General features: G+C 32.8%; 43 protein-coding genes, 2 tRNA genes and 1 pseudogene (1 of these 46 running past the window's edge). 30 read left to right on the top strand and 16 right to left on the bottom strand.

What is annotated here, in order from left to right:
• Nucleotides 1–151 (top strand): annotated as a pseudogene (locus L3X39_RS11450) (fructose-6-phosphate aldolase); the annotation flags it as partial.
• A 155-nt stretch (nt 152–306) separates the two neighbouring features.
• Nucleotides 307–2,691, top strand: a complete 2,385-nt coding sequence (locus L3X39_RS11445; protein WP_237231919.1) for a GAF domain-containing protein — start codon at nt 307–309, stop codon at nt 2,689–2,691.
• Here L3X39_RS11445 and L3X39_RS11440 read toward each other — a convergent pair.
• On the bottom strand, nt 2,688–3,968 hold the full coding sequence (locus L3X39_RS11440) for a Pycsar system effector family protein (protein ID WP_237231918.1): 1,281 nt from the start codon (nt 3,966–3,968) through the stop codon (nt 2,688–2,690). The genes L3X39_RS11445 and L3X39_RS11440 overlap by 4 nt on opposite strands.
• A gap of 151 nt (nt 3,969–4,119) precedes the next feature.
• Between L3X39_RS11440 and msrB the strand changes: the two genes are divergently transcribed.
• The 3 genes from msrB to L3X39_RS11425 are packed head-to-tail and all read left to right on the top strand — an operon-like array spanning nt 4,120 to nt 8,868.
• Nucleotides 4,120–4,581: a peptide-methionine (R)-S-oxide reductase MsrB gene (gene msrB / locus L3X39_RS11435; protein WP_237231917.1), complete on the top strand. Its 462-nt coding sequence runs from the start codon at nt 4,120–4,122 to the stop codon at nt 4,579–4,581.
• Nucleotides 4,571–5,110, top strand: coding sequence for a peptide-methionine (S)-S-oxide reductase MsrA (gene msrA / locus L3X39_RS11430; protein WP_237231916.1), 540 nt, complete (start codon nt 4,571–4,573; stop codon nt 5,108–5,110). Before msrB ends, msrA begins: the two co-directional genes overlap by 11 nt.
• A 56-nt stretch (nt 5,111–5,166) precedes the next feature.
• Nucleotides 5,167–8,868 carry a metallophosphoesterase gene (locus L3X39_RS11425; RefSeq protein WP_237231915.1) on the top strand — a complete coding sequence of 1,234 codons (3,702 nt, stop codon included), beginning with the start codon at nt 5,167–5,169 and terminating at the stop codon, nt 8,866–8,868.
• On the opposite strand, the gene L3X39_RS11420 is transcribed toward L3X39_RS11425, so the two are convergent.
• Complete coding sequence (locus tag L3X39_RS11420) at nt 8,865–9,665, bottom strand: hypothetical protein (RefSeq protein ID WP_237231914.1); 801 nt, start codon at nt 9,663–9,665, stop codon at nt 8,865–8,867. The genes L3X39_RS11425 and L3X39_RS11420 overlap by 4 nt on opposite strands.
• 50 nt (nt 9,666–9,715) lie before the next feature.
• On the opposite strand from L3X39_RS11420, the gene L3X39_RS11415 reads away from it, so the two are divergent.
• The 13 genes from L3X39_RS11415 (at nt 9,716) to L3X39_RS11355 (ending at nt 21,337) form a co-directional block, all read left to right on the top strand.
• The gene (locus L3X39_RS11415; RefSeq protein ID WP_237231913.1) at nt 9,716–10,927 is read left to right on the top strand and encodes a BaiN/RdsA family NAD(P)/FAD-dependent oxidoreductase; all 1,212 of its coding nucleotides are present in this window, start codon (nt 9,716–9,718) and stop codon (nt 10,925–10,927) included.
• On the top strand, nt 10,928–11,461 hold the full coding sequence (locus L3X39_RS11410; RefSeq protein ID WP_237231912.1) for a DUF1697 domain-containing protein: 534 nt from the start codon (nt 10,928–10,930) through the stop codon (nt 11,459–11,461).
• A gap of 6 nt (nt 11,462–11,467) precedes the next feature.
• Entirely contained in the window at nt 11,468–12,547 is a 1,080-nt protein-coding gene (locus L3X39_RS11405) for a diphosphomevalonate decarboxylase (protein WP_237231911.1), read from the top strand.
• Between the two features lie 28 nt (nt 12,548–12,575).
• Nucleotides 12,576–13,505 carry a mevalonate kinase family protein gene (locus L3X39_RS11400; RefSeq protein WP_237231910.1) on the top strand — a complete coding sequence of 310 codons (930 nt, stop codon included), beginning with the start codon at nt 12,576–12,578 and terminating at the stop codon, nt 13,503–13,505.
• A 53-nt stretch (nt 13,506–13,558) separates the two neighbouring features.
• Nucleotides 13,559–14,461, top strand: coding sequence for a geranylgeranylglycerol-phosphate geranylgeranyltransferase (locus tag L3X39_RS11395; protein WP_237231909.1), 903 nt, complete (start codon nt 13,559–13,561; stop codon nt 14,459–14,461).
• 64 nt (nt 14,462–14,525) lie between these two features.
• Nucleotides 14,526–15,398, top strand: a complete 873-nt coding sequence (locus L3X39_RS11390; protein WP_237231908.1) for a pseudouridine synthase — start codon at nt 14,526–14,528, stop codon at nt 15,396–15,398.
• Nucleotides 15,399–15,739: 341 nt separating this feature from the next.
• Nucleotides 15,740–17,143 carry a type III PLP-dependent enzyme domain-containing protein gene (locus tag L3X39_RS11385; RefSeq protein ID WP_237231907.1) on the top strand — a complete coding sequence of 468 codons (1,404 nt, stop codon included), beginning with the start codon at nt 15,740–15,742 and terminating at the stop codon, nt 17,141–17,143.
• 136 nt (nt 17,144–17,279) lie between these two features.
• Nucleotides 17,280–18,254: a deoxyhypusine synthase family protein gene (locus L3X39_RS11380; RefSeq protein ID WP_237231926.1), complete on the top strand. Its 975-nt coding sequence runs from the start codon at nt 17,280–17,282 to the stop codon at nt 18,252–18,254.
• A 2-nt stretch (nt 18,255–18,256) separates the two neighbouring features.
• Entirely contained in the window at nt 18,257–19,789 is a 1,533-nt protein-coding gene (locus L3X39_RS11375; RefSeq protein WP_237231906.1) for a bifunctional GNAT family N-acetyltransferase/carbon-nitrogen hydrolase family protein, read from the top strand.
• Between the two features lie 42 nt (nt 19,790–19,831).
• Nucleotides 19,832–20,161, top strand: a complete 330-nt coding sequence (locus L3X39_RS11370; protein ID WP_237231905.1) for a hypothetical protein — start codon at nt 19,832–19,834, stop codon at nt 20,159–20,161.
• 11 nt (nt 20,162–20,172) lie between these two features.
• Nucleotides 20,173–20,394: a hypothetical protein gene (locus L3X39_RS11365; RefSeq protein WP_237231904.1), complete on the top strand. Its 222-nt coding sequence runs from the start codon at nt 20,173–20,175 to the stop codon at nt 20,392–20,394.
• An 11-nt stretch (nt 20,395–20,405) separates the two neighbouring features.
• Nucleotides 20,406–20,816: a VOC family protein gene (locus L3X39_RS11360; protein WP_237231903.1), complete on the top strand. Its 411-nt coding sequence runs from the start codon at nt 20,406–20,408 to the stop codon at nt 20,814–20,816.
• Nucleotides 20,817–20,968: 152 nt separating this feature from the next.
• Complete coding sequence (locus L3X39_RS11355) at nt 20,969–21,337, top strand: hypothetical protein (protein ID WP_237231902.1); 369 nt, start codon at nt 20,969–20,971, stop codon at nt 21,335–21,337.
• A gap of 26 nt (nt 21,338–21,363) precedes the next feature.
• On the opposite strand, the gene L3X39_RS11350 is transcribed toward L3X39_RS11355, so the two are convergent.
• The 3 genes from L3X39_RS11350 to L3X39_RS11340 form a co-directional block, all read right to left on the bottom strand.
• Nucleotides 21,364–22,806 (bottom strand): MptA/MptB family glycosyltransferase, encoded by a 1,443-nt coding sequence (locus tag L3X39_RS11350; protein WP_237231901.1) that lies wholly within the window; start codon nt 22,804–22,806, stop codon nt 21,364–21,366.
• A gap of 177 nt (nt 22,807–22,983) precedes the next feature.
• Entirely contained in the window at nt 22,984–24,474 is a 1,491-nt protein-coding gene (locus L3X39_RS11345; protein WP_237231900.1) for a cellulose synthase family protein, read from the bottom strand.
• Complete coding sequence (locus L3X39_RS11340; RefSeq protein ID WP_237231899.1) at nt 24,471–25,163, bottom strand: glycosyltransferase family 2 protein; 693 nt, start codon at nt 25,161–25,163, stop codon at nt 24,471–24,473. The genes L3X39_RS11345 and L3X39_RS11340 overlap by 4 nt, the downstream gene beginning before the upstream one ends.
• Before the next feature lie 105 nt (nt 25,164–25,268).
• Here L3X39_RS11340 and L3X39_RS11335 point away from each other — a divergent pair, with 105 nt between their 5' ends.
• The gene (locus L3X39_RS11335; RefSeq protein WP_237231898.1) at nt 25,269–26,231 is read left to right on the top strand and encodes a DUF5050 domain-containing protein; all 963 of its coding nucleotides are present in this window, start codon (nt 25,269–25,271) and stop codon (nt 26,229–26,231) included.
• Here the strand turns inward: L3X39_RS11335 and L3X39_RS11330 are convergent, their stop codons facing one another.
• Both L3X39_RS11330 and L3X39_RS11325 read right to left on the bottom strand, forming a co-directional pair.
• Complete coding sequence (locus L3X39_RS11330) at nt 26,232–27,833, bottom strand: 4Fe-4S binding protein (RefSeq protein ID WP_237231897.1); 1,602 nt, start codon at nt 27,831–27,833, stop codon at nt 26,232–26,234.
• Between the two features lie 9 nt (nt 27,834–27,842).
• Nucleotides 27,843–29,147, bottom strand: coding sequence for an NAD(P)/FAD-dependent oxidoreductase (locus L3X39_RS11325; protein ID WP_237231896.1), 1,305 nt, complete (start codon nt 29,145–29,147; stop codon nt 27,843–27,845).
• 95 nt (nt 29,148–29,242) lie between these two features.
• On the opposite strand from L3X39_RS11325, the gene L3X39_RS11320 reads away from it, so the two are divergent.
• Both L3X39_RS11320 and L3X39_RS11315 read left to right on the top strand, forming a co-directional pair.
• Nucleotides 29,243–30,250 (top strand): glycoside hydrolase family 113, encoded by a 1,008-nt coding sequence (locus tag L3X39_RS11320; RefSeq protein WP_237231895.1) that lies wholly within the window; start codon nt 29,243–29,245, stop codon nt 30,248–30,250.
• 52 nt (nt 30,251–30,302) lie between these two features.
• On the top strand, nt 30,303–31,031 hold the full coding sequence (locus tag L3X39_RS11315) for a metallophosphoesterase family protein (protein WP_237231894.1): 729 nt from the start codon (nt 30,303–30,305) through the stop codon (nt 31,029–31,031).
• A 6-nt stretch (nt 31,032–31,037) separates the two neighbouring features.
• Here L3X39_RS11315 and L3X39_RS11310 read toward each other — a convergent pair whose 3' ends face one another.
• The 8 genes from L3X39_RS11310 to L3X39_RS11275 all read right to left on the bottom strand — a co-directional run bounded on the left by L3X39_RS11310 (nt 31,038) and on the right by L3X39_RS11275 (nt 37,908).
• Nucleotides 31,038–31,841, bottom strand: coding sequence for a TIGR04283 family arsenosugar biosynthesis glycosyltransferase (locus L3X39_RS11310; RefSeq protein ID WP_237231893.1), 804 nt, complete (start codon nt 31,839–31,841; stop codon nt 31,038–31,040).
• On the bottom strand, nt 31,834–32,712 hold the full coding sequence (locus L3X39_RS11305; protein ID WP_237231892.1) for a DUF547 domain-containing protein: 879 nt from the start codon (nt 32,710–32,712) through the stop codon (nt 31,834–31,836). Before L3X39_RS11305 ends, L3X39_RS11310 begins: the two co-directional genes overlap by 8 nt.
• Before the next feature lie 31 nt (nt 32,713–32,743).
• Complete coding sequence (gene arsM / locus L3X39_RS11300) at nt 32,744–33,712, bottom strand: arsenosugar biosynthesis arsenite methyltransferase ArsM (protein ID WP_237231891.1); 969 nt, start codon at nt 33,710–33,712, stop codon at nt 32,744–32,746.
• 36 nt (nt 33,713–33,748) lie between these two features.
• Nucleotides 33,749–34,561, bottom strand: a complete 813-nt coding sequence (locus L3X39_RS11295; RefSeq protein ID WP_237231890.1) for a purine-nucleoside phosphorylase — start codon at nt 34,559–34,561, stop codon at nt 33,749–33,751.
• Complete coding sequence (locus L3X39_RS11290) at nt 34,554–35,183, bottom strand: TIGR04282 family arsenosugar biosynthesis glycosyltransferase (protein WP_237231889.1); 630 nt, start codon at nt 35,181–35,183, stop codon at nt 34,554–34,556. Before L3X39_RS11290 ends, L3X39_RS11295 begins: the two co-directional genes overlap by 8 nt.
• A gap of 8 nt (nt 35,184–35,191) precedes the next feature.
• A complete protein-coding gene (gene arsS / locus L3X39_RS11285; RefSeq protein ID WP_237231888.1) occupies nt 35,192–36,247 on the bottom strand; it encodes an arsenosugar biosynthesis radical SAM (seleno)protein ArsS in 1,056 nt (351 codons plus the stop codon).
• A 52-nt stretch (nt 36,248–36,299) separates the two neighbouring features.
• Entirely contained in the window at nt 36,300–36,635 is a 336-nt protein-coding gene (locus tag L3X39_RS11280; protein WP_237231887.1) for an arsenosugar biosynthesis-associated peroxidase-like protein, read from the bottom strand.
• Between the two features lie 130 nt (nt 36,636–36,765).
• The gene (locus L3X39_RS11275) at nt 36,766–37,908 is read right to left on the bottom strand and encodes an acyl-CoA dehydrogenase (RefSeq protein WP_237231886.1); all 1,143 of its coding nucleotides are present in this window, start codon (nt 37,906–37,908) and stop codon (nt 36,766–36,768) included.
• Between the two features lie 94 nt (nt 37,909–38,002).
• On the opposite strand from L3X39_RS11275, the gene L3X39_RS11270 reads away from it, so the two are divergent.
• The 9 genes from L3X39_RS11270 (at nt 38,003) to L3X39_RS11230 (ending at nt 45,391) form a co-directional block, all read left to right on the top strand.
• Nucleotides 38,003–39,067 (top strand): anhydro-N-acetylmuramic acid kinase, encoded by a 1,065-nt coding sequence (locus tag L3X39_RS11270; protein WP_237231885.1) that lies wholly within the window; start codon nt 38,003–38,005, stop codon nt 39,065–39,067.
• A 149-nt stretch (nt 39,068–39,216) separates the two neighbouring features.
• Nucleotides 39,217–40,443 (top strand): Glu/Leu/Phe/Val dehydrogenase dimerization domain-containing protein, encoded by a 1,227-nt coding sequence (locus tag L3X39_RS11265; RefSeq protein ID WP_237231884.1) that lies wholly within the window; start codon nt 39,217–39,219, stop codon nt 40,441–40,443.
• Nucleotides 40,444–40,453: 10 nt separating this feature from the next.
• Complete coding sequence (gene nhaD, locus L3X39_RS11260; RefSeq protein ID WP_237231883.1) at nt 40,454–41,845, top strand: sodium:proton antiporter NhaD; 1,392 nt, start codon at nt 40,454–40,456, stop codon at nt 41,843–41,845.
• Between the two features lie 105 nt (nt 41,846–41,950).
• Nucleotides 41,951–42,649, top strand: a complete 699-nt coding sequence (locus L3X39_RS11255; protein WP_237231882.1) for a MotA/TolQ/ExbB proton channel family protein — start codon at nt 41,951–41,953, stop codon at nt 42,647–42,649.
• Between the two features lies 1 nt (nt 42,650).
• Nucleotides 42,651–43,043 (top strand): ExbD/TolR family protein, encoded by a 393-nt coding sequence (locus L3X39_RS11250; RefSeq protein WP_237231881.1) that lies wholly within the window; start codon nt 42,651–42,653, stop codon nt 43,041–43,043.
• A complete protein-coding gene (locus L3X39_RS11245) occupies nt 43,043–43,891 on the top strand; it encodes an energy transducer TonB (RefSeq protein WP_237231880.1) in 849 nt (282 codons plus the stop codon). Before L3X39_RS11250 ends, L3X39_RS11245 begins: the two co-directional genes overlap by 1 nt.
• A gap of 3 nt (nt 43,892–43,894) precedes the next feature.
• The gene (locus L3X39_RS11240; protein WP_237231879.1) at nt 43,895–45,112 is read left to right on the top strand and encodes a bifunctional folylpolyglutamate synthase/dihydrofolate synthase; all 1,218 of its coding nucleotides are present in this window, start codon (nt 43,895–43,897) and stop codon (nt 45,110–45,112) included.
• 62 nt (nt 45,113–45,174) lie between these two features.
• Nucleotides 45,175–45,249, top strand: a tRNA-Val gene (locus tag L3X39_RS11235).
• Between the two features lie 67 nt (nt 45,250–45,316).
• Nucleotides 45,317–45,391: transfer RNA gene (locus L3X39_RS11230), tRNA-Val, on the top strand.
• Between the two features lie 3 nt (nt 45,392–45,394).
• On the opposite strand, the gene L3X39_RS11225 is transcribed toward L3X39_RS11230, so the two are convergent.
• Nucleotides 45,395–45,997: the end of a UDP-N-acetylmuramoyl-tripeptide--D-alanyl-D-alanine ligase gene (locus L3X39_RS11225; protein WP_237231878.1), read on the bottom strand. It continues 672 nt past the right edge of the window; 603 of the gene's 1,275 nt are visible here — the last part of the coding sequence; its start codon lies off the right edge, out of view; the stop codon is at nt 45,395–45,397.

Below are 45,997 nucleotides of genomic sequence, written 5' to 3'. Positions count from 1 at the left end.
ACGTCATACAATGCACATTATAGATTGTGCTAAATTAGGTAGTGATGTTATGACAGGACCACTTTCAGCAATAAAAGGGTTATTAAAACACCCATTAACAGATATTGGTTTGGCTAAATTTTTAGAAGATTACAAAAAAGGAAACCAATAGTTTAGATTAAAATAAAAATAATTTAAAGCTTCTCGAAAACCGAGAAGCTTTTTTTTGTTAAAGTTTGTAACAATATTAGTGTTATGAAGTCTATAATTTAACGACTTAATCAATAATTTGTAACTTTGTATTTTAATCACAATCATATAAGTATCATGGATGTTAATGACGATATTGAATCGCCTTTAAAGCTAAAAATCAGCTTTAACAGGTTGTTAGAGCATTATGAGACTATGTCTGATAGTGAGGATGAATTTATTGCTAATAAAGCTAATAAGGTTTTAGAAATAGCCAAGAAACACCCTGAATTAAGGGATGGTTTTAGCGATGTTTCACTTTTAAAAACAAGGGAAAAAGAAATTCAAATATTACTTCAGGACACATTTAGTCCGCTATTAACAAAAAACGAAATTAAAACAGCTTCGGTTCCGCTTCATGATTTAATTTTTAATTCGTCAGAGCGGTTTAAAAACATTATTAAAACGGCCGGTGGTGATTTTGAACTTCAAATAAAAAATATGCCACAAAATGATATGTATATAATGGCATGTACAATCATTTTAAATTTTTGTTATGGGTATAATTTAAACTTTAAAAGGCCTTTTTATTATCAAATTCCAGATGAAAATGGCATACTTCGTTATTATAAGATATTATATAATGCGGATTTTTGTGAAATTATTCCAACTGATAATGCGCCAAAAATAACTAAAGAAGATTACGATGAGTTATTAGACAATTTTGATAATATTGAAATTTGGAAAGAAAAATTTCCACCTCATAGTTATCTTTTTAAAGGTTTTGTTATATCGAACATTTTTGATGTAACAGATGATCAGTCTATATCAAATATAAAATCGAACTTAATAATTGACGAAACTTGCATGGAAGATAGTTTTGCCGATAATTTCCGAGATATTTTTAGTTCGTTATTTGGCATTAAGGATGTAAAGGTTGGGTTTTCAATTTACAATAAAGAAGATGACACTTTTGAGAAGGTACATGGTATAGGTGCTAATAGTTTTTTAATAAACAATGCCGATAGTAAAGAATGTAAAGAATGTTTGTGTTCATGGTCTTATGAAAGGTTATTAAAAGAAAATAAATATTTTTCAGTTTCTGATGTCGATAAGCTTTATAAAATTTCTAAAGGAAAAGCACCACATATTGTAGCATTGCACGAACAAGGTATTAAGAGTGCAATTTTTGCACCAATAGCTAATGAGCAAGGTTTAATGGGGATATTAGAAATTGTATCCTATACTCCACAGGAACTTAACAGTATTAATGCGAACAAGTTGCTTGATGTTATGCCTTTTATTGTATCAGCAGTAGAACGCTCAACCAATGAAGAAGAGAATTTAATTGAGGCTATTATTCAGCAGGAATGTACTTCAATTCACCCAAGTGTTTCTTGGAAATTTAAACAAGCGGCAAAAAAGTTTTTAATCGACAGTCAAAAAAATCAAATAGAAAAACCATCCTTTAGCAAAATAGCTTTTGATAACGTATATCCATTATTTGGACAAATTGATGTGAAAGGTTCGTCAGATGCTAGAAATCTTGCCACACAAAAAGATTTAGCGTTACAATTAACATTGGTAGATAAAATTTTGGACATTATTCCTAAAAATGAAGAATTACCAATTTATGAGCAATTAAAGTTTCAAATTGAGGCATTTAATCAAGCAATAAAAGCGGATTTTAAAGTAGATACAGAGCATGAATTAACGAGGTTTTTTAAAGAAGAAATAGAGCCATTATTCATTTTCTTTTTAGAAAAAAAGGATTTCGCAAAAGAAGAAATTGAAGATTATTTCAGTAAAGTTGATACCAATTTAAACGTTATTTATTATTACAGAAAAAATTACGACGATACCATTGCGCTTATCAATAAAAACATGTCGGCTTTACTTGATCATAAACAAATAGAGGCTCAAAACATGTATCCTCATTTTTTTGAACGTTTTAAAACAGATGGTGTTGAGCATAACATGTACATAGGCGAGTCTATTACCAAAGAAGAAAGTTTTAATACCATTTACTTGTACAATCTAAGACTATGGCAACTGCAAGTCATGTATGAAATGGAAAATGATTTTTACCAAAATCAGGATGAATATCCTATTGGTTTAGATGTAGCTTCCATGATTTTAGTATTCAATCAGCCGCTTTCTATAAGATTTAGGATGGATGAAAAGCAATTTGATGTAGATGGAACCTACAATGCGCGTTATGAGGTTGTAAAAAAACGTGTCGATAAAGCTTTTATTAAAGGTACCGAAGAACGTGTGACTCAAAAGGGTAAAATGAGCATTATTTACTCGCAGAAAGAAGATGAAATTGAGTATTTAAAATATGTTCGTTTTATGCAGTCTAAAAAAATGTTTGACGATGATGTTGAAATACTAGAGTTGCAAGACCTACAAGGGGTTACAGGCTTAAAGGCAATTCGTGTGAGTATGATTTACCATAAAAATAATGGTAATGATAACGTTTTCTACACATATGACGATTTAATGAAAGAAATTAAAGCCTAAACAACTTTATAAGTTTCATTATCAGAACCCGTTATCTCATATATTGAATTAATCAAAGTAGAATCGTTTTCATCGGGCAAAACATCTTCCAATTTAGCACCATTAGTTTTTAAAGCAATTCCAAAAGAAAGTACCGAAACAATCATACCTATCATAAAGATGGTATAAGTAATTCTTAATATTCTATATTTTCGTTCTAGTACTTTTCCTAAAAAATAAAGATCCTTAGTTAAGGAGCTATATACATAGTCTTTATCTTTTAAAAGTTCTTTAACAGCCCAATCGTACTCAGCTAAACTCATTTTATGAAAGTTTCCAAAAAAGGTAAGATTTACATCTTTATTAGCAACATCTTCTTTGGTAAACTCACCACTTGTTACATTAGGTCTGGTTGCTATAATAGATAAAACCATTGAAATAACACAAGACAATGTGAAAATAGCGGTTGGATAGACTAAATAAGGATTGGTGTCCAACTTTGAAATTAAATTAGCTAGAACAAGCGATATGATAATAGCATTTACAGATAGTAAAATATTGGCTTTTGTATCGGCAATATCACTTAATTTAATATGATTTCTTAGGGCAACTCTATAAAACGTTTGTATTCCACGTTCTGGACTTTCATTTTTATATTGTGCTTTATATTTTGCTTTTAGTTCTTCTGTTTTAAGCTTACTTCGTCTTTTCTTTTTAGTTTTTATAAGTTTTGAAAGATTCTTTTCCTTACGTGGTTGCCAATTTTTTAAGGCATAATCCGTATAAAACTCGTGCTTTTCTGCAAGTACTTTTATGTTTTCATCCAACCATTCATTTGGGGTATAACTTGCAATACCTTGTAACTCTAACTCTTTTCTTAAAAACTCGCTGGCCTCTAGAAAATATTTTTTCCCAAAATGAGAGGCATCAGCGTCTCTAATTACTTTTCCAAGATGGGTTTTAGGTGAATCTTTAAATTTAGTATCCATGATGCATGAATTAACGGCTTCAATCGTTTTTTTATCGGCATCATTATCTTTTAAAAAGGCAGTTGCAATTTTTACACTCTCTTCTTCATGACCTTCCCTTGTTTTAATATATCCTGTATCGTGTAATAAGGCTGTAAGCTCAAGTACTTCAGCATCTTTTTTACTAATATCTGTATTTTTTATAATCTCGCGTACACTTCTTAAAACACGTTCGGTATGGGTATAATTATGGTATAAAAAACTTGCATCTAATTCATTTTTAAACAAATCGAACACAAACTTTTCGGCACTTTCTATTAATTTCGACATAAAACAAGTTAATTTATAATCACAAATTACTAAAATTTAAATATATTATGAGTGATTTAAGATAAAGATTTTAATTGTAAGAAAACCAACTTAATTTCGACTAGTTTAATCTTAAACTAATATTAATTTAACAAAGAAAGACTTATAAAGTATGCTTACTTGGAAAGAAGTTATCAACTTTTCCGTAAAGGGAAACCCAACACCAGACAAACGTGTAGAAAAAACAGAAGCTGAGTGGAAGTCTCTATTAACACCTGAACAATTCAGAATTACAAGATTAAAAGGTACAGAGCGACCACATAGTGGAGCACTATGCAGTATTCACGAAGCCGGAAGGTACAATTGTATATGTTGTAATACACCGTTGTTTGATTCTACTATTAAATTTGAATCAGGTACAGGTTGGCCTAGTTTTACACAGCCCATTAAGGAAAATGCTATTAAATATGAGCGAGATACAGCCTTTGGAATGGTTCGTGTAGAAGTTATGTGTAATACTTGCGATGCGCACTTAGGACATGTGTTTCCGGACGGACCAGAACCCAGCGGGCTTCGATATTGTATTAATTCTGAATCCATGCAGTTAGAACAGGAGATTACAAATGAGCAATAAAAATTCAGAAATCGCTACGGTGGGTGGCGGCTGTTTTTGGTGCACCGAAGCAGTATTTCAAGAAGTAAAAGGGGTTGAAAAAGTAGTTTCTGGATATTCGGGCGGTAGTGTTCCTGGGCACCCAACGTATCGTGAAATATGCTCTGGTTTAACTGGGCATGCTGAGGTTGTACAAATTACTTTTGACGCTTCAAAAATCTCTTATGAAGACATATTAGTCATTTTCATGACTACTCATAATCCAACAACATTAAATAGGCAGGGTGCTGATAAAGGCACTCAATATCGTTCGGTCATTTTTTATCATAATGATGCTCAAAAGCAAATAGCAGAAACTGTGGTTAAGGAAATGGCAAGGTACTATGAAGACCCAATCGTTACAGAAATTTCTCCGTTGGATGTTTTTTATGAAGCCGAAAGTCAGCATCAAAATTATTACAAAAATAATAAAGAACAAGGTTATTGCGGCTTTGTAATTACTCCTAAATTGGCAAAATTAAGAAATCTACACGCGGATAAATTGAAGTAATGGTCCTAATCTATTATAAAAAAATAAAATCTTAACTTCGCTTAAACGCATTTTTTATGACTAACTATAAACCTTTTTTATTTGTTCTTGCTTTATTTCTAAGTGCTTGTGCCACTTTAAAACCACAATATGCAAATGAAGAAGATAAACAAAATACATTTCCAGATAAAGAAATAGACAAAACATTCTATCTTATTGGTGATGCAGGGTTATCACCTATTGGTGGAATGTCTTCAGCCTTAACAGCATTTAATAAACATATAGAAGGGAAAAAAACTAAAGACGATTACACTATTTTTTTAGGAGATAATATTTATCCTTCAGGCTTGCCTGTTAAAAACCATAAAGGAAGAGCGAGTGCAGAAAACGCTTTAAATGCTCAGGTAAATTCAGTTAAAACCTTTAAAGGTAAAACTATTTTTATTCCTGGAAATCATGATTGGTATTCTAATGGTTTAAAAGGGTTAAAACGAGAAGAAAAATATATAGAAGATTTACTTGGAAAAAATACGTTTCAACCTGAAGATGGTTGTCCGCTAAAAAGTATTGATGTTGGTGAAACAATTCAATTAATAATCATTGATACACAATGGTATTTAGAAAATTGGAACAATCATCCAACCGTTAATGATGATTGCGAAATAAAAACTAGAGAGCGATTTTTTGAAGAAATTGAAGGGGAATTAAAAAAGGCTCAAAATAAAACGACCATTTTTGCAATGCATCATCCTATGTTAACAAATGGTACGCATGGCGGAAAATACGCCTTATCTAAACACTTATATCCGTTTCAAAAGAAAATACCGCTTCCTGGTATAGCATCATTAGTTACTCAGCTTAGAACTCAGGGAGGGGTGTCTATTCAAGACCGATATAACGAGCGTTATCATGATTTAATGAGCCGTTTAGAAACAATGACTCTGGATGCTGATAATGTAGTATTTGTTTCAGGGCATGAACATACTTTGCAATACCTTGAAAAAGAAACCATAAAACAAATAGTATCGGGTTCTGGTGCGAAAGAATCATCAGTTGAGTTAAGTGACACAGGATTGTTTTCTTACGGGAAACAAGGCTTTGTGGAGCTCACTGTTTTTAAAGATGGAAGTAGTTGGGTAAGATATTATGGTGAAGAAAACAATCAACCAAAATTATTATTTACAAAAGAAGTTTTTCCACCCACAAAAACCTATGATATTTCAAATTTACCAGAAACCTTTCCACAAGAAGTTGAAGTGTCTATATATTCAAAAGATGAAACCGATGTGTCAGGTTTTTTTGAATCGGTATGGGGAAGTCATTATCGCGATGTTTATAGTACAAAAATAAAGGCAAAAGTAGCAACGCTTGACACTTTATATGGTGGATTGGAAGTTGTTCGAAAAGGCGGCGGTCACCAAACAAGATCACTTAGATTAAAAACTAAAGATGGAAGAGAGCTAAATATGCGTGCACTCCGTAAAAGTGCTACCCAATACTTGCAAGCAGTACTTTTTAAAGACACTTATATTCAAGATGAGTTTGAAAAAACTGCTATTGAAGGTTTAATCCTTGATTTTTATACGGCAGCACATCCTTATGCTTTCGCCGTTGTTCCAGATTTATCAAATGCAGCAAAAATATTTCATACAAATCCTAAATTATATTTTATTCCAAAGCATAAGCATTTAGGTGAATTTAATGAGGAATATGGAGGCGAGTTGTATATGATTGAAGAGCGACCAGAAGATAATTATGTGGATGAAAGAAATTTTGGATACGCAGATGATATTGAAAGTACGCACGATATAATTGAGAAAGTTCGTCAAGATGAAAAATACAAAATTGCCGAGGATGCTTTTGTAAGAGCACGTTTGTTTGATATGCTAATTGGAGATTGGGATAGACATCAAGACCAATGGCGTTGGGCACAATTTGATCAGGAAAATGGAGATAAATACTACCATCCCATTCCTCGAGATCGCGACCAGGTGTTTTCAAATTTTGATGGTGCTTTGTTAGATGTTATGAAAATTATTTCGGGGTCTACCAAACAATTGCAAGTATATGATGAAGAGTTAAAAGATATTGAGTGGATGAATAGTGCTGGCATAAAGTTAGACCGGGTACTTATCCAAGATGCAGATAAAAAAGTTTGGTTAGAACAGGCTAAATTTCTTCAAGAAAACATAACTGATGCGATAATTGAAGAAGCCTTCACCAAGGTGCCTGAAGAAGTTCAAGATAAAACGTTACAAGAAATTAAAGAGAAATTGAAAGGTAGACGTTCTAATCTTATAGACATCGCTACCCGTTATTACAATCACTTGAATGAGTTGGTTATTTTAACAGGAACTGATAAAGATGATTTTATAGAAGTTATTAGAACAGGAGATGAAGAAACGCGTGTTATTATTTCTAGAATTATTGATGGTAAAAAAGGGGAAGTAATTGTTGATAAGGTTTTTAATAGAACAATCACCAAGGAAATATGGATTTACGGATTAGATGATAAGGATATTTTTGAAGTATCAGGTAAAGCCAATAATTTAATTTATACGCGCTTAATTGGTGGACAAGAAAACGATACATATAGAATTAAAAACGGACGACGTATTAAAGTTTATGACCATGAGAGTAAACCGAACACTGTAGAAGAAAACAAGGGTGCACAAATTAGACTAACGGATGTTTATAATTTGAATTTATTCGATTTTAATAAAAACATAGTAAAATCAAGTGTCATTACTCCTGCTGTTGGATTTAATCCAGATGATGGGTTTTTGTTAGGGGTTAATTTTTCTAAAACAATTAAAGGTTTTCAACGTAATCCTTATTCGCAACAACATAGGTTTAAAGGAGGTTATTACTTTGCAACTAGTGGGTTTTCATTATTGTATGATGGAGAGTTTGCAAATATTATGAATGACTGGAATTTACATGTTGGTGGACAATTTACAACTGAAAATTTTACAAATAACTTTTTTGGATATGGAAACGAAACAGTTAATAACGATGACCAATTAGATTTGGATTATAACCGCGTTAAAACAAGTATTTATGCGGCTAAAGTTGGCATTATAAAGAAAGGTAATTTTGGTAGCGATTATGGGTTTAGAGCGATTTTAGAAGGTATAGAAATTGAAAATACTCAGGATAGATTTATAGCCAGTTTTATGCCTGTAACAAACGAGGATTTTTACAAACGACGCTTTTTCGGTGCTCTTGAAGCAGAGTTTAATTACAAAAGTTTTGATAACGCTATTAACCCTTCCAAAGGGATGACGTTTTTGTTTAATATTGGTGGTAAAACAGAATTTAAAGAAACTAAAAACACATATGGTTATTTAAATTCGAATCTAGGATTTTATAACTCACTTTCTGAAAATAAAAAATTAGTTTTAAAAACAGACGCAAGATTACAAGTACGTGTTGGAGATGAATTAGTGTTTTACCAAGCTGCAAATATTGGAGGTGAAAACGGATTAAGAGGATACAGAACAGAGCGATTTACTGGTAAAAATGCTTTTGTAGGAAGTGCCGATTTACGCTACAGTTTCAACTCATTTAAGACCAATATTTTACCAATTCAAATTGGGGTTTTTGGAGGCTTCGATGTTGGTAGAGTTTGGTTAAAAGGAGATTTTTCAGATAAGTGGCACAACGACTACGGTGGTGGTTTTTGGGTTACCGCAGCTGAAAGTTTATCAGGAACCTTTAACTTTTTTAATAGTGTTGAAGGTTTAAGGTTTTCATTTGGTTTTGGGCTGAACTTTTAGTTTAACTTAAATTCATAAATGTTACCGCCTTCGGTTTTATGTCTCTCGTCCGAAATATAAACAACGGAGTCGTTTTTAAAACATATTCCTTCTTTTTGAGAGCTGTGATTGAATTTTAACTCTTCTACTTTACCTTTAAAAAAGGCGTCAGGTTTAAAGTTTGTGAGTTTCCACAACTTATCATGATTTAATAGAACAACGATTTCACCATTTGCGCTTACCGCTGCCGAGGTAATTTTGTTATGTTTTCCATCTAAATTAAAATCTGTAACTAATTCTGCTACATGGTTTCCAATAGTATTTGGCACTTTCAATAAAAGGCTGGTTTTGTTTTCTTTACTAAATATATAAAATGCATTATCTAGCAAAAAGAAAGCTTCAAAATCTTCCGATTTCACATCTTTAGGAAGTTTAAAATTAATAATTTCAGCAGTAGTATCATCTTTAACTTGTGTAAGATTACTTACTTTATAAATACTAAAGTTTTCTCTTTTTTTGTTGTTATTCCCAAAATCGCCAATGTATATGTTTCCCAACGCATCTGAGGTTAAGTCTTCCCAATCTTCATTTTTTACATTTGAAATATCAATATCTTTTACAATTTTACCGTTCAAATCTAAACCATATAGATTGTTTTTATTGCCAGCATCTTCAATGGTCCAAAGTAAATTTGAACGCTTAACAATTTCTAAAGCAGAAGCTTCTTCTAAATCGCTGTTAATATCGGCAATAACCTTAAGGTTTCCAGTGCTACATGAATAGGTAAGTAAAATAAAGGATAATAGGAATTTGTTCATTTTGGGTTGTACTGATTTATAATGCTAAATTTACAGAGATTTTAAGACTTATGACAGAAAAAGACGTTTTAGTTGTTGGAGGAGGTGCTGCTGGGTTTTTTGCAGCCATAAATATTGCCGAACAAAATCCCAATTTAAATGTAGCCATTTTAGAACGCGGGAAAGAGGTGTTAACCAAGGTAAAAGTGTCTGGTGGCGGGCGATGTAATGTTACACATGCAGAGTTTATACCTTCCGAATTGGTGCTGAATTATCCTAGAGGAGAAAAGGAGTTACTCGGACCGTTCCATCAATTTATGACAGGTGATACTATGGCATGGTTTGAAAAAAGAGGTGTTGAGCTTAAAATAGAGGAAGATGGGCGAATATTTCCAACCTCAGATTCTTCGCAAACCATTATAGATTGTTTTGTTAATGAAGCCAAAAAATATAAGGTTGAAGTGTTAATTAATCATTCTGTTAAGACTATTTCAAAGAGTGAAAGTATTTGGAATATAGAAACAACTCAAGGTTGTTTTTCAGCGAATAAAATTTTAATAGCTACTGGAAGTAACCCTAAAATCTGGAAACTTTTAGAAGATTTGGGTCACACTATTTCACATCCTGTCCCATCACTTTTTACTTTTAATATTAAAGATAAACGCATACAAGATATACCTGGAGTGGTTGCACAACAGGTTGAGGTAAAAGTTTTAGATACCAATTTATGGAGTGAGGGACCACTACTAATTACACATTGGGGAATGAGTGCTCCATCAATTTTAAAACTTTCTGCCTTTGGAGCTCTAGAATTGGCAAAACGTAATTATAAATTTCAAATAGAAATTAATTTTATTAGAAAAACTTTCGAAGATTGTATAAACGATTTAAAAGTTTTAAAATTAGAATTGGCAAAAAAAGCGGTTTTTAAATCCAGTCAATACAATTTGCCAAAACGATTGTGGCAACAATTGGTTTTAGCTTCTAATATTGAAATGAATGCTACTTGGGCAGACTTAAATAAAAACCAATTGGATAACCTTTCAGAACAATTAACAAAAGCTGTTTTTAATGTAGATGGTAAGAGTACATTTAAAGAAGAGTTTGTGACTTCCGGTGGTATTAATTTAAAGGAAGTTAATTTTAAAACCTTTGAAAGTAAACTTCATAAAAATCTGTATTTTGCTGGGGAAGTACTTGATATTGATGCAGTAACAGGAGGTTTTAATTTTCAAAATGCTTGGACAGGAGCTTATATTGTGGCTCAAAATATTTCGTTATAAATGAAAACATACATTGCACTACTTAAAGGAATTAATGTTGGAGGGCACAAAAAAGTCCCTATGGCAGAACTAAGGGAATTACTTAATAAATCTGGATTTAAAAATGTAGAAACCTATATTCAAAGTGGTAATGTAATCTTACAATCTTCAAAAAACAGTATTTTAGAAATAGAAAGTGACATCGAAAAAAGTATTATAGATTATTTCGGATTTGGATTGTCAGTATTAGTAAAAACAAGACAAGATTTAAAACGCATTTTTGATGACTGTCCATTTTCTGAAAACAAAAAGAGAGCAAGTTATTTTATGATGCTTCACGATTGCCCAAATAATGATTTAGCAAAAGAAGCCTCAGAAAAAGTATATGAAGGAGAGGAGTATCAAATTCTCAATAATTGTATTTATTATTTCTGTGAAAAAGGATTTGGAAAAGCAAAATTTAATGTCAATTTTTTCGAAAGAAAACTTAAAACATTTGCTACTGCAAGAAATTACAATACAATGCTAAAGTTGTTATCTTTGTCCGCAGATTAAACCAGCATGAAAGAAGAACAGTTTATTCCAAAACCATACATTAATTCAATAGACGATGGAAGTTTTACTTGGTCGTCTCCAAGTAATATTGCATTGGTAAAATATTGGGGAAAAAAGCAACATCAAATCCCAGAAAACCCATCCGTTAGCTTTACTTTAAGTGACTGTAAAACAATTACTAAACTTAGTTTTTCGAAAAAAGAAAGTGCTAGCGACTTTTCTTTTGAAGTGTTTTTAGATGATGAAAAGAAAGATGATTTTAAGCCGAAAATTGTAACTTTTTTTAAACGAATAGAAAATTATTTACCATTTTTAAAAGACTATCATTTTAAAATTCAAACGTCTAACTCATTTCCTCATAGTTCCGGTATTGCCTCATCAGCTTCTGGTATGAGTGCATTAGCATTATGCTTAATGAGTATAGAAAGAGCGTTAAACCCTAAAATGACAAATGAATACTTTATTCAAAAAGCGTCGTTTTTAGCTCGTTTGGGTTCAGGAAGTGCTTGCCGAAGTTTAGAAGGTGATTTGGTAGTTTGGGGAAAGCATAAAGATATTGATGGAAGCTCTGATTTATTTGGAGTTAAATATCCATTTCGCGTGCACGAAAACTTTAAAAATTATCAAGACACCATCTTATTGGTAGATAAAGGTGAAAAACAAGTAAGCAGTACAGTTGGTCATAATTTAATGCATAACCACCCTTTTGCGGAGGAGCGATTTAAACAGGCTCACAAAAACCTATCTAACTTAATTTCCGTATTTAAAGAAGGAAATATAGATGCTTTTGTTGAAATTGTTGAAAGTGAAGCCTTGACACTTCACGCAATGATGATGACTAGTTTGCCTTATTTCGTATTAATGAAACCAAACACCTTAGAAATAATTAATAAAATTTGGACTTTTAGGAAACAAACAGGCTCAAAAGTTTGCTTTACTTTGGATGCGGGTGCTAATGTACATATGCTTTATCCAGAAAAGGAAACTGAAACTGTATTGAAATTCGTTAATAATGAATTAGTTGCATATTGTCAAAATGGGCATTATATTTGCGACAAAATTGGTTTTGGTGCAAAACAATTGTAACTTTATAACTCCAAATCAACTTAGGTAAATGAAAGGACCACTATTTTACTCAAAAATATTACTCTTTGGAGAATATGGAATTATAAAAGATTCCAAAGGTTTATCTATTCCGTATAACTTTTACAATGGAGCATTAAAGACTGATGAAAATCCTTCTGAAAGTGCCATAAAATCAAATGAGAGTTTAAAACGATTTGTTGATTATCTTCAAAATATTGATACAGATTTAGTTACGTTTGATTTGGAAGCTTTAAAAGCTGATGTAAGCCATGGTATGTACTTTGACTCTTCTATCCCTCAAGGTTATGGTGTAGGGAGTAGCGGCGCTTTGGTCGCGGCGATTTACGACAAATATGCACAAGACAAAATAACGGTTTTAGAAAATTTAACTCGTGAAAAACTGTTAAAGCTGAAATCTATTTTTTCTGAAATGGAATCGTTTTTTCATGGTAAATCTTCAGGATTAGATCCTTTAAACAGTTACTTAAGTATTCCAATTCTCATCAATTCAAAAGATAATATTGAAGCTACAGGTATTCCTTCACAACAAGAAAATGGAAAGGGCGCTGTATTTTTAATTGATAGTGGTATTGTGGGTGAAACGGCTCCTATGGTAAGTATTTTTATGGAAAACATGAAAAAAGAAGGATTTCGTAAAATGCTTAAAAACCAATTTATAAAACATACCGATGCTTGTGTTGAAGATTTTTTAACTGGAAACATTAAGTCTTTATTTAATAATACTAAGCAATTATCTAAGGTAGTTTTAAATCATTTTAAACCAATGATACCAAAGCAGTTTCATGAACTTTGGAAAAAAGGTATTGAAACCAACGATTACTATTTAAAGCTATGTGGCTCTGGTGGCGGAGGTTATATTCTTGGATTTACTGAAGATATTGAAAAGGCTAAACTATCTCTTGCTGATTATAAATTAGAAGTCGTTTACAATTTCTAAAGCTTCATCACTGTCATCCTGAACTTGTTCAGGACCTTATCAAATTTTTTTAGATGCTTTCAAGAAGACAGAAACATATTCTACTCAAGTTTTTCAGCATGTTTTCTGTAGTAAGAGGGTACAATATTCTGGTTATTGTTATTGCTCAATACCTAACATCCGTTTACATATTAGCTCACGATAAACCATTAAAAAGAGTACTATTTGATGCTAATTTGTTCATGTTAGTATTAGCCTCGGCGGCAACCATAGCGGCAGGATACATCATTAATAATTTTTACGATTCTGAAAAAGATTTGATTAATAAACCCATTAAATCTCGTTTAGATAGGTTAGTAAGCCAAAACACAAAATTATCCTTTTATTTTGTGCTTAATTTTGCAGCTGCTATTATGGCTAGCTATGTGTCGTTTAATGCTGTTGTATTCTTTTCAGCATATATTTTTGCCATTTGGTTTTATTCGCATAAATTAAAGAAGTTGCCATTTATTGGAAATTTAACTTCAGCCGTTTTAACAATCACGCCTTTTTTTGCAATTTTCTTGTACTACAAAAATTTTGAAACGGTCATTTTTGTACACGCTATTTTCTTGTTTTTAATGATTTCTATGCGAGAACTTACCAAGGATTTAGAAAATCTAAAAGGCGATTTACTTCAAAATTATAAAACAATACCTATTGTATATGGGCAAAAATTATCAAAAACGATGCTTACCATTTTAGCTGCTTTAACGCTCATTCCAACTTACCTGTTGTTATTTAAATTTGAGATTGGATATATGTACGTGTTTTTTTATGCTAGTACAGTTTTGCTATTAATATTTTTAATTATCCTTTGGAAATCTAAAACCAAAACGCATTATTTAATTCTTCATAATATTTTAAAGTTCATCATACTTACAGGTGTTTTTAGCATTCTATTAATTGATGTAGGCGTTATCTTAAATCGCATTTAAATCATAAATGTAAAATCGCAATTAGTAAATTTATACAGTATCTTTGCACAAAAAATAAATCTATATGAACAGGCATCAAGGGAGTAGTGGAAAAGGAAAAGCCTCAGGAAGAGGAAGTAATAATACGCGTAAAACAAGTTACGCTAGAGGAAATGCGCCTATAAAAAAGCAAGGAGGTTATACAAAACCATCTGAGGCTTCAAAACCAATCATGCCAAAAAAATCGAATCCAAACGAAATCCGATTAAATAAATATATAGCTAATTCTGGTATTTGCTCACGTCGTGAAGCCGATGTGCATATTGCAACGGGGTTGGTAACTGTAAACGGTAAGGTGATTACCGAAATGGGTTATAAGGTTAAATTAAATGATGAGGTAAGATACGATGGAGCGCGCGTAAACCCTGAAAAAAAGGCGTATGTGTTACTTAACAAACCCAAAGGTTTTGCAACAACTACAAGTGAAGGTAAAGGAAGAACCGTAATGGATTTGGTTGCGAACGCTACAACTTCTCGTATAAGACCTATTGGGCGTTTGGGTAGAAACTCAAAAGGACTTTTGCTTTTTACAAATGATGATCAAATACACGATAAGTTTACAAATTCGAAAAACGGGGTAGCACGTTTATTTCATATAGAACTAGATAAAAATTTAAAGCTTGAAGATTTAAAAAAGATTCGAGAAGGCTTTAAAGTTGAAGGGAAACTTATTGCTGTTGAGGAAATAAGTTATATTGATGGGGCTTCAAAAAGAGAAATTGGTTTAAAAATAAAAAATACAGGTAATACGATTATTCGAACTATTTTTGACTACTTAAAATACGAGGTAGTTAGTATTGACTGTGTAGCCATTGGGCATTTAACCAAAAAGGACATACCACGAGGTAGCTGGAAGCATTTAACCGAGCAGGAGTTGAATACTTTAAAGATGCTTTAATTGTAATTTTTAATACTCTGAATCCATTAAAAAAAATCCCAAAAAAAAGTATTGAAATTAAAATTTTTATATTTCATTTGCACTGTTTTTAGCTGAACAAATTGAAATCTGTTTATATGTTCGGGCTTTTGAAAATTAGGAAGTCATATTCAAAAGCAGCTTATCGTTTAAGCAACCGAATTTTAAAGCTAACTTCCGTTTTATCTTTATATGCTAGCCAGCATATATATGGCTTTGTACCTACTACCCAGAGCCAAATTCAAGTTTGATATTCTTTTTTTTTATTAGTTTAACGCCTAATTAATTTTTGGGCATTATCTTTAACTCTTTAAAAAAAATAAATGAATACAAAATATATTGATTTAATTGATCAAACTTTTGATTTTCCACAAGAAGAATTTACACTTGAAAATAGAACTTTAGAGTTTCATGGCATTAACCTTATGGAGTTGGTTGAAACTTATGGAGCACCTTTAAAATTTACGTACTTACCACAAATATCTAATAATATTATTAAAGCCAAAAAATGGTTTGATGATGCTATTAAAAATCATAAATACAAAGGCAAATATCATTACTGCTATTGTACAAAAAGCTCGCATTTTAACCATGTATTAAATGAAGCTTTAAAAAACGACATTCATATTGAAACCTCTTCGGCTTTTGATATTGATATTGTTGAAAATTTAAAAAAGCAAGGTAAAATAACGGATGATACTTATGTTATTAGCAATGGTTTTAAAAGAGAACAATACATCTCTAATATAGCTCGATTAATTAATAATGGACATAAAAATGCAATTCCCATAATTGATAATTACGAGGAAATAGACTTATTATCTCGAGAGATTGAAGGAAAATTTAATGTAGGTATTAGAATAGCCTCTGAGGAAGAACCCAAATTTGAGTTTTATACATCGCGGTTGGGTATTGGTTATAAAAACATTGTACCTTTTTATAAGAATCAAATTCAGAAGAATAAAAAAGTTAAGTTAAAGATGCTTCACTTTTTCATTAATACCGGTATTAGGGATAATGCATATTACTGGAATGAATTGCATAAATGTTTGAAGGTTTATACCAGTTTAAAAAAGATTTGTCCATCATTGGATAGTTTAAATATAGGAGGCGGGTTCCCAATAAAAAACTCATTAGCTTTTGAGTTTGATTATCAATATATGGTTGATGAAATTATTAACCAGATTAATTTAGCATGCGAAGAAGAAGAAGTAAAAGCTCCTAATATTTTTACAGAGTTTGGAAGTTTTACTGTTGGTGAAAGCGGTGGCGCTATTTATGAAGTACTTTACCAGAAACAACAAAATGACCGTGAAAAGTGGAACATGATAAATTCGTCATTCATTACTACTTTACCCGATACTTGGGCTATAAACAAACGCTTTATTTTGCTACCAATAAATCGATGGCATGAAAGTTACGAGCGTGTGCTTTTGGGCGGTTTAACTTGTGACAGTGATGATTATTACAATAGCGAACAGCACATGAACGCTATTTATTTACCAAAATACAATAAAGAAAAGCCTTTGTATATTGGGTTTTTTAATACAGGTGCTTATCAAGAAACTATTGGAGGTTTTGGCGGTCTGCAACACTGTTTAATTCCATCGCCAAAGCATATTTTAATAGACAAAGATGTGGACGGTAATATAACAACTAAGCTTTTTAGCGAACAACAGACGAGTGAAGATTTGCTGAAAATACTAGGTTATAGTAATGGGAATTAATAAAATAATTGTCTATTACTTTTAAAATTACAACATACAATTATTGTATTGTAGCTAGTTAAGTTATAAATTTATAGACAAAGCCATTGGGCACAATAATAACAAATATAAAACGCTACAAAATATAGCGACTATGATGACAAAAAAAGGACCAATTTCACAATTTATAGAAAAACATTACTTGCATTTTAATGCGGCAGCTTTAGTAGATGCCGCTAAAGGATATGAGGCACAACTTAATTCGGGGGCTAAAATGTTAGTTTCTTTAGCAGGGGCCATGAGTACTGCTGAATTAGGTAAGAGTTTTGCAGAAATGATACGTCAAGATAAAGTACATATTATTTCTTGTACTGGAGCAAATTTAGAAGAAGATATTATGAATTTGGTTGCACATTCGCATTACAAACGTGTACCAAATTATCGGGATTTGACGCCACAGGAAGAATGGGACTTACTTGAGAAAGGATTAAATAGAGTTACCGATACTTGCATTCCAGAGCATGAGGCATTTCGTCGTTTACAAGAACATATTTATAAGATTTGGAAAGATGCTGAAACCAAAGGTGAACGCTACTTACCACACGAGTATATGTACAAAATGCTACTATCTGGAGTTTTAGAACAATACTATGAAATAGACTTAAAAGACTCCTGGATGTATGCAGCAGCAGAAAAAAATCTGCCTATAGTTTGCCCAGGATGGGAGGATAGTACTATGGGGAATATTTTTGCTAGTTATGTTTTAAAAGGCGACCTAAAAGCTAGCACCATGAAATCTGGGATTGAGTACATGACGTTTTTAGCCGATTGGTATACTGATAATTCTAAAAAAGGCATTGGTTTCTTTCAAATTGGCGGAGGTATTGCAGGTGATTTCCCAATATGTGTGGTACCAATGTTATATCAAGATATGGAGCGTACTGATACACCATTCTGGAGTTATTTTTGTCAAATAAGCGATTCAACAACAAGTTATGGGTCATATTCTGGAGCTGTGCCTAACGAGAAAATAACTTGGGGAAAATTAGATATAGACACACCAAAATTTATTATTGAAAGCGATGCTACTATTGTAGCACCATTAATTTTTGCTTATTTATTAGGTCAATAACCATGGAAACTAAACTGATTGAGAATATAGAACTTAAGTATCTTAGTGTAGGCGACTACGAGGAATTAAAAGAGGCTACCCTAGAGTCTTATGGAGGTGTATTAAATTCCTATTGGAAAAGGCATCACATAGAGCAGCTAACAACTATTTTTCCTGAAGGGCAAGTAGTTATAAAGGTAAATGGAGATATAGCTGGTTGCGCATTATCATTAATTGTTGATTATGATAGTATTGATGATGAACATACATATGCCGATATTATAGCTGGAGAATCTTTTAAAAACCACAACCCAAAAGGTGATATTTTATATGGTATTGATGTGTTTATTAAACCGAAGTATAGAGGATTGCGATTAGGAAGACGACTTTATGATTACCGAAAAGAAGTATGCGAAAACCTTAATTTAAAGGGGATTGTATTTGGTGGGAGAATGCCAAATTATCATAAATACAAAGAATTAACACCAAAAGAATACATTGAAAAAGTAAAACATAAAGAAATACACGACCCTGTTTTAAATTTTCAAATTTCAAACGACTTTCATCCAGTACGAATCTTAAAAGGTTATTTGGAAGGAGATACAGCTTCGAACGAATATGCGGTTTTAATGGAATGGGATAATATTTATTATACCAAACCCACCAAGAGGGCTGCTACCGTTAAAACTATTGTTCGCTTAGGGCTTATACAATGGCAAATGAGAAGCTATAAGAGTTTGGAAGATTTAATGCAACAGGTAGAATATTTTATTGATAGTGTATCGGCTTACCGTTCAGATTTTGCTGTGTTTCCTGAGTTTTTTAATGCGCCATTAATGGCAGAATTTAATCATTTAAAAGAACCGGATGCCATTCGAGAATTGGCTAAATTTACTGAAACAATAATAAATAAATTAAAAGAACTTTCTATTTCTTATAACATTAATATTATTTCTGGGAGTATGCCAGAAGTGGTGGATGATAAACTGTATAATGTAGGTTATTTATGCAAAAGAGATGGAAGTATAGAGCGTTATGAAAAAATACACGTAACGCCAGATGAAGCGAAAGTTTGGGGCATGCAAAAAGGCAACAAGCTAAAAACTTTTGAGACTGATTGTGGCAAAATAGGGATATTAATTTGTTACGATTCTGAGTTTCCAGAGCTTTCTCGTTTACTATCAGATGAAGGAATGGATATACTGTTTGTTCCTTTTTTAACCGATACTCAAAATGGCTATTCCCGAGTAAGATTGTGCGCACAAGCTAGGGCCATAGAAAACGAATGTTATGTGGCTATATCTGGTAGTGTTGGTAACTTGCCAAACGTAAATAATATGGATATTCAATATGCACAATCTGCAGTATTTACGCCTTGTGATTTTTCGTTTCCTAGTAATGGAATTAAAGCTGAGGCAACACCAAATACTGAAATGATTTTGGTAGCCGACGTAGATATAAGCCTGTTAAGAGAGCTCCATTCATTTGGTGCTGTAAAAAATTTAAAAGATAGAAGAAAAGATTTTTATGATGTTATTCGTATAAAATCATCATAAATAGTATATTTAACTTATAAGTAAACAACCTTACCCCATAAAATGAAAAACAAAAACGATAATTTAAAACGTGTTATAGTAGACTTTAAAAAGCTAACACCAGAGATTTTGGCTTTATTGGTTGAAAAATACCCCGATGGTTATGACGATGATCAAATCATATCTTTTAGAAATCAACACAATGAAATTATTGAGGCTGTTGAGGTAACTACTGAGGACACTAAATATTTAGTAAAAGTCAGTACTAAACTTGCAGTAACTATGGAGAATTATGATGAGGATGATTATGAAGATTTTGATGGGGATGATCCAGATGCAGTACAGGATCCTGAAATAATTGATGAAGACTCAGACGACGATAACGATTTATAAACTATATTACTATGAGAACCGCTGTTTTTAAGTCCTACAAAAACGGTTATTTTAATTTTTGGTTTGAAAACGGTGAGGAATTAGCTTTTGAAGAAGTCCATCCTCGCGTTTTAAAACAATTTGATTTAAAAAATGATAAAAGTTTAAGAGAAAAAAACTTTAGAATTACATTCGTTGAAGATGAAGATGGCGATGATGTTATTTATAGAGTAGAGAGTTTAAAACCCATTTAATAAACGCACCTATGCAAGCATCGTTTCACATGTCTTTACCTTGCTTAAATATCAAGGAGACAAAAGATTTTTACACCGTAATTGGTGGTTCTGTTGGGAGAAAATCCCAAAATTGGATTGATGTAAATTTATTTGGTCATCAAATAACATTTATTAAGGCAGAAAAATTTAATTTTAATAACCCTAATTATGTATTTGAAGGTAAAATTTTACCCTCATTTCATTTCGGAATTATTTTAGATTTTAAAACTTGGGAAACTATTTATGAAAAGCTTAAAGCACAAGGATTAGACTTAGTGACTGAAGCTACCTTTTTAAAAGACCAAGTGGGTGAGCATACATCGTTTTTTGTTAAAGATCCCAACGATTATATGCTCGAATTTAAAAGTTTTAAAAACTTAAAAGATATCTTTAATTCATAAGGCTACAAGAGCCATTTTTATATAAGATTAAAAAAACTTATTCTTAATCAAGTTCTACCAGTAATTTTAGGTTAAAGTTACTATAAGTAATTCGGGCTTTTGGTAGAGTTGTTCTCCGATTAATTATTTTTAATTATTAGAATTTTAATAAAATGAAAAAGTATTTTTTGTTTACAGGGTTTGTTATATCCTTTTTTGCACTTACAAGTTTTAGTGTTTCAGTAAAGGATAATAATAGTATGCAGTTGTTTATGCAAGAAACGCAAGTGGTTACTGCCGTTTTTGATGGTCATGAAGATTATGGTTACAATTTTATTTCTACTAGAGATGATGAAGAATATACCATTACTTTCCAAAAAGTAGATGAGGCAGTTTTAAGTGCATTTAACTTAAATTTGGATACATTTATAGGAACTAAATTTAAAATCACTTATACCACTGAGATTATCGTTACAAAGGATGGTGATGGATACGAAGATGAGGAAGAAATAAACACCATTACTAAGTTAGAAAAACTTTAATCTAGTAATTCGCTGATTAGCACATATTAAATAGAGGCTTCCATTTTGGGAGCCTTTTTTATAAACACTTCCCAAATAAAAACACCATAAACAATTATATACTCTAAAGCAATTATCCATAAGTTTTCAGACTTATCGGCTTTGTTAATATTCAGGTAAGAAAGGTAACTTAGAATGATTACAAAACTCCACACCAGAGGGAATTTGTATTTGGTGAAAACCGATAATATTACAAGTGTTGCTATATACCAAGGATGAATAGTTGTGGCTGTAAAATAGTAAAAGGTTAATACCAATAACATAGCAGTAATTAGTTGAAGAGTTGTTTTGTTTCTCCTAAAAAAAGTGATAATTAAAACAAAAACAATAATGATATAAGGAATTACTTTGCCAATGACAGCAATTTCGTTGCGGTCTCTAAAAGAGTAGCCAATTTCGCGTGCGATATAATACAAACTAGCATTAAACTCAAAGTTTTTAAACCAAAGAGCAACTGTTTGAGTGTAGTTGTTTAAAAATGCTGAAGAATAAAAAGGTGCAAAAAGGAGTATGGTTGTAATAATAACGATACTATAAAAACTAATCAATTTTATAATTCCTTTTATAGCTTTATTACTAGGAGTAAGTGATGATGAAGCAACCTTTCCAATCGTGTCAGATTGCTTTGTTGTTCTGGTCGTTATAAACCATTGAAAAAACAGAGGTAAAAAAATAAGTGGGATGAGTTTTGTTGAAATCGATACTGCAAAAACCATAGCTGCCCATTGCCATTTGCCACAGTGCAGTAAATACAAACTCCATACTAAAAAGAAAATCATCACACCTTCAAAATGCAGGTTTCCAGTGAGTTCGATAATGATAAACGGGTTTAAAACATACCAAAAAATGTTATATGCAGGAAGCCTTAATTCTTCTAAAAGCTTTTTCCCAAAATGAAGCGTTCCAAAATCGGCAGCTATAATAAGCAGTCGCATAACCACAACGGACCCTAAAATACTTTTGCCTGCAAACAAGCCTGCTATTACAAAACAAAGTTGATTGATGGGTGGATAATTGGTAAAATGACTTGCATTTAAATTGCCCATACCTTCACGTAATTCTTGGGCTTGTGATACAGGAAATTGCGCATTATTAGTAAAAGCATCTACCGTATATAAATACGGATTAAAACCCTCTAATATCAGTCTTCCATCCCATATAAAGCGATAAAAATCTTGTGACAGGTTAGGAATGGCTAGAATAAAAATAGCTCTAAATCCAAAAGCTATATAGGTTAAAGCTTTAAAATTACTTTTGAAAATTTGCACCAGTTTATAAAACAAAAAAAACAAGGCGGCATAAATCGATACCAGTTTTACATAGTCGGTACGCACCAAATCGTAAGCAAATACCGTATAAAATAATGCACTTGCAAGTACCAATAATAAAGGTGTTTTATACAGTTTTAAAAGCGCGGGATTAAAAAGCATACTCAAATATAGTATTATTTGTAATTAGTATTTTATTGAGTAACTATTGCGTTAGCGATTGCAACGGCATCCTTTTTTATGCTGAACAGATTTCAGTACCTTAAGGTTCTGAACTAAATTTAGAATAAAAAAGATATAGTGCAAAGCGCGACCCTTGAGGTAACGCCCAAAAAAGATTTAAACCTTAGAGGTTAACGATTTAAAAAACACATAACCAAAGCCTATAAACAGCATAAGGTGAAAAGGGAAAAGACCAAAATCGCCACCTTGGTTGCCTACAATAAAAGCGCTGTACATACCAAAGCCAAAATAAAGCATTAATAGTCCTTCGAAAACCACATGTACGGATATATTTTTTCGGAGGTATTTATTGTTTTTCCAGTTGTCTTTGTATTTGCTAATGTTAAATTTTGGCGTACGAACAAATTCACTTTTCTTACCAAAATGACCTTCTAAAACGGCAATAGAATTATGTAGCGAAAAACCCATAGCTATAGAGAAAAACACGAAAAACATACCTGTGTAACGAGCAAAGTTTTTAAAACCACTACCATACGTGTTTTTGTACATAAACCAATAGCATATAAAAAATATAATGGTACTTAGCACAAAGAAACTCATAACATAAAAATAGGGCTTTAAATGCGCGTATTCGTTTTTTATATATAACATAGGAATACTTAAAACACCAACTATAAGCACGTTTAAAAACATAGTGCTATTTAATAAATGTAATAACCCGTGTACTTTGGTTTTGGTAGAAATGTTATGGCTTTTTACAACACGCCAAAGCATTTTTTTGAAATTTTCGGCACCACCTTTATTCCATCTAAATTGTTGTGAACGTGCCGCACTTATAACGATAGGAAGTTCGGCAGGTGTTTCAACATCTTCCAAGTATTTGAATTTCCAATTTTTTAATTGCGCACGGTAGCTTAAATCGAGGTCTTCTGTAAGCGTATCACCTTCCCAATTACCAGCATCTATAATGCATGATTTTCTCCAAAGACCTGCGGTACCATTAAAATTAATAAAATGCCCTTTGCTGTTTCTGCCCACTTGCTCTAGTGTAAAATGAGCATCTAAAGCAAAAGCTTGAATTCTGGTAAGGATGGAATAGTTTCGATTTATATGTCCCCAACGTGTTTGTACTACACCAATGTGTTCGTCTTTAAAATAAGGAACTGTACGCTTTAACCAGTCTTTTTTAGGTAAAAAATCGGAATCAAAAATAGCGATAAATTCACCTTTAGCAATTTTTAATCCTTCTTTAAGAGCGCCCGCTTTAAAACCTTTGCGGTCGGTTCGTGTTATGTGTTTTATATCTAAACCTGTAGCCCTAATTTTTTCTACGTGGGCTCTGGTACTTTCAACAGTTTCATCAGTTGAATCGTCTAGAACCTGAATTTCTAGTTTATCTTTCGGATAGTCTATTTCCGCAATGTTATCCAACAATCGCTCCATAACATACATTTCGTTATAAACGGGTAATTGAATGGTTATATAAGGGATTTCGTCAGGGTTCGAAAAATCGAATTTTTCACAGTTATCTTTAGCTTTTTTTGAAGACAGATAATTAAACAGCAAATTTAATTGCGCTAAAGCATACATAAAAATAAGCAATAGGGCAATGCTATATATAATTATAACTGTAGTTTCAAAAATCATTTTTTAATACTGTATTTAAAAATCCAACCTAAAATTTTAATGCCTGCAAATATAGCACCTTTTATCGTACCAGACACTTTTGATACACCAATTCTATTACGGTAATTTACTGGTACTTCAGTGTATGTAAGTTTTTGCTTAAGGGCTTTGAGTTGCATTTCTACGGTCCAGCCATAGGTTTTGTCTTCCATATTTAGTGCCAACAGTTTATGGTATTTAATGGCTCTAAATGGACCCAAGTCGGTAAATTTTGCACCAAAAAATAATGCCATTAAAGTTGTTGCTAACCAATTGCCAAATATTTGAGGCATCGTCATAGAACCAACTTCCCGGAGGTTTTTTACTCTAGCACCAATAACAAAATCGACGTTATGATCTATTATTGGGGCTACTATTTTGGTTAATTCTTCTGGGTAATCACTATAATCGCCATCTAAAAATACAACAATATCTGGTTTTCCCGTTTGGTTTTCAATGTATTGCATACCCTTTAAACAGGCATAACCATAGCCTTTACTGGTTTCTGTTAACACTGTAGCGCCCGCGTTTTTGGCATTAATTTCCGTGTTATCGGTTGAATTATTGCTTACCACAATAATTTCATCAACTATTTTAGGAATATCGTTTATAACAAGTGCAATAGAATCTGCTTCATTATAGGCAGGAATAATGACTTTTATTTTGGTCATTGATGGTAAGATAGTTGGTTTTTAGTTTAGTCGTGCAAAGGTATTAATTGTTTTTTAGTATTAATAAAAAAATTTCAGACGCAAAATTATTTGTAAATTGTAATTATGAAAACGTATTGTATTATTTTTTTACTCATCATTTTTGGTTGTAAATCCGAAACCCAAAAGAAAGCCGAAAAGCCATACACCTTAAAAATTGCCTATAATGTACTTTACGATGGAGATAATGATGATTATGAAGTCTTTTCGATGGATTTGGATGGTAAAAACAAAAAGAATCTAACAAATTTTAAAGGGGTTGAATGGACATACTATGCCCACGATGACGATTTATACTTTATAACAGACAAGGATACAGCACATAGAAATTACCAATTGTATAAAATGAAAGCAGATGGTAGTAGTAAAACTAAAATAAGTGATATACGTTTGAATGACAGTTGGCACAGCACCAGAAATAATGGTTCTGAAATTATTGTTAGACCACATAATAGTATTGATACAGCATTTTACGTGTTAAGTAATACAGGAAAAATTTTAAATAAAATAAAACCGGATTTAAAGTACTTAAGCGACCCAACGTATTCACCAGATGGAACCCAAATTGTTTTTAGAGGCGCGCATAAACCTTTTAAAAAAGACCAAGGATATATAGATGAATTGTACCTCATAAATGCTGATGGGAGCCACTTAAAGCAATTAACACATTACCCAAAAGCTGATACAACGGCTAATTGGTACAGTTATCATGCAGGACCACCAAAATGGCACCCTACCGAGAAATTTATAAGCTATGGAAGTTTTCAAAACGGAAAATATAGTTTGTATGCTATTACCACTGATGGTAAAAAACAATGGAAATTGTTACTAGAAACTAAAACTTCAAGTAGTATTTGGCACGATTGGAGTCCAGATGGGAAATGGTTAGTTTACGGATTTTCTAATGATGATAAACCACCATATCATATTGAATTGATGAATTGGGAAACCAAAGAAACTAAAGTATTAACTGAAGATTCTGAGTATCAATATCATCAAGCACCCGTGTTTGTAAAAGTGTATGAGTAGTTATTTTTGATTTACCAAATCCATTAAGTCTACATCATTTCCTAATAAAATTTCATTTGGATTGATGCGTCCTTCCATACTACCATTTTCTAATTTTAGTACACCTCTGGGGCAAACCGCAGCACAAATACCACAGCCTACGCAACTGGAACGCACAATATTTTCGCCTTTCTGCGCGTATGCTCGCACATCAATTCCCATTTCGCAGTAGGTAGAACAGTTACCGCAAGAAATGCACTGTCCACCATTGGTAGTAATCCTAAACTTTGAAAACATACGCTGTTGAAACCCTAAAATTGCAGCCATAGGGCAACCAAAACGACACCAAACACGATTTCCTAAAATAGGATAGAAACCCGTCCCAATAACACCAGAAAAAATGGAACCGATATATAAACCGTAGGCAGAACGAAGTGCGCTAGATTTTATCAAAAATATTTTATCAGAAGTCCCTGTATAATGCATAATGAATAGGGCTGCAATTACTACAAAATACCCAATGGCGCCGTAGCGTGCATCTTTATCAAGTTCATTGCGCTTAAAAACCATGGTAATTACAAAAACAAGCGTTAATAAAATGCCAACCCCTAAAAGAAATGTGCTTCTGGTTAGCCAAAATTTGTTGGGGTCTTTACCTAAATAGGTGTAAATCATAGCGGTTGTCATAACCACAGAAAAAACTAAAACGGTATGAATTAACCAACGTTCTAATTTCCAGGCCGATAATTTTTTTGAAGATAAGTGCCTGAACGAATCACCTGCAGTTTCTGCTAATCCTCCGCAGCCGCAAACCCATGAGCAATACCAGCGTTTTCCGTATTTGTAAGTTAAAAAAGGTGATATGACAAAAATAGAAGCTATACCAAATAATAACATCATTAAACCTAAATTGCCGGAAGATAAAAGCCCGTTGATAGACCACCCATCAAACAAATAATAGTTGAGTGGCCACATGCTTTTTAAATCGTAATAAGGCAAATTATAATCGGGACTTTCATTTAAGCGCGACATAAATTCGGGTATTAAAAAGGCAAATCCTAGCTGAAAAAACATGACCGAACCTGTACGTAATTGCTGGTAGCGATTATGGCGGTATTTAAGCATAAACTTATAGCCAAAAATTAAAATGGCTACCGTATATAAAGTTCCATAAACAAACCATTGGCTTGCAGGATTCCCACTTAATAAAATACTTAAAGGGTCGAATAATGAAATGAGTCCTGTATTGGCTTCTCCATTTTGCCCTTGCCCTAAAAATTGAGGATAAAAATATAGTACTATGTAAAACCCTGTTAATACAATGCCTGTAACCCAACCCAAGATGCCTCTTGAAGACATAGATTTAAACCAAACACCATCGTTTTTGATGCCTTCTAATTTGGTTAAATAAGCATCATGTGCAAAAATGATAGTTCCTACAGTAATTAAACCTAAGGATATCGATAAAAACAAACCCTTGTTTGGGAACTGAGTATTTAACAATGCGAGGGTTAAAATAAAAAGCCCTATTACACCCAATAAAACAGCTATTTTTTGTTTGATAGATAAATTGTTAGCTTCGGGTTTTGCTAAAGACATACTATGATTTAACTCATTACTCATATTCGAAGTTTAGGCAGTTTGAAATTGGTTTTTATAGGCTGAATATATTTCTGATTCAAATGTTTTGTAAAACTCTGGATCAAAATTAGCTTCCGATAAATGATCCATGACATAATCAACATCGCGTTTTTCGGTAAGCCATGTATCAAATGTTTCATGACGCATTCTAATTCCTAAGGTGTTTATACCTAAAAACGTATTAGTGTCTTTATGGTAGGCAACTGTTATGCACTTTGTATCATCATTGTGTTTCCAATGAAAATGTTGCTCATAATCTGGTTTTCCTTTACTACCATGAACCCAACCATAGGTTTGATATTCTATATCGAAAAACTTAGCTGAATTAAACCAATGTCCTGGTTTGTATGCGATTCGATTACCACAAATAGTTTGGGCAACGGTTTCTCCCATCATTCTCCCTGTATACCAAACGGCTTCAATAGGTCTGCGTTGTCCAATAGGCTCATGTTGTTCAGCACAATCACCAACAGCATAAATATCTGGGATGTTTGTTTCTAAAAACCGATTTACTTTTACACCTTTATCGGTTTCTATGTTTGAGTTTTTTATAAAATCGATGTTTGGAGAAACGCCTGCAGTTAAGCCAACAACATTACAGATAATTTCTTCGCCTGTTTCTTCAATGATAACGGATTTTACGTTTCCGTTTTCATCTGGTTTGATTTCTTTTAAGTTGGAAGATAAACGTAAGTCAATATGATGATTTTTAATATGCCGGTTAATCATTTCGCTTTCACCATCGGGTAAAACACCATTCCAAAAACTAGATTCACGTACTAAAAAGGTAACAGGGATATTGCGGGAATTTAACATTTCAGCGAGTTCAATACCAATTAAACCACCACCAACTATTACCGCTCTTTTACACATTTGGTTATTTGGTGCGAATTTTTCTAGGTTGTCTAAATCCTGTTTATGGTACATGCCCATAACGCCGTTTAAATCTTGTCCTGGCCACCCAAATTTATTGGGTTTGCTGCCAGTAGCTATTATTAACTTATCATAATTGAGCTTGTCGTTATCGGCAAAATGAAGCGTTTTTGTATTAGTATTAATAGTTTCTACAAAACCTTTTTTAAGATTGATTCGATTTTTCTCCCAAAACCAATTTTCATATGGTTGCGTGTGTTCAAAATTCATGTGACCCATATAAATGTACATGAGTGCAGTTCGGGAGAAGAAATATTCGGTTTCGGCTGAAATAATGGTAATTTTTTTATCTGAAAGTTTTCTAATATGTCTTGCGGCAGTTACACCAGATATACCATTTCCTATTATAACAATATGTTCCATTAATTTGGTTTGGTTGAAATTTTTGTCGGAGGTTTTGTTAAAACCTTAACTCAGTATTTTCAATTTGTTTAAATTTAGAGAATAAATTAACACTTATGCGATTTATTTTAAAGTTTTGTTTGCTCCTTTTATTCAGTTCATGTGCCATGGCCCCTGTAAAAAAGGAAAAAATTAATGGTGTTAGTTATGTTGCTTCACGAGATACTATTTCTATTAAGCATGTACAACCTGTAATAAATGTAAATGCGAATTTTGCAGCCATAATGCCATTTGGTTTTATAAGAGATTTAGAGCACCCAGAGATTGTACACAATACGGAACGACAATGGTTTGGTGAAACAAGGGCAGGAGCAAAACAATATATTGATGAGCTTAGAAAATCGAATATAAAAATCATGATAAAACCACAAATTTGGGTTTGGCGAGGTGAGTTTACGGGGTTTATTGAAATGAAGGATGAGGCAACCTGGAAAAGTTTAGAAGACTCTTATTCTAAATTTATTCTAGAGTATGCTGAATTGGCTGAAGAAACTAAGGTTGATATTTTTTGTATTGGTACGGAGTTAGAGCGGTTTATTGATAACAGACCAGAATATTGGTTTTTATTAATTAAAGAAATAAAAAAAGTTTATAAGGGAAAGTTAACATATGCGGCCAATTGGAATGAGTTTAACAGAACGCCTTTTTGGAGTGAGCTAAACTATATTGGGGTAGATGCCTATTTTCCAGTAAGCCAAAGTAAAACGCCCACTGTAGAAGAATGTTTAAAAGGATGGGAAAAATACAAACAAGATATTAAAAGGATTCATGATAAATTTCAGAAACCTATTTTATTTACAGAGTATGGTTACAGAAGTGTTGACTATTCAGGGAAACAACCTTGGGTAAGTGATAGAAGCATGGATCAAGTAAATCTTGAAGCGCAAGTAAATACTACCCAAGCGTTATTTGAAACTTTTTGGAATGAAGATTGGTTTGCAGGAGGCTTTATTTGGAAATGGTTTCATAAGCATGATAAGGTTGGTGGCAATGATAATTTTATGTTTACACCGCAAAATAAGCCAGTTGAAGCTTTAATTAAACAACAATATAGCACTCATTAAACCATTTTATCAATCGTAATAAATCCTTAGTTTTGCTAAAAATTATTTAGGTATGCGAATATTTGCCATTGGAGATATACATGGTGGTTTAAGAGCTCTCATACAGCTTTTAAATAAAATGGAAGTTAAAGACGAAGACACCCTTATTTTTATGGGTGATTATGTAGATGGTTGGAGTGAGTCTGCACAGGTCGTCCAGTTTTTAATGGAGTTATCACAAAAAATAAACTGCATTTTTATAAAAGGAAATCATGATGTTTGGTGTGAAGAATGGCTGCGTACTGGAGAAGTAAACCCTACTTGGTATATGCATGGTGGAAAGGAAACTATGGAGAGCTATGAGCATTTTTCAAATGAAGATAAAAAGAAACATTTAGAGTTTTTCGAAACTATGAAACTATATTACCTTGACGATGAGAATAGATTGTTTCTTCACGCTGGTTTTACTTCAATGCACGGGGTTGAAAAAGAAGTTTTTTCGAATACTTTTTATTATGACAGAACTTTATGGGAAATGGCTTTGAGTATGGATAATGGCATAAAAACAGATTCTGTGATATACCCAAACAGATTAAAGCATTACAATGAAATTTATATAGGCCATACCCCCACCATAAACTATAAATCTTATCTACCAATGAACGCTGTTAATGTATGGAATATTGATACAGGTGCTGCTTTTTTTGGTAAACTTTCAGGAATGAATATTGAGACTAAAGAAGTGTTTCAAAGCGATGATTTACCGTCGCTATATCCTAATGAATCTGGGAGAAATAGGTAAAGCTACTTAGCAAATCTTCTTTTTATAATACCTATATAAGTCGTTGGCGTCAGCACCAAGCCATCTTTTTATATAGATAACTAAATAGAAAAACTGTAGTTTCCAAATACCGTATTTATTATATAATCTGGATGAGGTTTTAAGGTTTTTATTTATCACTACAAATTGCTTTCTAGCGTACAATTCATTGATTAAAATATTATCCTCGTAAACTATATAATTTTCATCAAAACCACCAATATCATTAAATAGGCTTTGGGTAATAAACTGACTTTGGTCACCGCCTCTACATATTCTCCAACTAAATTGAGTAAACCATCCTGATAATTTTAGCCACCAATGGTTACTGTCAAACTGCATCCTAAAACAGCCCGCTTTATTGCCTTTTCTAACTTCTCCAATTATTAGTTCATCAAAATATTTTGGAGGAAAAGAATCAGCATGTAAAAAATACAAAATATCCCCAGTAGCATGTTTTGCTCCAGAGTTCATTTGTTTAGCACGTCCTTTTTCTGAATTTATGACTTTAATAGTGGTGTTTGGTGCGTTCCCATAGTCTGTTTTTAGGCTAGTGTTCTGAGCTTTTACGTAGTGTAATACTTCAATGTTTTTAGAATTATTAACAACTGAAAAAGCATGAACAATGTTTACAGTATCATCATTACTTCCACCATCAACCACAATAATCTCAGAAATATTTTCAGACGATGCATTTGCCAATAAATATTCAAGCAATTTACCAATAACTGCTTCTTCGTTTAATACCGGAATAATTATCGAAATTTTATGATTTACATCCTTATTACTCATTCAACGCCCAATTATAATCTTTGTATCTGATTTTTGCTTGTTCCGAAATCTGTGTGTCTGAATATTGATTTAAAAAGTCAATCAAACTTCCGTTTTGTTTAAAATCTTTAGCAAACCATTGAAATATTTTAGAAATTTCTATATGGTTTTCTGAAATAGTATTTCTTTGAGAATCATGTAAAAAATCTCTAGTAGCTTCAGTAAGTTGTTCTTCTAAATTTTCAGAAGTGTAAGCTTCATTTGATAATTTCGGACAAGAATAAGAAGCACAAACAATAGCAAAATGAATACGAGGCTCGTTCATTTTTCGTAAAATTTGATGTTCAATTTCGTCAAGATTATACCATTTATCACCTAATTTCCAATAGCGTTGTTCCCAAGGGTTTTTAATGTCTTTGATGCTTTTAATGGGGTAATGACGGAGAATTAAATCAATAGTCATGGCATTATAAGCGTTTATCCAGTAAGCGATTTCATCTGTAACAATCCATGAATCATTTGGCATGTTATCTCCTAATGAAGTAATGTATTTTTTTAACGCATTAATATCTGTTTTAAATGCTTTGTAATTAACGTTACCATGTTCCGAAACATGTTTTTTCAATAAATCATTCCATAAAACATGATTAAATGCTTCTTCATAAATAAGAGTAGTTTCGTGCTCTACCTCAGGTTGTTCATTATTATTTATGTTTTTATTCTCAACAATTTCCACAGGGTCTTCAGTTATAGCTTCATTAGTTGCTTTAGTAATAGAATCGTTGGCTTTTTTAGTTACAGGAGTATTTTTTGATGAACTATTTATAACCCCTTTTGTTCCCGAGCAAGCAGAAAAAAAACATATTAAAAAAATAAGAATGAAGTATTTCATAGTAAATGAATAATCAAATGGCGATTATCGCCTAACAACAGCCTCCACCATCGTAATGATAGGTTGATTCGCTAATAAAAATATCACCTCTGTTTAATGAAGCCAACGCACTAGCTGTTTTATCGCAAACGGCTAAGGGCTGATTTTTTAATAAAATGTGCCCGTTATTATCATCAATGTAGGATTCATCACCAAAATAAATTGCTGCTTTCCCTGTAAAAACACATGGGCCATCAGCAGGCATTGGGTCTTTTATAGCTGCAACTTCTATGGATTCTATATAGATTAACTCATCGGTATCATAATGCTTCGGATCTAGAATTCTGTAAGGTTTACGTGCACGAATTTCAATAGTTCCAAAACCAGTATCGGTTAACATTTTAACATATTCCGCAATTGGTAAACTACCGCTTAAACATAAAGCACGTAACCTATCATCATTTCGTAAATTATCATTCATGGGTTGTTCACAAGTTGGGTCGCTCATCACCAAACGTCCGTGAGGTTTTAAAACACGGTACATCTCTGCAATTGCTTTTTTTAAATCATCAGCTTTAAAAATATTGAATAAACAATTTTGTGCCGCAACATCAATACTGTTATCCTCAACAGGTAAGTTTAGAGCATCCCCTTTTTTAAGCTCTACAAACTCAGATTTAAACCATTCGTTTTGTGCTTCAGCTTCAATAAAGTTTTTACGCGAAGCTTCAAGCATTTCATCAACAACATCAACGCCTATTACGCCTCCTTTTTGGCGATTGAAATATGAGAATTGCAGCAATTCCATACCGCCACCAACACCAACATATAACATTTTTGGATTGTTGGTTAAATCGCGTGCATGTACCGTAGAACCACAACCATAATTCATTTCTTGCATGATTTTAGGAATTTTTAACCCTGGCAATTCCCAAATAGGGTTGGTGGTACAACATAAACCAATATCGGGTGTTAATGCTGCTTCTTTGTATACATCGTGAGTGGTTTCTAAATAGCTCATTTTTTAATTTTTTTACTATAACGACGAATAAATGCGTTATAATGTTTTTATCAATTCTTTGAATAAAGTAATCATGTTTGGTTCAGCCTTTACTGCGTTGGCAATTATATCTTGAATGTCAACAGGCTTTAAATTGTCTGGGTCGCACTCATCGGTTAAAACTGACACGGCTGCTGCCTTTAATTTTAAATGGTTCGCTACAATTATTTCTGGAACTGTACTCATTCCCACAGCGTCGGCGCCTATAATTTTTAGCATACGGTACTCTGCTCTGGTTTCTAATTGTGGTCCAACAACACTAGCATAAACTCCTTCATGCAACTTGATATTATGGATTTTAGCTATTTTTTTAAATGTTGTATTGATTTCATTGTCATATGGGGCACTCATATCTGCAAAACGTTCACCTAAATGTTCTACGCCTTTGAAAGCTAATGGCGAGCTTCCTTGAAGATTTATATGGTCTTCAATAAGCATGAGTTCTCCTTTTTTGAAATCTAAATTTATAGCCCCAGCAGCGTTAGAAACTAATAAGGTATGAATTCCAAGCTTTTCCATAATACGAACGGGATAAGTAACATCTTGTAGTGTATAGCCTTCATAAATATGGAAACGTCCTTGCATAACCACTACTTTTTTACCAGCTAAATTACCATATACAAGCTTCCCTTTATGAAACTCTACTGTTGCAGTAGGGAAGTTAGGGATGTGATTATAACTTACTTCCTTTATTATATCTATTTCGTTTATAAGTTGCCCTAATCCGGTACCTAAAATAATTCCTATTTCTGGTTTGTCGAATCCCTTTTGATTGAGGTATTCAACTGTTTCTTCAATAAACTTAATCATTTAATTGTTTTATTTTTTCTTGTAATTTTAAGTTTGATTTGTAAAAGTTTGAAGCTATTAAATCTTCAAACGTGTCAATATCATTTAGTGTTTCTAGCGTAGAAAATTTTATGTTTTTTTGAGTTAACTCTTTTATTGTTTCTTCTAGTAAATTAAACTCGCTCCACGGTTTGTTTTCAAAAATAAAGTTATGCATTTTGGTAAGCCCAACTAAGTAATATCCACCGTCTTCGGCAGGACCAAAAACAACATCGTTTTTTTTTAAACTATTTAAACCATTTTCAATATGATGCTTATTAATATCTGGTAAGTCTGAACCTATTAATACGATGCGAACGTAACCTTTGGCAAACCCTTTTAGAAAAGCATTTTTCATACGCTCACCTAAATCGTTTCCAACTTGCACTGTTTTATAAACATCTTTCCACTTGGTTTCAACCACTGCATCCGAAAAATGTATTTGTACATCAGCCGAAATACTTTTGGTAGCATTCTCTGTAACGGTCACAAGTTCCTTATAAACTTCAAAAGCACCATGGTCACCAATGGTTTTAGCAAGTCTTGTTTTTACCTTTCCAAGTTTTATGTTCTTAACAAAAACTATGAGTAGTTCTTTATTCATATTTATTTTTAAGCAACGGAACCTTGACAACTACTTCCTGCACCAGCAGTACAACCATAACAATGTTGAGAAATGACAATATTCCTGCCTTCTAAAAGTTCTTCGTTATAATCTGAGATGTGTTTCACTTTACTATTTACAGGCAATTCTAACATTTGATTAAAATCACAATCATACAAATAGCCATCCCAACTTACTGAAATGGTATTGGTACACATGACACTTTTAACAGCAGTAGGGTTGTAAGCTTCAACTAAAGCATACATGTAGTCTTCGTAATTTTCTGAAGCAATTAAATAGTCTAAAAATCGAGAAATCGGTAAATTAGTTATGGCAAATAGATTGTGAAATTGAATATCAAAATCATCCTTTAAAGCCCTTTTGAAATCTTTTTCTAAAGAGGCTTGATTTGCTGGCAAGAAAGCTCCAGATGGATTGTATACTAAATCTAATTTTAGGTCACTATCGGGCATTCCATAACCAACACTATTAAGCATTTTTAAGGCTTGAATAGAAGCGTCAAAAACTCCATCACCTCTTTGTTTATCAGTTTTTCCACGTGTCCAATGTGGCATAGAGCTCACCACATGAATGTTATATTTTTTGAAAAACTCTGGTAAATCGTAATACTTTTTATTGGCTCGAATAATGGTTAAATTGGAGCGCACAATAAAATCTTTAATACCAACTTTTGCGGCTTCTTCAACAAACCACCTGAAATTGGGGTTCATTTCTGGAGCACCACCAGTTAAATCTAAGGTGTGAGCGCCCGTATTTTTTATAACGTCCAAACATTGTTGCATGGTTTCACGTGTCATAATTTCCTTTCGGTCTGGACCCGCATCAACATGACAATGAGAACAGACTTGATTACACATGTAACCAACATTAATTTGGAGAATTTCTAATTTTTTTGCTGTGAGCGGAAATTGACCAGATTCGGCAATTTTATTTTTAAAAGTTGGTAATTCGCCGTTTTGAAAAATACCGTTAGAAAGAATTTCAAGTTGTTTTTTACTTTTTGCTAATGCGCTTTCACGTTTATGTAGGGACTTTGTTATCATATTTTGATTTGGATAAATAATCTCTAATTTTTCTATTGAAATAAGAGGCTATTTACATTTCTAATTTATTCACTTTATTCATCATTTGCACACCATGTACTAATGAAGCACCACCTCGAATAGCTGCTGCAACATGTAAGGCTTCCATCATTTCTTCTTTAGTAATACCACGTTGTAAACCATCTCCAGTATATGCATCAATACAATAAGGGCACTGGATGGTATGAGCAACGGCCAACGCTATTAATGATTTTTCACGAGCTGAAAGAGACCCTTCTTCAAACACTTTTCCGTAATATTCAAAAAATTTATCACCTAACTCCTGATTCCATTCACTTATTTTTCCAAATTTTTTTAAATCGGCTGGATCATAATATGTTTTTTGCATAAAATATAATTTTCCTAAAGATAAAAATCTATTTAATTAAAGTCGAAAAGAATGATAATACTTAACAAAAAAAAGGGTCATTAAAAATGAACCCTTCCTTATAAATTTGAATGTTAGTCACTTACAAATTTTATTCTTTAATTAAACTTCTTGAAATCACTATCTTTTGTATTTCTGAAGTCCCTTCGTATATCTGAGTAATTTTGGCATCACGCATTAAACGCTCAACATGGTATTCTTTTACAAATCCGTTACCACCATGAATTTGAACTGCCTCAACCGTATGTTCCATAGCAACTTTTGAAGCATATAACTTAGCCATGGCACTCGATTTATCGTAATTATTACCTTGATCTTTATCCCAAGCAGCTTTCATAACAAGCATTCTAGCCGCTTCTATATCGGTATACATATCGGCTAATTTAAATGCAATGGCTTGGTGGTTGCAAATTTCTGTTCCAAACGCTTTGCGCTCTTTGGAGTATTTAAGAGCTAATTCATAAGCTCCCGAAGCTATTCCTAAAGCTTGAGAGGCAATACCTATTCGACCACCTGATAAGGTTTTCATAGCAAATCTAAAACCAGAACCGTTTGCTCCAATTCTGTTTTCTTTGGGTACTTTAACGTCATTAAACTGTAACGTATGGGTGTCGCTTCCACGAATTCCTAATTTATCTTCCTTAGGACCTATATGGAAGCCTTCCATTCCTTTTTCCAAAATAAAAGCATTTATTCCATGAGAGCCTTTGTCTCTATCGGTTTGCGCAATAACTAAATATACATCCGCACGACCACCATTAGTAATCCAGTTTTTTGTTCCGTTTAAAATGTAATGATCTCCTTTGTCAATAGCAGTAGTCTTTTGAGATGTTGCATCGCTACCTGCTTCAGGTTCACTTAAGCAAAAGGCACCTACATATTCTCCAGTCGCTAATTTGGTTAAGTATTTTTGTTTTTGTTCTTCACTTCCGTATGCTTCTATGCCATAACATACTAAAGAATTATTTACTGAAACTATAACAGATGCCGAAGCGTCAACCTTAGAAAGTTCTTCCATAATAAGAACATATGATATTGCATCCATTCCGCTACCACCATATTTAGGGTCTACCATAATTCCCATAAATCCTAAATCGCCCATTTTTTTCACAAGCTCTTTTGGGAATTGTTGTTTTTCATCGCGTTCAATAACACCTGGGAGTAGTTCAGTTTGGGCAAAATCGCGAGCCGCATCGCGTATCATTATATGTTCTTCAGAAAGGCTAAAATTCATAATTCGTAAATAAATTGATATTTTGATAAAAAATGTGTACAAATATAGCTTTTTAGTGTGAATTTTTCAATATGGATTATTATTTTTACCCCAAATGATAAAAACCGAATACAATGTTATAGGAGTCATGTCTGGTACCTCTTTAGATGGTATTGATTTGGTTTTTGTGAATTTTAAGGTTGATAATTCGTGGCAATTTGAGATTATTCATTCTGAAACGGTTTCATATGGCAGTACTTGGTTTGAAACATTAAGGGGTTTGGTGTCTTCTCCGATTGAAAAATTAGAGCGAATAGATGACGATTACACGAGACATTTAGCTACTATTATTAAAAATTTTATCAAAAAAAATAATATTCAGCAAATTGATGCCATATGTTCTCATGGGCATACTGCTTTACATCAACCAGAAAATAAATTAACCTATCAGATCGGAAACAAACCGCTTTTGGCAGAATTATTAAAGGAAACAGTTGTTTGCGACTTTAGAGTCCAAGATGTAGAATTAGGTGGTCAAGGTGCGCCTTTGGTACCAGTTGGAGATTTATTGCTTTTTTCTGAATATGATTATTGCTTGAATTTGGGTGGTTTTGCAAATATTTCAACAGAAATAAATAAAGAAAGAATTGCCTATGATATTTGCCCCGTAAATATTGTTTTAAACTATTATGTAAAGAAACTGGGATTGGATTATGATGACGAAGGAAATATATCTGCAACTGGAAGCATAAATCAAAACTTGCTTGGTCAATTAAATGCATTGCCTTTTTACAAGGAGAATTATCCAAAATCTTTAGGGTTGGAATGGGTGAGTAAACACATATTTGCTTTAATTAACTCGTATAATTTAGATGTAAAAGATGTTTTACGAACCGTTGTAGAACACATGTCAATCCAAATAGCAACTGAAATAAACAAAAAAAATAAAGGTAATGTTTTAATTACTGGTGGTGGTGTATACAATACTTACCTTATAAATAGAATAAAAGCACATTCAAATCAAACCATTGTAATTCCAAAAAATGAAGTTATAGAATATAAAGAGGCCCTCATTTTCGGGCTTTTAGGTGTGTTAAAACTGAGAAATGAAATTAATTGTTTACGAAGCGTAACGGGAGCTAAAAAGAATCATAGTTCTGGTAAAATATATCTACCTTAAAAATAATGAAAATTTAATCTTTAAGGATTTTTGTTTTTTATATTTGTTACATTAGTAAATTAATACTTTCATTATGAATCAGCTTTAGCTACCCTTGAATACACCCTATAATTATTAGAAAGCTAAAAACGAATCATATAAATAAAAAAATGAAAGAATTATTAAAAAAATACGAGAATAAAGAACCTGAAATTGTTTTTAATTGGAAAGACTCTGAAACCGATGCAGAAGGTTGGGTAGTGATAAACTCATTACGCGGTGGTGCAGCAGGCGGAGGTACTAGAATGCGAAAAGGACTCGATATGAATGAAGTTTTATCTTTAGCAAAAACTATGGAGATTAAGTTTACGGTCTCTGGTCCTGCAATTGGTGGTGCTAAATCTGGAATAAATTTCGACCCAAAAGATCCTCGAAAAAAAGGGGTTTTAGAACGTTGGTACAAGGCGGTTTCACCACTTTTAAAAAGTTACTACGGTACTGGAGGAGATTTAAATGTGGATGAAATTCATGAAGTAATTCCAATTACTGAAGAAAGTGGTGTTTGGCATCCGCAAGAAGGTGTTTTTAATGGGCATTTTAAACCCACTGAGGCGGATAAAATTAATAGAATAGGGCAGTTAAGACAAGGAGTGATTAAGGTTATTGAAAATCCTACGTATTCTCCTAATGTTTCCAGAAAATATACTATTGCCGATATGATTACAGGTTTTGGTGTAGCCGAAGCTGTAAAACAATATTATAATGTGTACGGTGGAAATGTTGAAGGTAAACGTGCCGTTATTCAAGGTTTTGGAAATGTTGGTGCTGCCGCTGCATTTTACTTGTCTCAAATGGGAGCAAAAGTAGTAGGTATTATCGATATTGCTGGCGGATTAATAAATGAAGAAGGCTTTACTTTTGAAGAGATAACAGAACTTTTTTTGGCTAAAAACGGAAATACTTTAAAAGCTGATAACTTAATTCCTTTTGATGTTATTAATGAAAAAATTTGGTCAATTAAAACAGAAATATTTGCACCTTGTGCAGCATCACGTTTAATTACTATAAATCAAATAGACGAAATGATTGATAGTGGTTTAGAAGTGATATCATGCGGTGCCAATGTGCCATTTGCAGATAAAGAAATTTTCTTCGGACCCATTATGGAGCATACGGATTATAGAGTGAGTTTAATTCCCGATTTTATATCAAATTGTGGAATGGCCCGGGTATTTGCATATTTTATGGAGCGTCGAGTACAAATGACCGATGAAGCAATTTTTAATGACACATCGAACACTATTAGAGAAGCAATTGAAAAAATTTACAACAAAAATAAATCAAAAACTGAAATTAGTGCTACCGCTTTTGAGATAGCACTTAACCAACTCATCTAAAAACAAATTTATGGAATCAGCAATTATTTTAGTATTCGTAATGGGTTATTTAGCCATTACCTTAGAGCATAGTATAAAGATTGATAAATTAATTCCGGCATTAGTAATGATGGCTATTTGTTGGGCCTTAATTGCTCTGGGTTTAGAAACCTTCCCTCAATGGTTTGATTCGGGAAAACATGCGTTACTAGAAAACTTTGGATTACTGGGGCACGAGGAAAAAACGCACATCATGGAAGAAACCCTATTGCATCATTTGGGTAAAACATCTGAGATACTCGTGTTTCTTTTAGGAGCCATGACAATTGTTGAAATTATAGATTACTTTGATGGTTTTTCAACTATAAAAGACTTTATTAAAACTAAGAAGAAAACGAAAATCTTATGGATTTTTTGTTTTCTAGCATTTATATTATCGGCTATTATTGACAATTTAACAGCTACAATTGTACTTATTTCAATTCTTCAAAAAATAGTAAAAGACAGGGATATTCGTTTGTGGTATGCAGGTTTAATAATAATTGCGGCTAACGCCGGTGGTGCATGGTCTCCTATAGGAGATGTAACAACTACGATGCTTTGGATAGGTAAAAAAGTTACTACAGGACACTTAATAGGATATTTATTTATTCCATCATTATTATGTATGTTAGTTCCAGCATTAATAGCGTCATTCTTGCCTGTTTTTAAGGGAGAATTAGATGTTGAAGAAGTGATTGAGAAAAAGAAATCTAAGTTTAGTTCTACTATGTTATACTTAGGTTTAGGGGCAATTGTTTTTGTGCCTATTTTTAAAATGATTACCCACTTGCCTCCTTATGTAGGTATGATGCTATCGCTAGGTGTTGTTGCTATATTTGCTGAGATTTACAGTAGTTCAAAGTTTAGTTTAACAGAGTTTCATGCTGAAGAAAGTGACGCTCATGCCCATCATAGCCCCGTGCATTATTCCTTGTCAAAAATTGAATTACCAAGTATATTATTCTTCTTAGGGATTTTAATGGCAGTTGCTGCATTAGAGTCTTTAGGGATTTTATTTGGTTTTGCCACTACATTACAAGATACAATGCCAATGCTAGGTACCGAATTACACCACGAAGGAGTTTCTGATTTAGTTGTTCTTTTGTTAGGAGTAGGTTCTGCGGTCATTGATAATGTGCCGTTGGTGGCAGCAAGTTTGGGAATGTTTTCTGAACCTATCGATAACGAATTATGGCATTTTATAGCGTATTCTGCGGGGACAGGAGGTAGTATGTTAATTATTGGTTCGGCTGCAGGTGTTGTTGCAATGGGCATGGAAAAAATAGATTTTTTCTGGTATTTAAAAAAGATTTCATGGTTAGCCTTAGTTGGCTTTTTAGTAGGAGCGGCAGGGTTTATGGTTACCAGAACTTTTTTTTAGAATTGAAAAGACATACAAATCGTTTTGCTGAATAAATTCAAAATGAAACATGGTATACTTAATCAGTAAAATCAACGTTATAGAGTTGCAATAAATTAATATTATATGCTAAATACATTATTACAAAATGCTCAAGAAGGCTCTGAAGCCTTATCTGACGAGTCTGTTGAAAAATCATTATCAATAATAGAATTAATAAGTAGCGGAGGTCTTGCAGGACAGGTTATCATTGCTCTTTTATTTTTATTACTTGTTACTGCTATTTATATTTACTTTGAACGTATTTTTGCTATAAAAGCGGCTTCAAAAGTAGATTCTAATTTCATGAATCAAATTAAAGATCATGTTAGTAATGGTAAAATTGATTCAGCACAATTACTTTGCGTTCAACAGAACACACCGGTGTCACGATTGATTGGTAAAGGAATTTCAAGAATAGGAAAACCACTTGCCGATATTAATACAGCTATTGAAAATGCAGGTCGTTTAGAAATTTACGGACTAGAAAAGAATGTAAGTATTTTAGCTACTATATCGGGTGCTGCTCCTATGATAGGGTTTCTTGGAACAGTAATTGGTATGATATTAGCAATATTTGAATTGGCTAACGCAGGAGGAAGTATAGAAATGGATGTTTTGGCTGGAGGTTTATATACTGCCATGACAACCACAGTAGCAGGTTTAATAGTAGGTATTGTAGCATATATGGCCTACAATCATTTAGTTGTAAGAACTGACAAAGTGGTGTATCAAATGGAAGCGAATTCGTTAGAATTTCTAGATCACTTAAACGAACCTACTTAATATGAATTTTAGAGGAAGAAATAAAGTAACGCCAGAGTTCAATATGTCGTCTATGACGGATATTGTGTTTTTGCTGCTTATATTTTTTATGATTGCTTCTACACTGGTTACTACAAATGCCATTGATATTTTGTTACCAAAGGCAAGTGGCAAAACCGAGAATAAAAAGTCTGTAGCAGTAAGCATAAAAAAGGATTTAACGTATTATATAGATCAAAAGCGAGTTGGTGAAAGCGTCTTAGAAAACGAATTATTAGCTGCTTTATCTTCAGTTGAAAAACCTACAATTGTTTTAAGAGCCGAAAAGTCTGTGCCTGTTGAAAATGTTGTAAAGGTTATGGATATTGCCAACCGAAATAAGTTTAAAGTAATATTAGCCGTAAAGCCTAATTAATGAAATACTTCGAAACAAAACATGAAAAAAATTCAGCAAAATTAACAGCTTTAATAGCTATTATATTGCTGTTGCTTTTGTTTGTGGTTGGAACAACCTATATGGATCCACCAGAAGAATATGGAGTTGCAGTAAACTTTGGAAATACTGATTTTGGTAAAGGGAATATTCAACCTAAAAACCCAGTTAAGTCTGAACCTCAAGAAATAAACGAACCGCCTCAACCTGAGGCTTCAAAAGCGGAGCCTACAGCATCTTCTGAAGTAAAAGAAGAAGTGTTAACCGCAGATAATGCGGAAGAAATAGCAATTAAAAAACAAAAGGAAGCCGAAGCAAAAGCTAAGGCTATTGCCGATGCCAAAGCTAAAGCAGAAGCTGATAGAATTGCTAAAGAACAACGAGAGCAAGAAGAAAAGAGGAAAAAGCTTGATGCCTTAATAGGTGGTGTAAGTAAATCTGATGGAACTGACTCTGGTAGTGAAGGAAATGATAATAAAGCAGGTGATAAAGGGCAACTTGATGGAGATCCGTACGCACCAAGTTATTTTGGTGGACAAGGTGCAGGAAATGGTGGTGTTGGTTATGGTTTAAATGGTCGTGGTAGAGCTTCATATAAAACAATCAAACAAGATTGTAATGAATCTGGAAGGGTTGTTGTTAGAATAGAAGTAGATAGAAATGGTAATGTTACAAAAGCTGAACCTGGACAACGAGGAACCACTAATACAGCACAATGCCTATTAGAGCCAGCAAAAAAAATTGCATTATCTCATAAATGGCCAGCAGACTCTAAAGCACCTGCAAAACAAATTGGATTTGTTAGTGTTAACTTCAATTTAAGTCAGTAATTAATGACGTATCAGGATACAGTTAATTGGATGTTTTCTCAACTACCAATGTATCAAAAACAGGGTAAATCGGCGTTTAAAAAAGACTTAACGAATACAGTTAAATTAGCCACTCATCTTAACAATCCACATCATAATTTTAAATCGATTCACGTAGCTGGCACAAATGGAAAGGGATCTACAAGTCATATGCTTGCGTCTATTTTACAAGATGCTGGCTATAAAGTAGGACTGTATACATCTCCTCATTTAAAAGATTTTAGAGAACGTATTAAAGTTAATGGGAAAGAAGTAAGCAAACAATTTGTTATTGGGTTTATCAAACGAAATAAATCCTTTTTTAATTCAAATTCACTATCATTTTTTGAAATGACAGTAGGAATGGCGTTTGATTACTTTTCTAAACAAAAGGTTGATATAGCAGTTGTTGAAGTAGGAATGGGAGGAAGATTAGATTCAACTAATATTATCTCACCAGAAGTTTCGGTAATTACGAATATTGGTTTAGATCACACCCAGTTTTTGGGTGATACTTTGCAGGCAATTGCTTTTGAAAAGGGAGGGATTATTAAACCAAATACACCGGTGGTAATAGGTGAAACGCAAAAAGAAACCACAGCTGTTTTTAAAGATTTAGCTAGAAAAAATAATTCTAAAATAGTTTTTGCCGATAAAAATGTTTTTAAAACGTATGAATCCGATTTAATAGGAAGTTATCAAACTAAAAATATTAAAACGGTTTTACAAACAATAGATGAACTTCAGAAAAAAGGATATAAAATTTCGAAACAGCATATAGAAAAAGGCCTTTTGAACGTGGTTAAAACGACTGGCTTATTAGGACGATGGCAAATTTTGAATCATAGCCCTAAGGTGGTATGTGACACAGGTCATAATAAAGAAGGGTTAACCTATGTGATTAACCAGTTTAAATTTGAAGCGTTTGATAAACTTCATATCGTTTTTGGGGTTGTAAATGACAAGGATTTAAATTCAATAATAGATTTACTGCCCAAAAATGCTACCTATTACTTTTGCAAGCCAGATATTCCACGAGGTTTAGATGCTAAGGAATTAAAGGATGTTTTTAATAGACATGAACTAAAAGGAGCGTCTTATAATTCAGTTAATGAGGCGTATAAAAATGCTTTACAAAATGCTACTGCAAATGATTTTATTTTTATTGGTGGTAGTACTTTTGTGGTAGCTGAAATAATTTAAAATTTTCTCAAAAAAGTTTTTGCAGTATTAAAAACTAGATTATATTTGCAATCCAAATTAGAGGGCGCGTAGCTCAGTTGGTTCAGAGCACTTGGTTTACACCCAAGGGGTCAGGGGTTCGAATCCCTTCGCGCCCACAGAGCTTCCAGAAATGGAAGCTTTTTTTATTCCTATATTTATTTAATTTTATACTTAGCTAAAAAAGGGTCATTAACTCAGTTGGTTCAGAGTGTTACCTTGACAGGGTAGAAGTCACTGGTTCGAATCCAGTATGACCCACTTTTATAATAATTCCAAAACTCGTTCTAAAGCCATACCTCGGGATCCTTTAATTAAAAGTGTAGAGTTTTTTATTTGAGACATATTGAAATTAGCTTTAAAGTCATCAAACAGTTTATATTTAGATGCTTTGTTAGAATTTATATTTGTTTCATAAAAATTTTCACCGATAAAAATCACCTTATCGATGTTTAATAATACAGCTATATCAGCGATATGTTGGTGTTCTTTTTTTGCTTCGTTGCCAAGTTCAAACATATCACCTAAAATAGCAATTTTATAACCAGATTGCTTTTCAAAATTACCTAAGGCAGCTTGCATACTCGTTGGGTTTGCATTATAAGCGTCTAGAATAATCTTATTAGAATCTAAATTAATTATCTGTGAGCGATTATTTTTGGGAGTATATGTTTCAATCGCTTTTTTAATTGACTTTGGGTCGACTTTAAAGAGGCTCCCAATTGTAATTGCAGCAGCTATGTTATTAAAATTGTAATCGCCAATAAGCTGACTTTCTATAGTTAGTTTATTATACTTACAAGACACAAATGGGTTTGCACCAACAAAGCTAATCACAACATCTTGATCTGAATTCCCAAAAGTGTA

It is taken from the genome of Flaviramulus multivorans, from assembly GCF_021728415.1.
Taxonomy (GTDB): domain Bacteria; phylum Bacteroidota; class Bacteroidia; order Flavobacteriales; family Flavobacteriaceae; genus Sabulilitoribacter; species Sabulilitoribacter multivorans.
Note: the sequence above shows the minus strand (reverse complement) of the source record. Positions and strands in the feature narration are given on the sequence as shown.

Bases quoted from the DNA above. Each gene is read 5' to 3' on its own strand.
- L3X39_RS11445 (WP_237231919.1), top strand. From the start codon at position 307: ATGGATGTTAATGACGATATTGAATCGCCTTTAAAGCTAAAAATCAGC.
- L3X39_RS11440 (WP_237231918.1), bottom strand. From the start codon at position 3,968: ATGTCGAAATTAATAGAAAGTGCCGAAAAGTTTGTGTTCGATTTGTTT.
- msrB (WP_237231917.1), top strand. From the start codon at position 4,120: ATGCTTACTTGGAAAGAAGTTATCAACTTTTCCGTAAAGGGAAACCCA.
- msrA (WP_237231916.1), top strand. From the start codon at position 4,571: ATGAGCAATAAAAATTCAGAAATCGCTACGGTGGGTGGCGGCTGTTTT.
- L3X39_RS11425 (WP_237231915.1), top strand. From the start codon at position 5,167: ATGACTAACTATAAACCTTTTTTATTTGTTCTTGCTTTATTTCTAAGT.
- L3X39_RS11420 (WP_237231914.1), bottom strand. From the start codon at position 9,665: ATGAACAAATTCCTATTATCCTTTATTTTACTTACCTATTCATGTAGC.
- L3X39_RS11415 (WP_237231913.1), top strand. From the start codon at position 9,716: ATGACAGAAAAAGACGTTTTAGTTGTTGGAGGAGGTGCTGCTGGGTTT.
- L3X39_RS11410 (WP_237231912.1), top strand. From the start codon at position 10,928: ATGAAAACATACATTGCACTACTTAAAGGAATTAATGTTGGAGGGCAC.
- L3X39_RS11405 (WP_237231911.1), top strand. From the start codon at position 11,468: ATGAAAGAAGAACAGTTTATTCCAAAACCATACATTAATTCAATAGAC.
- L3X39_RS11400 (WP_237231910.1), top strand. From the start codon at position 12,576: ATGAAAGGACCACTATTTTACTCAAAAATATTACTCTTTGGAGAATAT.
- L3X39_RS11395 (WP_237231909.1), top strand. From the start codon at position 13,559: ATGCTTTCAAGAAGACAGAAACATATTCTACTCAAGTTTTTCAGCATG.
- L3X39_RS11390 (WP_237231908.1), top strand. From the start codon at position 14,526: ATGAACAGGCATCAAGGGAGTAGTGGAAAAGGAAAAGCCTCAGGAAGA.
- L3X39_RS11385 (WP_237231907.1), top strand. From the start codon at position 15,740: ATGAATACAAAATATATTGATTTAATTGATCAAACTTTTGATTTTCCA.
- L3X39_RS11380 (WP_237231926.1), top strand. From the start codon at position 17,280: ATGACAAAAAAAGGACCAATTTCACAATTTATAGAAAAACATTACTTG.
- L3X39_RS11375 (WP_237231906.1), top strand. From the start codon at position 18,257: ATGGAAACTAAACTGATTGAGAATATAGAACTTAAGTATCTTAGTGTA.
- L3X39_RS11370 (WP_237231905.1), top strand. From the start codon at position 19,832: ATGAAAAACAAAAACGATAATTTAAAACGTGTTATAGTAGACTTTAAA.
- L3X39_RS11365 (WP_237231904.1), top strand. From the start codon at position 20,173: ATGAGAACCGCTGTTTTTAAGTCCTACAAAAACGGTTATTTTAATTTT.
- L3X39_RS11360 (WP_237231903.1), top strand. From the start codon at position 20,406: ATGCAAGCATCGTTTCACATGTCTTTACCTTGCTTAAATATCAAGGAG.
- L3X39_RS11355 (WP_237231902.1), top strand. From the start codon at position 20,969: ATGAAAAAGTATTTTTTGTTTACAGGGTTTGTTATATCCTTTTTTGCA.
- L3X39_RS11350 (WP_237231901.1), bottom strand. From the start codon at position 22,806: ATGCTTTTTAATCCCGCGCTTTTAAAACTGTATAAAACACCTTTATTA.
- L3X39_RS11345 (WP_237231900.1), bottom strand. From the start codon at position 24,474: ATGATTTTTGAAACTACAGTTATAATTATATATAGCATTGCCCTATTG.
- L3X39_RS11340 (WP_237231899.1), bottom strand. From the start codon at position 25,163: ATGACCAAAATAAAAGTCATTATTCCTGCCTATAATGAAGCAGATTCT.
- L3X39_RS11335 (WP_237231898.1), top strand. From the start codon at position 25,269: ATGAAAACGTATTGTATTATTTTTTTACTCATCATTTTTGGTTGTAAA.
- L3X39_RS11330 (WP_237231897.1), bottom strand. From the start codon at position 27,833: ATGAGTAATGAGTTAAATCATAGTATGTCTTTAGCAAAACCCGAAGCT.
- L3X39_RS11325 (WP_237231896.1), bottom strand. From the start codon at position 29,147: ATGGAACATATTGTTATAATAGGAAATGGTATATCTGGTGTAACTGCC.
- L3X39_RS11320 (WP_237231895.1), top strand. From the start codon at position 29,243: ATGCGATTTATTTTAAAGTTTTGTTTGCTCCTTTTATTCAGTTCATGT.
- L3X39_RS11315 (WP_237231894.1), top strand. From the start codon at position 30,303: ATGCGAATATTTGCCATTGGAGATATACATGGTGGTTTAAGAGCTCTC.
- L3X39_RS11310 (WP_237231893.1), bottom strand. From the start codon at position 31,841: ATGAGTAATAAGGATGTAAATCATAAAATTTCGATAATTATTCCGGTA.
- L3X39_RS11305 (WP_237231892.1), bottom strand. From the start codon at position 32,712: ATGAAATACTTCATTCTTATTTTTTTAATATGTTTTTTTTCTGCTTGC.
- arsM (WP_237231891.1), bottom strand. From the start codon at position 33,712: ATGAGCTATTTAGAAACCACTCACGATGTATACAAAGAAGCAGCATTA.
- L3X39_RS11295 (WP_237231890.1), bottom strand. From the start codon at position 34,561: ATGATTAAGTTTATTGAAGAAACAGTTGAATACCTCAATCAAAAGGGA.
- L3X39_RS11290 (WP_237231889.1), bottom strand. From the start codon at position 35,183: ATGAATAAAGAACTACTCATAGTTTTTGTTAAGAACATAAAACTTGGA.
- arsS (WP_237231888.1), bottom strand. From the start codon at position 36,247: ATGATAACAAAGTCCCTACATAAACGTGAAAGCGCATTAGCAAAAAGT.
- L3X39_RS11280 (WP_237231887.1), bottom strand. From the start codon at position 36,635: ATGCAAAAAACATATTATGATCCAGCCGATTTAAAAAAATTTGGAAAA.
- L3X39_RS11275 (WP_237231886.1), bottom strand. From the start codon at position 37,908: ATGAATTTTAGCCTTTCTGAAGAACATATAATGATACGCGATGCGGCT.
- L3X39_RS11270 (WP_237231885.1), top strand. From the start codon at position 38,003: ATGATAAAAACCGAATACAATGTTATAGGAGTCATGTCTGGTACCTCT.
- L3X39_RS11265 (WP_237231884.1), top strand. From the start codon at position 39,217: ATGAAAGAATTATTAAAAAAATACGAGAATAAAGAACCTGAAATTGTT.
- nhaD (WP_237231883.1), top strand. From the start codon at position 40,454: ATGGAATCAGCAATTATTTTAGTATTCGTAATGGGTTATTTAGCCATT.
- L3X39_RS11255 (WP_237231882.1), top strand. From the start codon at position 41,951: ATGCTAAATACATTATTACAAAATGCTCAAGAAGGCTCTGAAGCCTTA.
- L3X39_RS11250 (WP_237231881.1), top strand. From the start codon at position 42,651: ATGAATTTTAGAGGAAGAAATAAAGTAACGCCAGAGTTCAATATGTCG.
- L3X39_RS11245 (WP_237231880.1), top strand. From the start codon at position 43,043: ATGAAATACTTCGAAACAAAACATGAAAAAAATTCAGCAAAATTAACA.
- L3X39_RS11240 (WP_237231879.1), top strand. From the start codon at position 43,895: ATGACGTATCAGGATACAGTTAATTGGATGTTTTCTCAACTACCAATG.